General features: G+C 70.8%; 35 protein-coding genes, 1 tRNA gene and 1 pseudogene. 22 read left to right on the plus strand and 15 right to left on the minus strand.

The annotated features are described in order from the left end of the window. The 12 genes from AB0C75_RS33780 to AB0C75_RS33835 form a co-directional block, all read left to right on the plus strand. Positions 1-327 (plus strand): hypothetical protein (locus AB0C75_RS33780; protein WP_362896007.1); only part of this gene is annotated, 327 nt, incomplete at its 5' end. A 141-nt stretch (positions 328-468) separates the two neighbouring features. Beyond that, positions 469-1,761 carry a cytochrome P450 gene (locus AB0C75_RS33785; RefSeq protein ID WP_362896009.1) on the plus strand — a complete coding sequence of 431 codons (1,293 nt, stop codon included), beginning with the start codon at positions 469-471 and terminating at the stop codon, positions 1,759-1,761. Positions 1,762-1,793: 32 nt separating this feature from the next. Further along, complete coding sequence (locus tag AB0C75_RS33790; RefSeq protein WP_362896057.1) at positions 1,794-2,981, plus strand: cytochrome P450; 1,188 nt, start codon at positions 1,794-1,796, stop codon at positions 2,979-2,981. A gap of 237 nt (positions 2,982-3,218) precedes the next feature. Next, positions 3,219-4,307 carry a pectinesterase family protein gene (locus AB0C75_RS33795; RefSeq protein ID WP_362896011.1) on the plus strand — a complete coding sequence of 363 codons (1,089 nt, stop codon included), beginning with the start codon at positions 3,219-3,221 and terminating at the stop codon, positions 4,305-4,307. Positions 4,308-4,483: 176 nt separating this feature from the next. Then, positions 4,484-5,491 (plus strand): LacI family DNA-binding transcriptional regulator, encoded by a 1,008-nt coding sequence (locus AB0C75_RS33800; RefSeq protein ID WP_362896013.1) that lies wholly within the window; start codon positions 4,484-4,486, stop codon positions 5,489-5,491. A 204-nt stretch (positions 5,492-5,695) separates the two neighbouring features. Next, positions 5,696-7,198 carry a hypothetical protein gene (locus AB0C75_RS33805; protein WP_362896015.1) on the plus strand — a complete coding sequence of 501 codons (1,503 nt, stop codon included), beginning with the start codon at positions 5,696-5,698 and terminating at the stop codon, positions 7,196-7,198. Next, the gene (locus AB0C75_RS33810) at positions 7,195-8,247 is read left to right on the plus strand and encodes an AAA family ATPase (RefSeq protein WP_362896017.1); all 1,053 of its coding nucleotides are present in this window, start codon (positions 7,195-7,197) and stop codon (positions 8,245-8,247) included. Before AB0C75_RS33805 ends, AB0C75_RS33810 begins: the two co-directional genes overlap by 4 nt. Then, positions 8,247-12,578 (plus strand): FxSxx-COOH system tetratricopeptide repeat protein, encoded by a 4,332-nt coding sequence (gene fxsT / locus AB0C75_RS33815; RefSeq protein WP_362896019.1) that lies wholly within the window; start codon positions 8,247-8,249, stop codon positions 12,576-12,578. Before AB0C75_RS33810 ends, fxsT begins: the two co-directional genes overlap by 1 nt. Next, a complete protein-coding gene (locus AB0C75_RS33820) occupies positions 12,575-13,834 on the plus strand; it encodes a hypothetical protein (RefSeq protein WP_362896021.1) in 1,260 nt (419 codons plus the stop codon). The genes fxsT and AB0C75_RS33820 overlap by 4 nt, the downstream gene beginning before the upstream one ends. Then, positions 13,831-14,946, plus strand: a complete 1,116-nt coding sequence (locus AB0C75_RS33825; RefSeq protein ID WP_362896023.1) for a caspase family protein — start codon at positions 13,831-13,833, stop codon at positions 14,944-14,946. Before AB0C75_RS33820 ends, AB0C75_RS33825 begins: the two co-directional genes overlap by 4 nt. Before the next feature lie 101 nt (positions 14,947-15,047). Beyond that, the gene (locus tag AB0C75_RS33830) at positions 15,048-15,236 is read left to right on the plus strand and encodes an aldo/keto reductase (RefSeq protein ID WP_362896025.1); all 189 of its coding nucleotides are present in this window, start codon (positions 15,048-15,050) and stop codon (positions 15,234-15,236) included. A 57-nt stretch (positions 15,237-15,293) separates the two neighbouring features. Beyond that, positions 15,294-17,066, plus strand: a complete 1,773-nt coding sequence (locus AB0C75_RS33835; RefSeq protein WP_362896027.1) for an HEXXH motif domain-containing protein — start codon at positions 15,294-15,296, stop codon at positions 17,064-17,066. Between the two features lie 43 nt (positions 17,067-17,109). Here the strand turns inward: AB0C75_RS33835 and AB0C75_RS33840 are convergent, their stop codons facing one another. From AB0C75_RS33840 to AB0C75_RS33865, 6 genes are read right to left on the minus strand one after another with little or no spacing between them, the layout of a single operon-like run. Then, positions 17,110-17,817, minus strand: coding sequence for a hypothetical protein (locus tag AB0C75_RS33840; protein WP_362896028.1), 708 nt, complete (start codon positions 17,815-17,817; stop codon positions 17,110-17,112). Positions 17,818-17,850: 33 nt separating this feature from the next. Continuing rightward, complete coding sequence (locus tag AB0C75_RS33845; RefSeq protein WP_362896029.1) at positions 17,851-20,070, minus strand: glycoside hydrolase N-terminal domain-containing protein; 2,220 nt, start codon at positions 20,068-20,070, stop codon at positions 17,851-17,853. Beyond that, the gene (locus AB0C75_RS33850) at positions 20,067-22,043 is read right to left on the minus strand and encodes a beta-galactosidase (RefSeq protein WP_362896030.1); all 1,977 of its coding nucleotides are present in this window, start codon (positions 22,041-22,043) and stop codon (positions 20,067-20,069) included. The genes AB0C75_RS33845 and AB0C75_RS33850 overlap by 4 nt, the downstream gene beginning before the upstream one ends. A 53-nt stretch (positions 22,044-22,096) precedes the next feature. Next, positions 22,097-23,032, minus strand: a complete 936-nt coding sequence (locus tag AB0C75_RS33855; RefSeq protein WP_362896058.1) for a carbohydrate ABC transporter permease — start codon at positions 23,030-23,032, stop codon at positions 22,097-22,099. A 5-nt stretch (positions 23,033-23,037) separates the two neighbouring features. Next, positions 23,038-24,054 (minus strand): ABC transporter permease subunit, encoded by a 1,017-nt coding sequence (locus AB0C75_RS33860; RefSeq protein ID WP_362896032.1) that lies wholly within the window; start codon positions 24,052-24,054, stop codon positions 23,038-23,040. Position 24,055: 1 nt separating this feature from the next. Continuing rightward, positions 24,056-25,729, minus strand: coding sequence for an extracellular solute-binding protein (locus AB0C75_RS33865; RefSeq protein ID WP_362896033.1), 1,674 nt, complete (start codon positions 25,727-25,729; stop codon positions 24,056-24,058). A gap of 402 nt (positions 25,730-26,131) precedes the next feature. On the opposite strand from AB0C75_RS33865, the gene AB0C75_RS33870 reads away from it, so the two are divergent. Both AB0C75_RS33870 and yicI read left to right on the plus strand, forming a co-directional pair. Further along, the gene (locus tag AB0C75_RS33870; RefSeq protein ID WP_362896035.1) at positions 26,132-29,026 is read left to right on the plus strand and encodes a glycoside hydrolase family 3 C-terminal domain-containing protein; all 2,895 of its coding nucleotides are present in this window, start codon (positions 26,132-26,134) and stop codon (positions 29,024-29,026) included. Next, on the plus strand, positions 29,023-31,290 hold the full coding sequence (yicI, locus tag AB0C75_RS33875) for an alpha-xylosidase (RefSeq protein ID WP_362896036.1): 2,268 nt from the start codon (positions 29,023-29,025) through the stop codon (positions 31,288-31,290). The genes AB0C75_RS33870 and yicI overlap by 4 nt, the downstream gene beginning before the upstream one ends. Positions 31,291-31,345: 55 nt before the next feature. Here the strand turns inward: yicI and AB0C75_RS33880 are convergent. Next, positions 31,346-31,419, minus strand: a tRNA-Met gene (locus AB0C75_RS33880). A 146-nt stretch (positions 31,420-31,565) separates the two neighbouring features. Here AB0C75_RS33880 and AB0C75_RS33885 point away from each other — a divergent pair. From AB0C75_RS33885 to AB0C75_RS33910, 6 genes are all read left to right on the plus strand, one after another. Next, positions 31,566-32,495 carry an LLM class F420-dependent oxidoreductase gene (locus AB0C75_RS33885; RefSeq protein ID WP_362896037.1) on the plus strand — a complete coding sequence of 310 codons (930 nt, stop codon included), beginning with the start codon at positions 31,566-31,568 and terminating at the stop codon, positions 32,493-32,495. 312 nt (positions 32,496-32,807) lie between these two features. Continuing rightward, a complete protein-coding gene (locus AB0C75_RS33890; protein ID WP_362896038.1) occupies positions 32,808-34,340 on the plus strand; it encodes an aldehyde dehydrogenase family protein in 1,533 nt (510 codons plus the stop codon). A gap of 97 nt (positions 34,341-34,437) precedes the next feature. Next, positions 34,438-36,009: a GMC oxidoreductase gene (locus tag AB0C75_RS33895; RefSeq protein WP_362896040.1), complete on the plus strand. Its 1,572-nt coding sequence runs from the start codon at positions 34,438-34,440 to the stop codon at positions 36,007-36,009. Next, positions 36,006-37,070 carry a glycine betaine/L-proline ABC transporter ATP-binding protein gene (locus tag AB0C75_RS33900; protein ID WP_362896041.1) on the plus strand — a complete coding sequence of 355 codons (1,065 nt, stop codon included), beginning with the start codon at positions 36,006-36,008 and terminating at the stop codon, positions 37,068-37,070. The genes AB0C75_RS33895 and AB0C75_RS33900 overlap by 4 nt, the downstream gene beginning before the upstream one ends. Continuing rightward, entirely contained in the window at positions 37,070-39,052 is a 1,983-nt protein-coding gene (locus AB0C75_RS33905; RefSeq protein WP_362896043.1) for an ABC transporter permease subunit, read from the plus strand. The genes AB0C75_RS33900 and AB0C75_RS33905 overlap by 1 nt, the downstream gene beginning before the upstream one ends. Position 39,053: 1 nt before the next feature. After that, positions 39,054-40,037 (plus strand): ABC transporter substrate-binding protein, encoded by a 984-nt coding sequence (locus AB0C75_RS33910; protein WP_362896044.1) that lies wholly within the window; start codon positions 39,054-39,056, stop codon positions 40,035-40,037. A 22-nt stretch (positions 40,038-40,059) separates the two neighbouring features. On the opposite strand, the gene AB0C75_RS33915 is transcribed toward AB0C75_RS33910, so the two are convergent. From AB0C75_RS33915 to AB0C75_RS33925, 3 genes are all read right to left on the minus strand, one after another. Next, a complete protein-coding gene (locus tag AB0C75_RS33915; RefSeq protein ID WP_362896046.1) occupies positions 40,060-41,250 on the minus strand; it encodes a low temperature requirement protein A in 1,191 nt (396 codons plus the stop codon). 121 nt (positions 41,251-41,371) lie between these two features. Then, the gene (locus tag AB0C75_RS33920) at positions 41,372-42,007 is read right to left on the minus strand and encodes a hypothetical protein (protein ID WP_362896047.1); all 636 of its coding nucleotides are present in this window, start codon (positions 42,005-42,007) and stop codon (positions 41,372-41,374) included. A gap of 111 nt (positions 42,008-42,118) precedes the next feature. Next, complete coding sequence (locus AB0C75_RS33925) at positions 42,119-42,523, minus strand: TetR family transcriptional regulator C-terminal domain-containing protein (protein ID WP_362896049.1); 405 nt, start codon at positions 42,521-42,523, stop codon at positions 42,119-42,121. Here AB0C75_RS33925 and AB0C75_RS33930 point away from each other — a divergent pair. Further along, entirely contained in the window at positions 42,497-42,994 is a 498-nt protein-coding gene (locus AB0C75_RS33930; protein ID WP_362896050.1) for an SDR family oxidoreductase, read from the plus strand. The genes AB0C75_RS33925 and AB0C75_RS33930 overlap by 27 nt on opposite strands. Before the next feature lie 34 nt (positions 42,995-43,028). On the opposite strand, the gene AB0C75_RS33935 is transcribed toward AB0C75_RS33930, so the two are convergent. The 5 genes from AB0C75_RS33935 to xylB form a co-directional block, all read right to left on the minus strand. Then, on the minus strand, positions 43,029-44,921 hold the full coding sequence (locus tag AB0C75_RS33935; RefSeq protein ID WP_362896051.1) for an ABC transporter ATP-binding protein: 1,893 nt from the start codon (positions 44,919-44,921) through the stop codon (positions 43,029-43,031). Positions 44,922-45,017: 96 nt separating this feature from the next. Then, complete coding sequence (locus AB0C75_RS33940) at positions 45,018-46,385, minus strand: cytochrome P450 (protein WP_362896052.1); 1,368 nt, start codon at positions 46,383-46,385, stop codon at positions 45,018-45,020. Positions 46,386-46,541: 156 nt separating this feature from the next. Then, on the minus strand, positions 46,542-47,393 hold the full coding sequence (locus tag AB0C75_RS33945) for a hypothetical protein (RefSeq protein ID WP_362896053.1): 852 nt from the start codon (positions 47,391-47,393) through the stop codon (positions 46,542-46,544). Next, a complete protein-coding gene (locus tag AB0C75_RS33950) occupies positions 47,393-48,682 on the minus strand; it encodes a VWA domain-containing protein (protein WP_362896054.1) in 1,290 nt (429 codons plus the stop codon). Before AB0C75_RS33950 ends, AB0C75_RS33945 begins: the two co-directional genes overlap by 1 nt. Positions 48,683-48,752: 70 nt before the next feature. Further along, positions 48,753-50,234: a xylulokinase gene (gene xylB / locus AB0C75_RS33955; RefSeq protein WP_362896055.1), complete on the minus strand. Its 1,482-nt coding sequence runs from the start codon at positions 50,232-50,234 to the stop codon at positions 48,753-48,755. A gap of 251 nt (positions 50,235-50,485) precedes the next feature. On the opposite strand from xylB, the pseudogene AB0C75_RS33960 reads away from it, so the two are divergent. Next, a pseudogene (locus AB0C75_RS33960) lies at positions 50,486-50,604 on the plus strand (xylose isomerase); the annotation flags it as partial.

Consider the following 50,604-nt stretch of genomic DNA (forward strand, 5'->3'; position numbering starts at 1 on the left):
CGCGGCGCCCCCCGCCGCCGCGGGCGCGGGCGGCGCCTGCGGCCCGGGCCGCAGGCCGCGCCCGGGCCGGGCTGCCGGCATCCTCCCGTGGCCGGAGGCGGCTTCGGTATCTTCCAGCAGCGGCTTCAGGCGTGCATGGAGTACCCGTCCCGCCTGTGCGGCCTCCTGCACCTCTGGTCCCGCCGCCACCAGTACGTGTACGGCGGCGACGAGTGCCGTGGTTGCGGGGCGGGGCGGGGCCGGATCGCGTCGAGCCGGACCGTCACGGATCCGTGCGCGGACTCGGCGATCCCGCGTGCGGCGGTAACCGCCTTCTCAGCCGTCTGATTCCGGCCCGTTCCAGCTCCCTGGCGCGCGGCCGGTCGGTGTCGTGATCACCCCCCAAAGCTTCACGCAACCTCCTTATAGTGGAGCCGCGTTGATCGTATGGCCGCAACGCAGCGAAGCCGTCTCCCAGGAGTCCGTACGATGACGACCCCCTCCTCCTTATCCGCCGCGTCCGCCTCCGGCGGCGGCTGCCCCTTGCACGCCTCCGACACCCCCGTGCCGCTCAGTGGGCCCGCGTTCCACACCGAGCCGCAGGCTTTGTACCGGAGCATGCGCCACTCCCACGGGCCCGTGGTGCCCGTCGAGCTCGCCGGCGGGTTCCCGGCGTGGCTGGTCGTCGGATACCGGGAGCTCCACCAGGTCACCAGCGACGGCGAGCTCTTCCCCAGGGACGTCGGGCTGTGGAACCAGTGGGAGCACATACCCGAGGACTGGCCGCTGCTCCCGATGGTCGGACGGCCCATGCCGTCCATCTACTTCACCGCTGGTGCCGAGCACCGGCGCCATTCCGAGCTGGTGGTACCGGCTCTGGAGGCCGCGGACCCGTTCGAGATCCGGGGGCACTGCGAACAACTGGCCGACCGGCTCGTCGACACCATCTGTGCCCAGGGCGCGGCCGACCTCGTCGCCGACTTCGCCGAGCCGCTGCCCGTGCTCGTCCTCGCCCGCCTCGTCGGCTTTCCCGACGCGGAGGGTACGGACATCGCCCGGGTTCTGAAGGACCTGGCGGACGGGGGACCCGGCGCTCAGGAGGCGTACGGCCGCTACGGCGAGCACATGCGGCGGCTGGTGGAGACCAAGCGGGCCGCGCCGGGCGAGGACGTCATCTCCCGGATGCTCGCCGACCCTGAGCCCTTCACGGACGAGGAGTACGCCCTCGACCTGATGGCCATCACCGCCGCAGGGCACCTCACCACCGCCGACTGGATCAGCAACTCGCTGCGGCTGATGCTCACCGAGGACGAGTTCGCCAGCTCACTCTCCGGCGGGCGGCGCAGTGTCGGCGACGCGATGAACGAGGTCCTCTGGGAGGAGGCCCCGACGCAGATCCTGGCCGGCCGCTGGGCGGTCCGCGACACCCAGCTCGGCGGCCGGACCATCCGCGCCGGGGACATGCTCCTGCTCGGCCTGGGCGCGGCCAACACCGACCCGCTGATCCGCCAGGAGGCGGTGTCCGGTGGTGCGGCTCAACAGGCGGGCAACGGAGCGCATCTGGCGTTCAGTCATGGGGAGTACCGCTGCCCCTTCCCGGCCCAGGAGATCGCGGAGACCATCGCCCGTACCGCGATCGAGGTCATCCTCGACCGGCTGCCCGACCTCGAACTCGCCGTACCCGCCCAGGATCTCGTCAGACGGCCGTCCGCCTTCCTGCGCGGCATGAACGCCCTGCCCGTCCGGTTCTCTCCCGCACACACGACTGGAGACCTGTTGTGAACTGCCCGTACGCGACCGTGGTGATCGACCCGATGGTCCAGGACCTCGACGGTGAGACAGAAGAGCTGCGGGCACACGTACCGCTCGCGCGCATCGAGCTGCTCGGCGTCCCGGCATGGACGGTCACCCGGCACGCCGAGGCGCGTCAACTCCTCGTCGACGCACGCCTGGTGAAGGACCTGGACGCCTGGAGTCTCTGGCAGAGCGGTGAGGTCACACACGACTGGCCGCTGATCGGCATGATCGACGCGGGGCGCTCCATGTTCACCGTGGACGGCGAGGAGCACCGCCGGCTGCGGACGAAGACCTCCCAGGCCCTCACCCCCCGTCGGCTGGAGGCGATCCGCCCGGCCATCGAGAAGTTCACCGAGGAACTGCTGGACGCACTCGCCGAACAGGGCGAGGACGGGGTCGTCGACCTCAAGGCGGTGTTCGCGCAGCCGCTCCCGATGAAGGTCGTCGGGCTGCTGATGGGGGTGGACGAGGCGCTGCACCCCATGCTGACCCGGCAGTACAAGGCGTTCTTCTCGATGCTCACCCCCCAGGAGGACCGGCTGGCTCTGCTGGCCGAGCTCGACGTCTTCTACGCCGAACTGGTGCGCGAGAAGACCGCCCACCCCACGGACGACCTCACCAGCGCGCTGATCCTCGCCGATGAGGGCGGGAAGCCGCTCACCGAGGAGGAGGTCGTCGGCAACCTCAAGGCGATGGTGGCCGCAGGGCACGAGACCACGATCGGGCTCGTCCTCAACGCCGTACGCGCCCTTCTCGCCCACCCCGACCAGCTGCGCAAGGTGCTGGACGGTGAGATCCCCTGGGAGACGGTGGTCGAGGAGACACTGCGCTGGGACACGCCCACCACCCATCTGCTGATGCGGTTCGCCACCGAGGACATCCAGGTCGGCGACCAGGTCGTAGCCAAGGGGGAGGGCGTGGTGATCTCCTACCGGGCCATCGGTCACGACGCCGCCCAGCACGGGGACGACGCCGCCTCCTTCGACATCACCCGGCCGACCCCCATCCGGCACATGACCTTCGGCCACGGGCCTCACATCTGCCCCGGCGCTGCGCTCTCCCGAGTCGAGGCGGGCATCGCGCTGCCCGCGCTGTTCGGGCGTTTCCCGGAGCTGAAGCTCGCCATCGCCGACGACGAGATCCGCAAGCTGCCGGTCATGACGCAGAACGACATGGAGGCCTTCCCCGTCCTGCTCCACGGCTGAGGAGCCAGGGAGCAGGTGGCAGGTGGCAGAAGGCACAGGCCACCACTACTACGACGGTGAGGACAGCGGCACCCCGAAGCTCGGCGTCAACCAGCTGAACCGGAGCAGCGGCTGGCCTGTCGCCTGCTGACCCTGCCCGGGGGCGGGCGAACGTGATGCCGGGAACCGGCAACCTTCAGGGAGGCCGCGGCGACTGCTGCACGGAACCCCACCTCTTCCCGACGAATGGATCAGGCCATGGCAGCCAGTCGACGACGACGCACCGCTCTCCACCCGGGCCCCCGCCGGGCGACCACGGCAGGATCCGCCGCGCTCCTGGCGGCCGCCTCGGTCTGGACCCTCGGGCAGGCGTCCGGTGCCGAAGCGGCATCCACCCTCACCGTCGCCCAGGACGGCAGCGGGCAGTACACCAGCGTGCAGGCGGCGGTCGACGCGATCCCCGCGGGCAACACCGAGCGGGTCGTCGTGTCCATCGAGGCGGGCACCTACCGCGAACTCGTCAAGATCCCCTCCACCAAGCAGAACGTCACCCTCCAGGGCGGCGGCTCCAGCCGTGACGACACCGTCATCGTCTACGACAACGCCTCCGGCACCCAGAAACCCGACGGCTCCGGCCCCTACGGGACCAGCGGCAGCGCCACCGTCGCGGCCGAGGCCGACGGATTCCAGGCCCGCGACCTCACGATCTCCAACGACTTCGACGAGGCCGCCCACCAGGACATGAACGATCGCCAGGCCGTGGCCCTGCGCACCGCGGCGGACCAGGTCCTCCTCGACTCCGTGACCGTCACCGGCGACCAGGACACGCTGCTCCTGGACACCGCCTCCAAGGAGACACTCGGCCGCGTCTACATGAAGGACTCCGATGTCGTCGGCAATGTCGACTTCATCTTCGGACGCGCCACCGCGGTGATCGACACCTCGGTCATCACGCTGAAGAAGCGGTGGGACGGCAGTTCAGCCGGATACGTCGCGGCACCCAGCACCGCCGCCGACCGCAAGGGATTCCTGATCACCGGATCGACCGTGGAAGGCGACGTCTCGGCGTCGTCCTTCCACCTCGGCCGCCCGTGGCACGCGGGCGGGGACGCCACCCTCGACCCGATGGCCACCTTCCGCGACACGGCACTCAGCTCCGCCGTCAGGTCCGAGCCGTGGACGGACATGAGCGGGTTCTCCTGGAAGGACGACCGCTTCGCCGAATACCGGAACACCGGGCCCGGATCCGGTTCGGCGAGCAGCGACCGGCCGCAGCTCAGCGACTCCGAGGCCGCGGAGCAGGAGACCGCCGACTGGCTGGCAGGATGGACACCTTCGGCGTCCTGAGTCCGGGGGCCGCCCCCGGTCGAAGCGCTTCGACTCCGCTCTGGACAGTCCCTGTGAGCGAGTCTAGGCTTCCCTGTGTCTGTGCATGTCGGAGTGCGAAGGAGAGCACAGCACGGCGCTGTCGAAGCGCTTCACTCGCTCTCCCCTCCGGTCGTCATCTGTAGGGGAGAAGCCGAATGGTCACGCTTGCCGAGGTCGCCCAGCACGCCGGAGTCTCCGCGAGCACGGTGTCCTACGTCCTCAGCGGCAAGCGCTCGATCTCGGCCTCCACCCGGGAGCGGGTGGAACACAGTATCCAGCAACTTGGCTACCACCCCAACGCCGGTGCGCGCGCCCTCGCCAGCAACAGGTCCAACATCATGGCGCTGATGGTGCCCCTGCGTACGGACATGTACGTGCCGGTGATGATGGAGATCGCCATAGCCGTCGCCACGAGCGCCCGCACGCACGGCTACGACGTCCTGCTGCTCACCGGCGAGGAGGGCCCGGCGGCCGTCCGGCGGATCGCGGGCAGTTCGCTGGCGGACGCGATGATCCTCATGGACGTCGAGCTGCACGACGAACGGCTGCCGCTGCTCCGCGACTCGGGCCGGACCGCCGTCCTCATTGGCCTGCCCGCCGACACCTCCGGACTGACCTGCGTGGACCTCGACTTCGAGGCCACCGGCGCGCTCTGTGTGGACCACCTCGCCGGCCTCGGCCACCGCGAGGTGGCGGTGATCGGCGAGGCACCCGCCGTCTACGAGCGGCACACCGGCTTCGCCGAGCGCACCGTGGACGGGATACGGGCCAAGGCACAGGAGACCGGGATGCGCATCCTGCACCGCCCCTGCGAGGGAGGGTACGCCGCGATGGCCGGCACCCTGGGCCGGATCTTCGACGAACGGCCGGGGACGACCGGCTTCATCGTCCAGAACGAGGCCGCCGTCGAGCCGCTGCTCAACCTCCTCCAACAGCAGGGGCGCGCCGTGCCGGAGGACGTGTCCGTGGTGGCCATCTGCCCCGAACAGGTGGCCACACAGGCGTCGGTGCGGCTCACGTCGGTGGCCATCCCGGCGCAGGAGATGGGGCGCAGGTCGGTGGAACAGGTGGTCGCGAAGCTCGCGGGCCGGGGGACGGACGAAGTCGAGCTGCTGGAACCGGTCCTGACGGCCCGTGCGAGCACGGGGCCCGTGGCGGGCTGAGTGTCGGGGTCGCGTTCACACCTCCGGGTGGTCCGTTCCGGTACACGTCCGGGTGGTCCGTTCCGGTACACGGCCGGGAAGGTTCGGACGTGTGTGTCACGGGTGGTCAACAGCCCCTGGGTTGAACCTGGTTGCTGATGATCCGACGTGATAACTTCACGATCGGTCATAAGGGTGGTACCGACTTGACGGGGGTGGTCGGTGATGGTGCACGGGCCGCTCGGGGTGGAGGAGCCGGACGGGGCGAGAGCACGGCTCATCGGGGTGCTGGTCGACTTCCTGTGCGTACAGGATTTCGTGACGGACCGGGACCAGTGTGCCCAGTTCATCGCCTTCGCCGCGGAACAGCTCGGCGCGGAGATCACCTATGCGCGCAAGAATCCGCGCACCGACATGCTGTCCTTCGTCAGGGACCTGATGAAGTACGAAACGGGCCTCGCGGCCCTGGCCTTCACCGTGGGCGTCATCGGCGGCCCCGAGTGCGCCGCTCAGCTCGCCGGGCTCCCGGGAGCGGCCCGGACCGAGGAGACGGCAGCGGGAGGCTCTCCCGACTTCGCGGACAGATCGGTGCGCGAGATCCATCGGCTGCTCGCCGATGTGCGACGCGTCGACGACGGCCGTCTGCATGCCCTGCTGAACCACGAGTTGGGCATCGACATCCCGTACGGCCAGACGCCTGCCCAGCGTTTCGACCACCTGTGCGGGATGAACACCCAGGCGGACGGGCTGCCCCCCGCGCTCGTACTGGTGGAGATCGCGGCGTTCCTCGAACAGCCGCCGTTGCGTGAGGGGCTCAGGGACTGGTCGGACGCATGGGCCCGTGAGGTCGGCGCGGACGTCGTGCAGGCGCTGGGGGAGCGCAGGCGTGCGATCGCGGCTCTGCCGACGGCCGATCCGGATGTGGCACGTTGCCTCGTTGTGATGGTGGAGCCCGCCGACGACAGTTCGGCCGATATCTACGTACGTCACTGGGTCAATGCCGCGCCAGGCTACTGGGAGCCGGTGGCCGGTGAGGTGCGTCCCACGACCGTCGACGGACTGGCGGCCGAGGTCGAGCGAGCGATCGGGCGAGGCCAGGAACGCTGGGCGGGCCTGCCCGTGACGGAGAGCGAACCGACGCCGCAGGTCGAGTTCGTGCTGCCGTTCTCCCTGATGAATCACGACATGGCCCGATTGGAGATGGGCACATGGAGCGGTGACCCACTGCCGATCAGCCTTCGCTATCACGTCCATCTGAGGTCGCTCGAACGCATGAGAGCCGCACAGAAGGACGGATATCTTCCTCTGTGGCGGGAACGCTGGACACAACTCAGGAACGCCGGTGTGGCCGAGTCCTACCGCTGGCACGGCGAGGAGGGGGAGCGGCTCGACCGCTGGCGTGCCAAGCTGATAGCGGACCCGGGCCTCACAGCGGTCATTCTTGACGTTCCCGCGTTGCCCGGTCTGGGTCTGGAAGCACTCGTCACGGCGATCGCTCAGGGGGTGGGCCTTGCAGCCTGGGACCGTAGGGCGGACAGCCCCGAGCTGTCGGGCGAGGTGTTGACGCTGCTGCTGGCGCACCCGCCCTCACAGATCCCGTCGAAGGTGAGCGCGCTGCGCAAGAAGGCCGAGGGCATGAATCGTGACAACTGGTCACTCGGAAAACACTTGGCGCTCTTATGGGATGATCCCAACCGCCTGATCGACTGCGAGGAGTTGACAGCATGACCGAGCAGGTCTCGGTAGCGCAGTCCGTCACGCCCCCCTCCTGGAGGGTGTTCCACGCAACGGGGCAGCCACCTGCCGGTGCCCCTCCGGAGCTGCCCCAGCCGCCGCCCTGGCGGGTGTTCTCCGGAAGCCCGGTACAGGACGATCCCCCCGACGACGCGCAGTCGGCGCTGCGCAGGCTCGGCACCGTCCAGGAGGGGCCGCAGTTACGCGAGGAGGAGATCAACGCGGTCAACGCCGCCCTCCTGCTGCGCCGCCCCCTTCTGATCACGGGCCCGCCCGGGGTCGGCAAGTCCACTCTGGCGTATCTGATCGCCCAGGAGCTGGGGCTCGGCAGGGTGCTCCCGTGGAGCATCGTGAGCCGCACCACGCTGCGCGGCGGTCTGTACGAGTACGACGCCATCGGGCGGGCCCAGGCCATCGCAGCCTGGCGCGCCGAGGGCGCGGCGGAGCCGGAGAGCGACCACGGAAGCGCCCCCGACCTGGGGGACTATGTGACGCTCGGCCCGCTGGGGACGGCTCTCCTGGCGTACGAGCGCCCCCGGGTACTGCTCGTCGACGAGCTGGACAAGAGCGACATCGACCTCCCCAACGATCTGCTCCATGTCCTGGAGAACGGCAGCTACGAGATCCCGGAACTGGTACGCGCAGGAGTGGCCGACGTGTCCGTCTTCACCGACGACCCCCGGGCACGGGCCGTCATCGAGGCGGGCCGGGTCGAGTGCGCCGAGTTCCCGGTCGTCGTGATCACGAGCAATGGTGAACGCGAGTTCCCGGCCGCCTTCCGGCGCCGCTGCCTGCCGCTGGAGATGCGCCCGCCCAGCCGTGAACAGCTGGTCTCCATCGTGGTCAGCCATCTGGGCCGGCGTCCCGAAGGTGTCGAGAACCTCGTGGACGACTTCGTGAGACGGCTGGAGGGCGGGGGCACCCAGTCCGTCGACCAGCTCCTGAACGCCGTGCAGCTCACCACCGCTCATGGATTCAGAGCGGACAGCGACGGGCTCAAGCTCCTCGAGACACTCCTGCGCGACCTCTCGAAAGGCCGCTGATGAACGGCTCGCCACGGGAACGCGCTCCGGACCCGGCGCCCGCGCCGAGCAGCGGAGACCTCCAGGAGACGGACGGCGAAGCGAGCTGGCAGGACCTCGCCGACGCCGTCTGGCTGTCGGCGGCATGGCACCGGGCCGGCCGAGGTGCGGAGGGCGCGACGGACCCGGCTCCGGACCCCCTGCCGGACGCCGGGACGGAGCTCGTCGACGGGGGCGTGACCCCTCCCGTCGATCAGGGAGTACCGGAGATCGTGCCCGCCGGAAGCAGCGGCGACGACCTTCGAGGCGCGGAGCTCAGCAGCGTCGAGGAGAGCAGGCAGGGAAGGCCCGAAGCGGTCCTGTCGCACGAGACGCGTCCCGCGCGTCCTGTGGCGCCGCTGCGTCTGGCCAAGGCCCTGCGTGGCCTCGGCCGACGGGTGCCGTCGCGCCACGAGAGCAAGCTCGACGAGGCGCGCACCGCGGAGAACGGTGTCATCGACGGTCTGTGGATCCCCTACCTCGACCCGGTGCAGGAGCGCGCCTTCGACCTGATGCTCCTCGTGGACAGAGCGCCCACCATGCCCGTGTGGGACAGCTCCCTGCGTCAACTGTCCGACGAGGCGGTGCGCAGCGGGGCCTTCCGGGACGTCCGTACGGTCGATGTCTCGCTGCCCGGTGGGCAGGCACCCGCGCTGCGCTGGCCGGGCGACCGTCGCGCCGACCCCGCCGAACTGCTGGACGGGCGCGGTTCGCGGCTGTTCCTCGTCGTGACCGACGGACTCGCGCCGGGCTGGGCGGAGGCCGGCGCCGACGAACTGCTGGGGAGGCTCGCCTCGTCGGGGCCCACGGCGCTGGTCCATCTGCTGCCCCCGTATCTGCGCCACCGGTCATCGGTCTACCCCTTCAGGGCCCGGCTCGACGCCGCCGGGTTCGGGGCGCTCAACCGCCGGGTCCTGTGCCGGCCGCCCGAGGGCGTACCCGAGCATGCTCATGGCCTGCCCGGCACGGGTGACGGATCCGTGGCCGTACCCGTCCTCAGCCTGCGTCCCGGTTCGTTCCGGGCGTGGGCCGATCTGGTCACCGGCGAACGCGGCGTACGCCGGGCGCTGCCGGTCGTGCTGGCCGGGGCGATGGCCAAGGGGGTGTCCGCCCCCGGGCTGCGGACACCACAGCTCGACGGGCCCCGTTCGGCGGCGGACGCCGTACGCAGATTCTTCTCGCTGGCCAGCCCCTTCGCACGGCAGCTCGCCGTCCTGCTCGCCGTGGCGCCGTTGCGTTTCGACGTCATCGAAGAGCTGCGGGACCGGGCCCTGCCCGAGACGCGGCCCGAGCATCTGTCCGAGGTCATGATGGGCGGTCTGATCGACTGGAACCGGGACGGCGAGGGCGGGCCCGACTTCGCCGACGGCATACGCGAAGCCCTGCTGGCCACCGGAAGCCGTTCCCAACTCGCCCGTGCGATCAGCCTGCTTGCTCAGTCACGGTCCGGCCGGGCCCAGGGCATCCGCCTGCGGGCGGCACTCGGCGACCCCGTGGGAGCGGCGCTCCCGGACCGGGAAGGGGGACCGGCGTGGCTCCGGATCGAGTTGGCGGTGCTGCGAGCCCTGGGCGGAATTCCCTACCGTCGGCGGGCCGCCCAGCTGAGTCACGTGATTTCGCGCGGCGCGGGAATGGCGACAAACGGGACAAAAGATGATAAAGAGGCACCTGATGTGAATGAGAACGGCCCCGCTTCCCCGTCGCAATCGACGGTTCCACCTGGAGGATCTGTGTCGCCGACGACACCACCCGTAGACACCGAGCCGGATGCCCGGAGGGTCGACGAGCGCACGCCCGCCACGGCGTCGGAGCTTCGGTTCGTCCGTACGGGCCAGCCCAAGATCATGGGCAACGTGCCGCCGAAGAACCCGAACTTCACGGGGCGTGAGAGTCTTCTTGCCGCTGTGGAACGGCAGTTGCGGGAGGACGAGACCACTGCCGTCCTTCCGCACGCGCTCCACGGCATGGGCGGTGTGGGGAAGTCGCAGATCGCGGTGGAGTACGTGTACCGCCACAGCGGCGAGTTCAACGTGATCTGGTGGATCCCATCGGAACAGGAGAACCTGATCCTCGGCGCCCTCGCCGACCTCGCCCGTAGCCTCGGACTCGAGGTGGGGCCGCAGGCCAACGCCGCGGTGCCCGCGGTGCGCGAGGCGCTCCGCACGGGTAAGCCGTTCGACAACTGGCTCCTGGTGTTCGACAACGCCGAGGACATCGAGGCCGTACGCTCCTACTTCCCCAACGGGGGCCCGGGGAAGATCATCGTCACCTCGCGCAACCGCGAGTGGGAACGTGTCGCCACCCCTCTCAGCGTCGACGTCTTCGACCGCGAGGAGAGCGTCGCACTCCTGCAGCGCCGCGCCCGTGGTCTCGCGACCGGAGACGCGGACCGGCTGGCCGCCGCGCTCGGCGACCTTCCCCTCGCGGTCGAGCAGGCGGGAGCCTGGCACGCCGCGACCGGGATGCCGGTGGACGAGTACCTCGGTCTGCTGGAGGAGCGCCGGCCCGAGATCCTGGATCTCACTCCGTCGCCCGACTACCCGGTGCCGGTCGCGGCGGTCTGGGACATCTCCCTCGGGCGCCTTTCGCAGGACAACCCCGCGGCACGGCAACTCCTGGAGATCTGCGCCTGCATGGCGCCGGAGCCCATCCCGCTCAACCTCTTCAGGGGCGGCCGTAACGTCGAGGTCACCCCTGAGCTGGACCCGGTCCTGCGCGACCCGCTGCTCCTGGCCCGCGCGACCCGGGACCTCAGCAAGCTGTCGCTGGTGAGGCTCGACCACAAGACCTCCACCTTGCAGATGCACCGGCTCATGCAGAACGTGATCGTGGCCAGGATGGATCCCGAGGAGCGGGCCAGGATGACGGGGGCCGCCCACCTGTTGCTCACCACGGCCAAGCCCGGCGCACCCGCCGCCCCCGACCAGTGGCCCGCCTACCAGGCGATCCTCCCGCATGTGATCGCGTCCGGAGCGGTGGAGAGCTCCGACGGGTGGGTCCGTGACCTGGTCTACGACATCGTGTTCTTCCTCTACTACTGGGGTGCGCACGAGTCGGGCGCCTCCCAGGCCCAGCTGGCCTGGTCCGCCTGGCGCGCCCAGTCCGGCGACGAGAACCTGCACGTCATCAGGATGACCAAGCTTCTCGGTTTCTATCTGCGTCTCCTCGGGCGCCCCGACGAGGCGATCACGCACAACGAGCGGGCGCTGGCGATCTCGCGTGGTGCGCAGATCCCCGAAGAGGAACTCGTCGACTCCATGTGGCAGATGGCGGGGGCGCTCAGGTACCGAGGGGACTTCCGGCAGGCGCGTGAACTGGCCGAAGAGGCGTTCACCCGGGCCAGCGACCTGTTCGGACCGGAGGACCCGACGACCTTGAGCGCGGCGCACGACTACGGTGTGACACTCCGGCTGAACGGGAAGTTCGTCCTGGCGCGGGAGATCGACGAGGAGACCGCACGGCAGCGCGAGCTGCTCTACGGGCCGGTGAACGGGCTCACGCTCAACACGCTGAACGGCCTGGCCATCGACATCCGTGAGGCGGGCGACTACGTGGGCGCCCGCGCACTCCAGGAGTCCAACTACCTGCGCTACGTCGCCAACTTCGGCGAGACGAACGCGGCGACCATCCGCGCGGCGCTGAACCTCGCAGTGTGCAGGCGCAGGGTCGGTGTGGTCGAGGGCGGATCGGAGCTGGCCGAGCAGACCCTCGAACGGTTCACCCGGCGCTACGGTCTGAACAACGCGGACGCGCTCTGCGCCGCGGTCCATGCCGCGGTCGAACGCCGGCTGAACGGGGACCTCGTCGGATCGAGGGAGCTGGGCGAACAGACCCTGTCCGCCTATCGCAAGGTGCTCGACGACCATCACCCCTACACCCAGTTCGCCCGGGTCAATCTCGCGGCGACACTGCGGGCGCAAGGTGACACTGACCGGGCGGAGGCGCTGGACGCCCTGGCGCTGGAACAGCTGGAGAACGTCCTGGGGACACGGCACATCAGCACCCTCACGGCGGCGATGTGCCGGGCCAACGACCATTACGCCCGGCTGGATTTCGCTCAGGCCCTGGCGGCGGACGCGGACCTGCTCCCCAAGCTCACGGAGGCCGCCGGGCCCGAGCATCCGCTGACGCTCGCCTGCACGGCGAATCTGGCGCTCGACCGGCGTGGACTCGGCGAGTCGGAGGAGGCCGACCGGCTCAACCAGGTGGCGGCGCAGGGACTTTCGCGCCTGCTGGGCGCCAACCACCCGTGGCACACCGCGGCCAGGCTCCACCAGCGCATCGAATGCGACATCACGCCGCTGCCGATGTGACGTCGCGGACGACCGGGTATCCGTCGGCCCTGCCCGCCGCGAACGCGGCGGCGGGCAGGGCCGCAGCGCACAGCAACGGGGGCGGGCACATGACCACGGTGGTCTTCATCCACGGCACAGGTGTGCGTGAACCGCACCTGGGCACGCTGCTCGTGCGGATCGCATCAGGTCTGGCCTCAACGGCTCCGGGCGCCCGTGTCCTCGCGTACGACTGGGGCGGACCGCACGGCGCCCGGCTCGCCGCGGGGGGCGTCAGCATCCCGGCGGCGCCCGGTGCCGGGACAGGCCGGAGCACCGGGGAGACCGACAGCCCCGACGACACGGAGGAGTGGGCCCGGTTGTACGCGGACCCGTCGGCCGAGCTCGCCACCGCTTCGGCAGGGGCGGGTACGCACATCACACCGCCAGGCGCGGCCTTCCCGGACGAACGCCCGAGGTCGCTCCTGCGTACGCTCGCGGCCCGGGGCGAGCCTCGGGCCGACGGGATCGGCCCCGGAGTCCGGGAAGCGGCCACCGAGCTCGCGCGCAGCCCCCTGCTCGGCCCCGCCGCCGATGCCCTGGACCAGGAGGCCCTGGCGTGGGTACTGGCCAGGGCGCTGACCGCCATGGTCGTCGCCGCCGGGCTCGCGGACGACACCCCCGTGCAGAGCGGCGGCGACGCCAGGGACGCGGCCGTCGCGGCCCTGGCCGAGCGACTGGGCGCCGCGCCGTCCGGAACCGACCGGGGCCCGCTGCTCCGGCTGGCGGGGAGGCCGCTCCTGCGGATCGGCTCCCGCTACGCCGTGCGACGGCGCCGCGCGCTCACCGACGCCGCGCACCCGGCCGCGGGTGACATCCTCAAATATCTCGCCCGGGGTGAGGGCATGCGCCGGGGTCTGCGTGACCTCGTGGCCGCACTGGAGCCACCCGTCGTCCTGCTCGGACACAGCCTCGGCGGCATCCTCTGCCTCGATACCCTGATATCCGGCCCGCTCCCCGGTGTCGAGCTCCTGATCACCGTCGGCTCGCAGGGGCCCTTCCTGTACGAGACAGGAGCGCTGCCCTCGCTCGCCCACCCCGATCCGCTGCCCGCTCATGTGCCGCCGTGGCTGAATCTCTACGATCGCCGCGACCTGCTCGGGTACGCCGCCGAACCGCTCTTCCCGGGCCGGTCCCAGGACATCGCCACCGACAGCAGGCAGCCCTTTCCCGTGGCGCACAGTGCCTACTGGACCGATCCGGCTGTCTACCGTGCGATCGGGGAGCGGCTGTCATGACCCGTGGACCCGTCCCGCCGGACCGCGTCTTCGCCCTGGTCGTCGGGATCGAGCAGTACGCCGCCGGGCCCGACTGGGACCTTCCGGGGCCTGCCCGGGACGCCCTTCGCTTCCGTGACTGGCTGCTGGCCAGGGGCGTGCCCGACACCCACATCCAGCTCCATCTCGCACCGCTGCCCGGGACAGCGCCCGACATACCGTTCCGCTCGGCCGACCACGACTCCCTGAGGCGTGCCTTCATCAGGGACGTACCGGAACGGGAGGACGAGGCGTTGTGGGTGTGGTGGGGCGGTCACGGCGTGCTGGACACCGACGAGAAGACGGCGCTCTACACCGCGGACGCCACTCTCACCGACCGGCGCGCCATCGACGTCGAGTCCGCGCTCACCCGGCTGAGGAGCGATGCGACGCCGGGCCTCGGTGTGCAGATGTGGATGGTCGACGCCTGCCGCACCTTCGACGAACAGCACCGCTTCCCGCAGTCCCCGTCCACCGAGCGCTTCCCCGCCGGGGCACGGGTCGCCGCACACGAGCAGAGCCTGATGCTCGCAGCCGGCCGCGGGCAGCGGGCGGGCAACGATCCGGATCGACGGCTCGGCCTGTTCTCGGACATCGTGCTGCGTGAGCTGCACGAGCGGGAGGACGATCCGCTGCCGGATCCGCTGCCCCTCTTCGAAGCGGTGAAGGCCAGGATGAGCGCCCTGCGGGAAGCGGGCCAGACGCTTCAGACCCCCTGTCTCCGGCTGGAGGCACCCGGGCACTCCGAACGCGTTCCGCCGGTCCCCCCGGCGGGCCGGGCGCTCACCGGCCGACCTGCGGGGGCTCCGACCGCGAGGGTGATCAGGGCGCTCATGGGGTACCCGCTGATGAACGACCGTGACGAACGGCAGGCTCTGGTCAACGAGTTGCCACCCTCCGTCGTCGCCCGGATGCCGAGGCACCCCATGCCGCGTACGGACGTGATCGGGATCTTCCGAGCCGTCAGATCGCAGCCGGAAGGGCTGTGGCAGCTGTACGAAGCGGTGACGCTGATCGACGACGAACCGGTGCGGGAAGCCGAACTCAAGGCAGCAATACAGGACTTCCTTGCTGAACCCGGGCCCGGGATGTGATCGGCTGGCGTGATCACACGGGTTTCGGGAAGGGGTCTCAATCGTCATGATGGAGTAAACGGTGGCATCCTGTGCCACCGCTCGCGAAGGGGGAGCGCGCCTTGTACCAGCCGGTGCCCGCCGACGGCACACCCGATCACTTCGAGTCCGACCTCATCGACCTGGCGTCCGTAGGCGTCGCCGACCTGAGGCGCCTGACCGCTCCTGGCGGACCGGTGCGACTGCTTGCCGAGCTCCGGCGCGCGCGCACCAACGCGATGGGAGGCCAGGAGCCCGGGAGAGCCGAGTAGCCGAACCGCGAGGGCCGGCCGACCGCCGCGACGAATCCGTCCACGACAGGGAGTGATGTGTACGCGCCGATCCGTATGCCGGGCCCGCTGTTCGACGAGATCGCCTCGGGCGACGGTTCGCCCGAGGCCATCGCTTTTCTGGTCAGGGGGGAGCGCAGCCGCAGGCTCCTTCTGCTGCGTGAGATCCTCGACCGGTTCGACGCCGACCCCGCCATCCTCGGCCCTCTCGACGCCCAGGCGATCTGGCCCGTCCTGGAGGCCGCCGCCACTCGGGCTCCCGAGCCGGTCGACGCTCTGCTGCTGACCCCGCAGGTCGGCAGCTGGCTCGCGCACACGCTCCGGCGGCTGCACGGATCGGCCTCCGGGCCGCCCCTGTGGGCCGACGCGGGGCAGGTCGCCGCGGTCGCCCTCGCGGCAGCCGTCCACGCGGGTACGGACGCCGAGCTGACCCTGCCGGCCAGGGGGACGGCCGTCAGCCTGCCCGCGCTGGGCATGGTCCGGCTGCCCGGCCCCGACGACGGGGCATTCCGTGCCGTGCGGGCTGCGGTGTCCGGAGGGACGCTCAGCGTCCGCACCGGGGACGGGCCGGACACCGTCGTCGTACGCCCGCTCACCGAGCCGGAATCGGCGCACTGGCTGCCGGTGCACCGGTTGCCGACCGGTCCGGGGACGCGCACCGTCCAGCTCGATGACCTCGATCCCTACCGCGACCTGGACGAGCCCATCGCGCCCGGCCGCCTAGGCCCCGACGAACTGCGCGCCTGGCAGGGGCTGTTCCGCGACGCCGTGGCCGTCCTGCGTAGCGGGGGCACCGGCCCCGGGGGGCTGCGGCCCGACGAGATCAGCCGCATCGTGCCCTGGCGCGCCAAGGACGGCGGCGCGGAGCTTCCCGTACCTTCCGAGGGGCTCAGCGCCTCCACCGGTGATGCCTTCGGCTCCATGGTGATCGCCCGGCCGCCGGACGGCCTCGCCCTCGCCGAGACCCTCGTCCATGAGTTCCAGCACAGCAAACTCGGCGCCCTGCTCCACCTCTTCCCGCTCCTCGACGACGACCGGACGGAGTGCCACTACGCGCCGTGGCGCGCCGATCCCCGGCACCTGCCCGGCCTTCTCCATGGTGCGTACGCCTTCGTCGGCGTCACCGGATTCTGGCGAGGGCGCGTCGGGGACCCGGCCGCCGACGCGGGCGGGCGGGCGTCGTTCCTCTTCGCGCTGCGCCGGCTCCAGACCCGTATGGTCCTGCGCACCCTGGCGACCCGTGCCCGGTTCACCGAGCCCGGTCTGCGGCTCGTCACCCGGCTGTCGGAGACCGTCGACGGGTGGCTCGCGGAGCCGCTGGACCCCGCTGCCGTTGCCAGGGCCCGGGCGGCGGCGGTCAGCCACCGGGTGGAGTGGCGGCTGCGCAATCTGCGCTGCGGCGAGGACGACCGGAGCACCCTCATCAAGGCGCTGCGTTCGGGAGCCGGCCCGGTGCCGGGTGGCGAGCCACTGGTGGCGCCGGAGCCGGTCCGTGGGTACTGGCAGGACGACCGCGTCCGCCTCTACCGGCGTGGGGAGTGCCGGGCCGGCAGCTCACCGTCGGCCGACGAGCTGCTGGTCGCCGGGGACCCGGAAGCGGCACGTGCGGCGTACACCGAGCAGTTGCGCGGTTCCGGACCTCTCGACCCGCACGCACTGGCCGGGTGGCTGCTCGCCCATGCGGAACTGCACCCGCGTGAGCGAAGGCTGCTGGCCCGCCCCGAACGTTTCGCGGCGCTGCTGGAGAAGTCCTCGCCCGGGACCTGGACGCGGACAGCCCACTGGCTGGCCGGGAGCTCGGCCGCGCGCTGACCGGCCGGACACGGGCCGGGGGGCGCCCCCCGGCCCGTCCGGGTCAGCTCGACGTGACGTCGAACCCGTTGGTCACGAAGTCCAGTCCGCCGGACGACGAGGTGATCTCGTAGCCGAACTGGACGTCACCGATCGTCTCGTCGCCCCACCAGCCCTCCGTGTCGATCCACTTCAGGATCGGCAGGATGTCCACGGTGCCGGACGACGAGTCCGAGGTCCGCAGGAACGAGAAGACCTCGTTGGCGCCGTTGTCGCCCTTGTAGACGTCCCAGGTGTGGCCGCCGAGGCTGACGGTTCCCTGGGGGGTGCCGAGCGGGCCGACCGCCCCGTTGTAGTTGACCCAGAGCATGACCTCGTAGTCGTAGTCCGTGTCCCAGATGTCGTAGGACGTGTTGTACGCGCCGGCCGACGGGACCGTCACGTTGTAGTCGCTGGTCAGCGACGACAGCGAGGAGAGCGGCTTGTCGACGATCTTCTTGGCGTTCGGGTACGACTTGATGCCACCGGTGTCCGGGTGGTCCGCCGTCACGCCCCAACTGCTGGACGAGTCCGCCCAGATGGTCTGGGTGCCCGCTCCGGAGCCCCATATGTTGTTGTAGAGGATGTAGCCGTCGTCGGTGGTGTAGTTGCCCCACTGCTCCGACGAGGTCCAGACCGCGGCCTGGGCGGGAGCCGCCGCGAAGCCGATCAGGGCGGCCACCGCCGCGGTCGGGGCCAGGAACAGTCTGGTCAGGGTGGTGGATGGTGCCATGGGGTGTTCCTTCCATGTGGGGATGGAGGACTGCTACCGCGGCCCCAGGGTGAGGACGCGGTCCACGCCGGCCGTCAGCTCCAGCGGAGCCGTGGGGTTTCCGGCGGAGGTCTCGGTGAGGGTGAGCTCGTCGCACATCCGCAGATCGACCCGTGCGTCACGCGTGGGACGGAGCACGGCGCTCGCGCCGTCCTTCGACCACCGCAGGTCCAGATGTGCGCCGAACCGTGTGCGTACGCCCAGGAGTTCACCCGCCGGGTACGCGGCGGGGACGGCAGGCAGCAGGACCAGACGGCCGGGCGTCGACTGGACGAGCGACTCGATCACGGCCGCGGGCAGGGCGTGGGCCGCGTCCGCGTTGTAGACGTTCCTGGACGGATAGTGGGAGCTCATCAGCGAGTCGTGGAAGAAGTCGCCGCCCAGCACCGCGTCCAGCGCCGCCGACACCCGGTCCGGGTCCCGCAGCCGGGCGGCGATCAGGGCATGGTGCAGATGTCCGTGTGCGGAGTCGTTCTCCGAGCCCCGCAGCTCCAGCGCACGGTGTGCGGCCCCGGCCAGCTCCGGGGTGTCGTACGGATTGATCCCGTCCAGCGGCCACACCGGGTAGAGGTGACTCAGATGGCGGTGGTCGTACGTCTCCCGCAGACCCGGCCACGCCCACTCGGCGAGCGCCCCGTCCTCGTTCACCAGGTAGTCCGGGAGCCGGTCCGCGAGCGACCGCCAGAGTTCCGCCGACGGGTGCCCGGGGGCGTGCTCGGCGGCCGTCGTCAGGGCGTGGCGGGCCGCGGCGACGTCCATCGTGGCGTTCACCGTGCCCCAGCTCGCGTTGGCCGGCCGGTTCTCCGGGGAGTACGAGGGCACCACGGCGACGTTCCCGTCCGGGTCCTCCCGGCTCAGGAAGTCCTCGTAGAACACCGCCACTTCGACCAGAGCGGCGGTGAGGGAGGGATCCGGGACGCCCGTCGTCGCCTCGGCGTGCTCAAGGAGCGGCTGGAGCAGCCAGTCGGCGCCGGCCGTCCATAGATGCAGCGGGTAGGCGCGCTGGAAGTGCCGGGTGTGACCCGAGGCGCCGTCCGTGTGGGACGGCGCGACGATGCCCCGGGTCCCGAAGAGCGCCCGGGCGTTGTCCCGCCAGTCGGCCAACTGCCCCTGGACCAGGACGGCATGCGCCTCTGTGACCTCCGGAAGGGCGGCCGGGGCAGCCGAGGCGATCTGCAGATTGAGATTGGCGTTCGTGGTGAAGGCCCCGGACCACGCGGTGTCCCAGTCACCGGTCCACAGGCCGGTCAGCCGGGGAGGCAACAGTCCCGAGGAGGACAGCAGATGGTAGCGGCCCGCAGCGAAGAGGCGCTCCAGCAGCGCCGGGCTCTTCGGGCGGCGCAGCAGTTCGCTGCCGGGCAGCTCCCGCTCACCGGCCGCGTCCCGCAGGGCGAGTGACGCCCTTCCGTAGGCCGTCCGGTGTCGGGGCAGGTGCTGGGCGAGCAGCGCCGCGTAGTCCTCGTCCGGCAGGTCCGCCCACAGTGCGCCGACGGCCGGGACCCCGGCCCCCCGGTGGACCCGGGTCGTCAGCGTCAGCGCGCGCGCCCCCTCGATCCGGATGCCCTCGCCCGCCAGCGACACCGTGCCGCCGTCCACCCGGGCCACCATCACCCCGGTGTACGCCAGGCCGCCGCCCGGATAGCCCACCCGCAGCGCGAGGCGGGCGCCGTCCGGTGTCAGCACCGCCGAGCGGCCCACCGCGAGGCGTGCCGGAGCCCCCGGCAGCCGAGGGTCGAGCCAGACCTCAGCGTGGAGACCGGGGTCGGTGACGTGCTGCACGATCACGTCGTCGGCCCGCGACACGAACACCCGGCTGTGCCAGCCCTCGTACGACGCACGGACCTCACCCGTGGTGAAGTCGACGTCACGCCGGTAGCCGGCGACCGCCTCGTGCAGTCCACGGTCACGGCGGATCCTGGTCATGAACGCCGGATGGAAGGGCTGCACCCACACCAGCGGCCTGCCCGCCCCGAAGTCCTCGGCCGCCGTGGTGTCCCCGCGCAGGAGCGCGTCCTGGAGGCGGCCGAGCCCGTCGGCGAGCTCCGGCGGGCGCAGCTCCTCGCTGCCGTTGGGCCGCACCAGGGTGTGGTGGTTGACGATCACCCGGTCGTCCGCCGGGTCGCCGTACACCATCGCCCCGTGGCTGCCGTTGCCGCTGAGGAACGCGTCCTCCCAGCGGGCCGCGGGCGCCGGCTCCCACGTCCCGTCGCTCATGCCGTCAGCTCTCTCAGCACCGCGACCCCGTAGCGACCGAGCTGAATGCATCCGTCGGCCTCGGTGCCCGTCAGCAGGTCCGTGTACCGGCCCGGCAGCTCCACCGTCACCGCGGACCGCCCGTGGTGGAGCAGGAACAGCAGAGCGCCCCGGCGCACCGCCTCCACCCCGTCGGGCAGCCCGTCCAGCACCGGCCGTACGCCCGCATCGGCCGCCACCCTGCCGAGCAGAGCGCGCAGCGCATCGGGCTCGGGCAGCGTCGAGACGTACCAGGCCGAGCCCTTGCGGAGCACAGCGGGCAGTCCGTCCAGCTCGCCGCCCCGGTAGGCGGACACCGTGTCCGCGCTGCCGTCCGGCTCCAGTTCCTCCGACCACAGGGTGCCGCGGAAGCCCTCGCACTCCACCACCTGGTCCGCGTCCAGCGGCCACCACTCGTGGACCGTACGGATGCCGAACAGTTCGCGCAGCCTGGCGTCCATGCCGCCGGGCCTGACCCGGTCGTCCTCGTCGGCGACGCCCGTGAAGAACCCGAAGACCAGCGTGCCGCCGTTTCGTACGTAGGCGAGCAGGCCGTCGATCGCGGCGTCGCGCAGCAGATAGAGCTGCGGGACGACGACCAGGCGGTAGCCGCTCAGGTCGCTGCCCGGACGGGCGAAGTCCACCGCCGTACCGTTCTCCCACAGCCCCCGGTGCCAGGCCTGCACGAGGGCCGTGTAGTCGACCAGGGAGGACGGACGGCCCTCCTGGGCGCTCGCCCACCAGGCGTCCCAGTCGTGCAGCACGGCGACATCGGCCGTCACGGCTGTGCCGGCCACCTCGCCGCCGATCAGGGCCAGTTCGGCACCGATCTGCTTCACCTCGCGGAAGGTGCGCCCCTGTTCGCCGGCGTGCGGCAGCATCGCCGAATGGAACTTCTCGGCGCCCTGCCTCGACTGCCGCCACTGGAAGTAACAGACGGCGTCGGCGCCCCTGGCCACCGACTGGAGCGACCAGAGCCGGTTCAGACCGGCCGGCTTCGGGCGATTGACGGGGCGCCAGTTGACCCCGCCCGCCGCCTGCTCCATCAGCATCCACGGCCCACCGGCCTGCGAGCGCGTCATGTCGGCCAGCATCGCGTTGTACTGCGCGCCCCGCGGGTCCGTGGAGTCCGGGTAGATGTCCACCGAGACCACATCCTCCTGCTCCGCCCACGCCCAGCCGTCCTGACCGGCCCACAGCGGCATGAAGTTGGTGGTCACCGGGATGTGCGGGGTGTGCCGGGCGACGATGTCCCGCTCGGCGACGTAGCACTCCATCAGCGCGTCGGAGGTGAACCGCTTGAAGTCCAGCACCTGCGCCGGATTACGCATGTACTGGGCCGTGCGCGGCGGCAGGATCTCGGACCAGGTGTCGTAGCGCTGACTCCAGAAGGCCGTGCCCCAGGCCTCGTTGAGCGCGTCGAGGGTGGTGTGACGGGCGGTCAGCCAGCGGCGGAAGTGCGCGGCCGTCTCGTCGCACCAGCAGTGCGTGCAGTACTCGTTGTTGATGTGCCACACGGTGAGCGCCGGATGGTCCGCGTAGCGCGCCGCGAGGTCCTCGGTGAGCGCGGCGGCGTGACGGCGGTAGACCGGCGAGCTCGGGCAGAAGTGCTGGCGTGAGCCGTACGAGACCACCGTCCCGTCCTCGGCGCGCGGCAGGGTCTCCGGGTGGAGCGCTCCCATCCACGGCGGCGGGGACGAGGTGGGCGTGGCGAGGACCACTCCGATCCCGTGCGCGGCCATCAGGTCCAGGAGGCGGTCCAGCCACCCGAACTCCCGGGCACCCGGACGTGGTTCGATCTTCGCCCAGGAGAACACCCCGACGGTGACGGAGTTGACCCCGGCCTCCTTCATCAGCCGGACGTCGTCGGCCCACACCTCTTCGGGCCACTGCTCGGGGTTGTAGTCGCCTCCGAAGAGGACGCGGCCACGGGTGGCGTCGTACAGGGAGGGCATGGACCTCTCGTTCCTGGTGTCGTACGGGATGCCACAGGCGCTGGGAGGAGGGGTCAGCCCTTGACCGCGCCGGTGAGCATGCCTTCCTTGAAGTGCTTCTGGACGAACGGCGACAGGAACGCGACCGGGATCAGCGCCAGCACCATGACCGCCATCTGGATGGCGAGCGGTGACAGATGGCCGGTGTTGATGACCTGGGCGAGGCCCGTGGGCCGCTCCTGCTTGAGGACCAGCTGGTTCATCACGTTCTGCAGCGGCATCATCTCCGGGTCGCTGATGTAGATGGACGCGTTGAACCAGGCGCTCCAGTAACCGACCGCGTAGAACAGGGTGATCACGGCGATGACCGCACGCGACAGCGGCATGACGATCTGCCACAGGATGCGGAAGTCACCGGCCCCGTCGATCCGGGCACTCTCGATGAGCTCCTGGGCCGTACTCATGAAGAAGGCGCGCAGCACCAGGATGTTGAAGACGTTCAGCGCGCTCGGCAGGATCAGCGCCAGATAGGAGTCGGTGAGGCCGAGCCCCTGGACCACCAGATAGGTGGGGATGAGGCCCGCGCCGAAGAACATCGTGGCGAGCATGAACACCAGCAGCGGCCGGTGCAGCACGGACCCGGTACGCGAGAGGCCGTACGCGCACAGGACCGAGACCGCCATGCTGAAGAGTGTTCCGACCAACGTCACACAGAGGCTGATCACGGTGGCCCGGGTGACCTGGCCGCCGCCGAGGAGCTCCTGATAGGCGACGAAGGTGATGCCGCGCGGGATCACCACGAGTCCGCCGGCCTCGGTGATGGTCCTCACCGAGGACAGACTGGTCACGATCACGACCCAGAGCGGGAAGAGGACGGCCAGGCAGATCAGGACCATGACCACGCCCTTGGAGGCGAGGCCCGTCCTCGACGGCTCCTCCTCCCACGCCGGACGCAGGCGCCCTCGGGTACCGGGCTTCACACCGGCCAAGCCGGTCAGACCGGAGAGCAGGCTGCTCACTTCTTGTACACCCCCTGCTCACCCATGAGATGGGCGACCTTGTTGGCCCCGAGGACCAGCAGCAGACCGAAGATTCCCTTGACGATCCCGACGGCCGCCGCGTAGCTGAATCCGCCGTTGGTGATACCGACGTTCCAGACGTAGGTGTCGAGCACCTCGGAGGCCCCTGGGCCGACCGCCGTGCGCTGGAGCAGGATCTGCTCGAAGCCGACGGTCAGCGCGTTGCCCACCTGGAGCACGAGCAGCAGAGCCACGACCGGGCGCAGGGCCGGCAGGGTGATGTGCCAGATCCGGCGCCAGCGGTTCGCGCCGTCCATCGCGCTCGCCTCGTAGAGGTCCGGGCTGACCGCCGCCAGGGCGGCGAGGAAGACGATCACGCCCCAGCCCGCGTCCTTCCAGATCATCTCGAACGTGATCAGGAACTTGAACAGACCGGGGTCGGTCATCAGGTCGAAGCCCTCGTGACCGTGCTCCCGCAGCGTCTGCGCGATGAGTCCCGCGCCGCCGAACATCTGCTGGAACACGGTGACGACCAGGACCCAGGAGAAGAAGTGCGGGAGATACAGGATCGCCTGAGCCACCGCACGGACCCTGGGCCGCACGAAGCTGTTGATGAACAGCGCGAGCAGGATCGGCACGGGGAAGAACAGCGTCAGCTGGAGAAGGAAGATCACCAGTGTGTTCCGCAGGGCCGACCAGAACAGCCGGTCGTGCACCATCTGCTGGAACCACTCGAACCCGACCCAGGGGCTCTGCGTGATCGCCTGGAAGGCGTTGTCCGCGATGTAAGGGTCGTAGTCCTGGAAGGCGACGACGTTGCCCGCGAGCGGGATGTACGCGAAGACCAGCAGGAGCAGCATCGCGGGCAGGGTCATCAGCAGCAGCGTGCGGTCCCGGCGCAGCCGGTGCCTCAGCGGCATCTTCGTGGCGACGGGCCGTTCACCCGCCGCCCGCGTCGTGGCCTGCGGCGTCCGTGACTCCCGCGCGCGCCGGCCGTCTGTGCTCAGTGCCATGTCAGGAAGCCGACTCACCGGTCTCGTCGAGCAGCTTCTTGTACCAGTCGCGCAGCTTGTCGCCGCCCTTGGTCTTCCAGTCGGAGACCTGCTGCTGCATGTCGCTGACCTTCTTACGGCCGCGCACGATGTCCTTCTCAAGGTCCTCGAACTGCGCGTTGAGCTCGGTGAAGCGGGTCGGCTCCTGGATCTGCATGCCGTGGAAGAGCGGCTTCCTCAGGTGCGCGCCCTGGCGCTGCTGCCACTCGATGACCCCCTTCACCACGTCCGGGTGGTCGGGGTAGGCCCGGAAGGGGGCGGAGGTGGCGATGTACTCGTAGGTGGCGAAGACCTGGTTGTTGCCCTTCTCCGTCTTGGTGAGGACACCGTCCTTGAGCGTGTGGTGGGTGCCCTCCAGGCCGTACGCCTTCAGGCGCTGCTCCTTGGTGCCGTAGGGAGCGGCGGTGTAGTTGGCCAGAGCCAGGATGTCCTCGATGGTCTTCTTGTCGGCGTTCTTGTTGACGAAGCACCAGATGTTGGAGGGAGCGGCCTCGTAGATGACGGGGTCGCCGCCGTCGTGGGCGAAGAAGTCCATCGCCCCCATCCTGAAGTCCGGCTTGTCCAGCCGCTGGATCGCCGTGGCCGCGTACCAGTCGGAGATATCCGCGTTGTACATGAGGGCGTTGCCGGACGAGAAGGTGGTGCGCATGTCACCCGTCTCGGCCTTGGCGTCCGGGTGCACGAAGCCGGCCGAGTACAGCGAGCGCGACCACTCCAGAGCTTCCAGGTACTCGTCGGTCTCGTAGCGGTTGACCAGCTTGTCGTCGACGAGCTTCCAGTAGTACGGCTTCTCCGGCAGCACCCCGAAGAAGACGAACGCCGACCACGTCATGTCGCTGCACGCCCACACCTTGCTCTTCGGGGCGTTGATCTCCTTGCAGAGGTCGTAGAACTCCTGCGTGGTCGTCGGGACCTCGTACCCCTTCTCCTCGAAGATGTCGGCGCGGTAGAAGGGGGTGATGTTGGGGGTCGCCTCGGCCGGCATGGGCAGGCCCCGGAGCTTCTCCGCGAAGACCCCGCGCTGCCAGGCGCCGGTGGGGATGGCCGCCAGGTTCGGGTAGGACTTCACCTTGTCGCCCGAGAGATACGGGCCGAGGTCGGCGAACTTGTTGGCGATGGCGCTCGGTATCTTGCCGCCCAGCTCCCAGCCGGGGACGACGACGGCGTCCGGGATGCTGCTGGAGGCGAGCACCGCGCCGAGCTTCTGGCCGTAGACGTTGCCGTCCTGGTTCTGCCACTTGACCTTGACGCCGACGGCCTCGTCCATCGCCGTCCAGTACGGATTGCCCTCACCCGGCGAGGTGCCCCACAGCGGAGCCATGATGCTCAGCTCGCTGCCCTTGCCCAGCTTCTTCGGCACCGACACCGCAAGCTCGGCGGCCGGGACGGCGGTGGTGAAGCCGACCGCGGAGCCGTTCTTGCCGGGGATGTCCGGGGTGACCGCCTTCGACGGCACGTAGGCGGGAAGGAGGTCCTTCAGCTTCTTGCCCGTCGTCGTGCCCTCGTTCTTCGAACCGCCGGAACCGCCGCCGCAGGCGGCGAGGAGCGGCAGCCCGCCGCCCACGGCTGCCGCGACAACCACGGAGGAGGCGAGGAATCGTCTCCGGCTGGGAGCGGAGGGAGAGTTCGGCGTCATGGGGTCAACCCTTCGTGGTGCGACAGGACGGCCCGCGGCGGCGACTGCCGCTCGGCCCTGTGTCTGAGGTAGGGGGCGTTACCGGCCGAGCCGGTGGCACTGCACCGGCTGAGCTGAAGCGGTCAACGGGCTGCCTCGTCGAAGCGCTTCGATGTTGCAGCGAGGTTAAGTGACGGACTCCGGCCGCACAAGAGTCCGATTCCAGATTCCTCCGACCTGTTTCATAACCCCTTCCCGGCGCAAGGTCGGCGCGATGCGGGCGTTTGACGGTCCGGGACCCTTGACACCTGCGGGGTTGGCCCCAGAGCATCGAAGCGCTTCGAAAGATTTTTTCCTTGCGTCGAAGGACATATCGACGCCCGCAGACCGGAAAACCTCCCACCTCTCCAAGGGGACCCGCACGTGACGGACCATCCACTGCCCTTCCGCGACCCGCACCTGCCCTTCGCCGACCGTGTCGCCGACCTGCTCGGGCGGCTGACGCTCGACGAGCGGATCGCGATGCTGCACCAGTTCGCCCCGGCGGTGGAGCGGCTGGGTCTCGGGCCGTTCCGCACCGGGCAGGAGGCGCTGCACGGCGTCGCCTGGATGGGACCCGCCACCGTCTTCCCACAGGCCGTCGGCCTCGGCGCCACCTGGAACGACGACCTGGTCCGCCGGATCGGCGAAGCCGTCGGCAACGAAGTACGGGCCAAGCGCACAAGGGACGACCGAATCGGGCTCAACGTCTGGGCGCCGACCGTCAATCTGCTGCGCCACCCGCTCTGGGGCCGGGGCGAGGAGGGCTACTCCGAGGATCCGGCGCTGACCTCCGCCATCGCCGTCGCCTACACCCGGGGGCTCCGCGGGGATGACCCCCGCTACTGGCGCACCGCCCCCGTGCTGAAGCACTGGCTCGCGCATAACAACGAGACCGACCGCGACACGGCCTCCTCCTCGGTCCGCCCGCGCGTCCTGCACGAGTACGACCTGCGGGCCTTCCGTGATGCCGTACGGGCCGGAGCCGTGGCCGGCGTCATGCCCGCCTACAACCTGGTCAACGGCCGCCCCAACCACGTCTCCCCGCTCCTCGAACAGCATCTGCGACGCTGGACCGACCAGCCGCTCGTCGTCTGCTCGGACGCCGGCGCGCCCTCCAATCTCGTCGACTCCGAGCACTACTTCGACACCCACGAGCAGGCCACGGCCGCCTCCCTGAAGGCAGGGGTCGACAGCTTCACCGACCACGGTCAGGACTCCTCGGTGATGACCGGCCGGATCCGTGGGGCACTGGCCGAGGGCCTCCTCACCGAGGAGGACATCGACACGGCGGCCGGCAGGCTGCTCGCGCTGCGCTTCGCGCTGGGCGAGTTCGACCCTGAGCTCGATCCGTACGCCGGGGTGGAAGCCCTGGACACCGAGGAGCACCGGGCGCTCGCCCTGGAGGCCGCGGAACAGGCCGTCGTCCTGCTCAAGAACGACGGCCTGCTGCCCCTGGAGCCGAAGCAGGGCCGCACCGTCGCGGTCGTCGGACTGCTCGGCGACGCCTGCAAGCTCGACTGGTACAGCGGGACGCTCATGCACCGCTCCTCGCCGCTCGACGGGATCCGCGAGCGGTACGGCGCCGAGCACGTCCTCTTCGAGGAAGGGGTGGACCGGGTCCGGCTGAAGTCCTGCGACGGCTGGCTCCGGGTCCCGGCGGCCGGCGGGCCGTCGGCCGGAGGGAAGCGGGGGGCCGAGGGCGCCCTCGACCCGGCACTCCTCGGGGGCCGTACCGACCTGCCGCCGCTGACCTGTGGCGACGATGCCGCCGAACTGGCCCTCGTCGACTGGGGAGACGGCGTCCTGACCCTCCGTGCGGACGACGGGCTCCATCTCTCCGTCGCCGACGACGGGTATGTCAGGGCGTCCGCCGAGGAACCGGGCGGCTGGGTCGTCCAGGAGACGTTCCGTCTGGAAGCGGTGCAGGCAAGCGACGGCGGGCACGACGGCGGGCACCTCCTTCTGCACATCGGGACCGGTGGGTACGTGTCTGTCGCCGCCGGAGGCGCGAAGGTTGCCGAAGCCGGCGAAAGGATTTCCCGGGACGCCGCCACGGTCTTCGAGCTGGAGACCGTCGAGCGCGGCGCGGATGCCGTGGCCCGGGTGGCGGCGGCCGCCGACACCGTGATCGTCGTCGCGGGCAACGACCCCCATATCAACGGGCGCGAGACCGAGGACCGTACGACCCTCGCCCTCCCCGCCCAGCAGGACCGGCTCTGGCGCGCCGCCCACGCCGCCAACCCCCGCACGGTCCTCGTCCTGACCTCCGCCTATCCGTACGCCGTCGGCGAGGCCGCGGACGGACTGCCGGCCCTGCTGTGGACCGCGCACGGAGGCCAGGCCGCCGGCGGCGCGCTCGCGCGTGTCCTCGCCGGGGACGTCTCCCCGGCCGGCCGGCTTCCGCAGACCTGGTACGCGAGCGACGACGATCTGCCCGGCCTGTTCGACTACGACATCATCGGCTCCCGCCAGACCTACCTCTACTTCGACGGAACCCCGCTCTACCCCTTCGGACACGGCCTCGGCTACGCCGACTTCACCTACTCCGCGCTGCGGACGGAGGTGGACGGCGAGCTGCTGCGGGTCTCGCTGACCCTCACCAACGACGGCGGGGCCCCCGCCGACGAGGTGGCCCAGCTCTACGTCTCCCCGGGCCTCGACGGCTCCACGGACCTGCCGCTGCGCAAGCTGGTCGGCCACCGCCGGACGCACCTCGCGCCCGGCGAGGCGCAGCGGCTCGAATTCGTGGTACCCGTCGAGGAGTTGGGGCACTGGAGCGTGGCGCACGGTCGCTGGACCGTCGAGCCCGGCGCGTACGAGATCCTCGCGGGCGCGTCGAGCGCCGACATCCGGCTCACCGCCACAGCGGTCGTCGACGGCGAAGCGCAGGGCCCGCGCCCGGTGGTGGCGCGCGGTCTGGAGGCCGCCGACTACGACTGGCAGCAGGGTACGGAGCTCGTCGACCGCGCGAAGACGGACGGCGATGCCGTCACACCCGTCTCGTCCGGCATCGCGGGCCAACTCATCTACCGTGCCTGTGACTTCGGCGGGGGAGTGGGACGCCTGGCACTGCTCCTCTCGGGGGAGGGGGCCGTCACCCTGAGCGCGGGCGGGCGCAGCACGGGCATCCAGGTCCCCGCCACCGGGGGCCCGTACGACTACCGGACCTTTGAGGCCACGCTCGGCCTCAGCGGGGTGCAGGAGCTGCGCATCGGCATCGAGGGCACGGTACGTCTCGCCCGTATCGAGGTCGTCACCGGCAAGGAGTCCGCATGAAGTTCACCGACGGTTTCTGGCTGATGCGTGAGGGTGTCCAGGCCTCGTACGCCACCGAGATCCGCGATCTGCGGGTCGACGTGGACCGGTTCACCGCGTACGCGGCGGTCAGGCGCGTCAGGGCGCGCGGGGACACGCTCAACACCCCGCTGATCACCGTCGAATGCTTCTCCCCGGCCGAGGGCGTCATCGGGGTACGCGCCACCCATCACGCGGGCAGGGCCAGGCGCGGCCCGGACTTCGCACTCCGGGCGGACACCACCACGGCGTCCGGGGCCCGCACCCGCAGGGACGGCGCGGCCACCGAACTGACCAGCGGGCCACTGACGTTGCGCATGGATGGCGAAGGGCCCTGGGGTATCACCTTCCTCGACGCCGACGGCCGGCGCCTCACCGGAGCGGACCCGAAGGGGACCGCCTTCGCGACCACACCCGACGGCGTGCATCACATGATCGCCCAACTGGCCCTGGACGTGGGCGAGAACATCTACGGACTCGGTGAGCGCTTCACGCCGTACGTGAAGAACGGCCAGACCGTCGACATCTGGCAGGCCGACGGCGGCACGAGCAGCGAACTCGCCTACAAGAACATCCCGTTCTACCTCTCCTCGCGCGGCTACGGCGTCTTCGTCAACCACCCCGGCAAGGTCTCCTTCGAGGTCGGCTCCGAGGCCGTCGGGCAGGTGCAGTTCAGCGTCGAGGACCAGTCCCTGGAGTACTACGTCGTCGCCGGCCCGAACCCGAAGGACGTCCTGTCCCGCTACACGGCCCTGACCGGCCGGCCCGCGCTGCCCCCGGCGTGGTCGTTCGGCCTCTGGCTTACCACCTCGTTCTGCACGTCCTACGACGAGGAGACCGTCACCTCCTTCGTCGACGGCATGGCCGAGCGCGGAATCCCGCTCAGCGTCTTCCACTTCGACTGTTTCTGGATGCGCGAGTACCAGTGGTCGGACTTCCTCTGGGACCCCGAGGTCTTCCCCGACCCGGAGGGCATGCTGGCCCGCCTCAAGGAGCGCGGACTGCGCATCAGTATGTGGATCAACCCCTACATCGCCCAGAAGTCGGCCCTGTTCGCGGAGGGCGCCGAACGCGGCTACCTGGTCAAGCGGCCCGACGGCGACATCTGGCAGTGGGACCTGTGGCAGCCGGGGATGGCGCTGGTCGACCTCACCGACCCGGCCGCCCGCGCCTGGTACGACGACAAGCTGCGTCTCCTGCTCGACCAGGGCGTCGACTGCTTCAAGACGGACTTCGGCGAGCGAATCCCCACGGACGTCGTCTGGCACGACGGCTCCGACCCGGAGCGCATGCACAACTACTACGCGCAGATCTACAACCGCACCGTCTTCGAACTCCTGGAGAAGGAGCGCGGCGTGGGGGAGGCGGTGGTCTTCGCCAGGTCCGCCACGGCGGGCGGGCAGCAGTTCCCGGTGCACTGGGGCGGCGACTGCTTCGCCTCGTTCACCGCGATGGCCGAATCCCTGCGCGGCGGTCTTTCGCTGAGCCTGTCGGGCTTCGGTTTCTGGAGCCACGACATCGGCGGCTTCGAGGGCACCCCCGACCCGGCGGTCTTCAAGCGCTGGCTCGCCTTCGGGCTGCTCTCCTCGCACAGCCGGCTGCACGGCAACGTCTCCTACCGGGTGCCGTGGGAGTTCGGCGAGGAAGCCGTCGACGTGGCACGGAAGTTCACGCTGCTCAAGCACCGGCTGATGCCGTATCTCTACGCCGTGGCCGTCGAGGCGCACCGTACGGGCGTCCCGATGATGCGGCCCATGCTGGCCGAGTTCCCGGGCGACCCCGCCTCCCGCACCCTGGACCGGCAGTACATGCTCGGCCCCGACCTGCTGGTCGCCCCGGTCTTCACCGAGGACGGCGAGGCCGAGTACTACGTCCCCGACGGCACCTGGACCTCGCTGCTCACCGGCGAGCGGGTGACCGGCCCCGGCTGGCGGCACGAGACACACGGCTTCGACAGCCTGCCCCTGCTGGTGCGGGACGGTGCGGTGCTGCCGTGGGGCGCCGACGACCAGCGCCCGGACGGCGACTGGCTCGACGGCCTCACCCTGCGGCTCTTCGGCCCTGGCCCTGACGAGCGCACGGTCACCGTGCCGGACCTGTCCGGCGCCACGGCGGCGACCTTCCACGTCGTACGGGACGACGCGGGCACGCGGGTCACGGCGGAGGGCACGTCCCGTCCCTACCGCGTGGTCATCGAGGAGTCCGGTGCGGCGGGGGAGGGGGCGGGGACCGTCTCCGTCGCCTGAGTCCCGAAAACGATCAGGGTCCGGAACCTGATGGTTCCGGACCCTGATGCGACAGTAGCGGGGACAGGATTTGAACCTGCGACCTCTGGGTTATGAGCCCAGCGAGCTACCGAGCTGCTCCACCCCGCGTCGTTGTGTTCCCCACCGTATGCCATTCCGGCGGCTCTCGTGACCACCCTTCTTGCGCGGGCAGCCCTAAAGTAGTTGCCTCGGACGACTACACAGCTCGGACGACGACGCAGCTCGCACCACGACGCAGCAGAGGGAGCACACGTATGCCGGTGGCACTCGGTCTTGGCCTGCCGCAGATGAAGCAGTACGACATCGGACGTGACGTCGCCGTCGTGGCCCGCTCGGCGGAAGCGGTCGGGTACGAGAGCCTCTGGGTGTTCGAACGTGTCCTCTTCCCCGAACCCGCGACCCAGGGTCTGTACGGGATCCCTGGGCTCGCCTGGCCCGATCAGTACCGCGGTGTCGCCGATCCGCTGGTCACGCTGACGCTGGCCGCGGCGGTCACCGAGCGGGCCCGGCTCGGCACGAGTGTTCTCGTCGCACCGCTGCACGTGCCCTTCCAGCTCGCCCGTTCGCTGGCCTCGCTCGACGTCGCCAGCGGTGGCCGCGTGATCGCCGGCCTGGGGACGGGGTGGTCCCTGGACGAGTACGCCGCCGCTTCCGTCGCGCCCTTCGCGAAGCGCGGCGCGGTCCTCGACGAGCTGCTGGACGTGTGCGCGGCCGTCTGGGGGCCCGACCCGGTCTCGTACAAGGGCGATCTGACCACGATCGCGCCCTCCGAGGTGGGGCCGAAGCCGGCCCGCCCCATCCCGGTATATCTGCCCGCGAACAGCCCCCGGGCCACACGCCGTCTGGTCGACCGGGCCGACGGCTGGATGCCCGTCGCCGCGGGCGCCCCGGAGCTGGCCCGGCAGTGGCAGCTGGCGCGGGACGCCGCCGCGGAACGCGGGCGCGAGCGACCGGTCGGTGTCTGCGTCAGGGCCAACGCGCGCTACAGCGGTACACCTGTGCGGGGCGGCGGCCGTAAGCCCTTCCACGGCGACGTCGCGCAGATCGTCGAGGATCTCGCCGCACACGCCGCCACGGGAGTCCCCGAGATCATCCTCGACCTCCAGGGCACGCTTCGTGACGCGTCGGAGCTCGTCGATGTGGCGACCGAGGTGTACGAGGCGGCACGGGCGGCCGGGGTCTGAACGAACGAGAGCGGCGCGGCCGGCCGGGCCCGGTACACGGGACACACGGACACACGGAAAACCGACCAAGCGACCACTCTCCGTAACTTTCGCCCTCGGTGGCCCGGGGAATGCCGTGCCTTCCGGATCAGCGGCTGAGGCGCCGCGGGGACGTCTCACGTGAGTCGCATCACTCAGAGTGAATATCTCGGCATACATCCGACCGGAGCGGAAAGGGTCCAGGACTGTGCTGGTGCCGTACCCCGGTCCACCGCGCGCAAGTGCTCGGCCGGACCGGTGCGGAGCAATCAGGCACGGAAGGCAGATCACCACATGTCGGATCCCCATTCGTCGGACCGCCCCACGGCCGCCCTGGAGACCCTCCACATCGACGGCACCTGGCGGGCCGCCGCGTCCGGCGCGACGCGCGAGATCCTCGACCCCGCGGACGCCACCGTCCTGACCCTGGTCTCCGAGGGCGGCGCCGAGGACACCGACGCGGCCGTGGCCGCCGCCCGGCGTGCCTTCGACGACGGCCCCTGGCCGCACAGGCCCGTCGCCGAGCGCGCCGAGCTGCTGCGCCGGGTCGCCGGGCTCCTCCAGCGGGACCGCGAGGAGATCGCGATCACCGAGAGCCGCGACACGGGCAAGACCCTGGAGGAGGGCCGTGTCGACGTCGACGACGTCACCAACGCCTTCCGCTACTTCGCCGACCTCGTCATGAACGAGAGCGGCGGCCGGGTCGTCGACGCCGGCGACCCCGACGTGCACAGCGTCGTCGTCCACGAGCCGGTCGGCGTCTGCGCCCTCATCGCCCCGTGGAACTACCCGCTGCTCCAGGCCAGTTGGAAGATCGCCCCGGCCCTCGCCGCGGGCAACACCTTCGTGCTCAAGCCCAGCGAGGTCACCCCTCTGTCCACCGTCCACCTGATCAGGCTGCTCGCCGAGGCCGGACTGCCCGACGGTGCCGCCAACCTCGTCACCGGCGCCGGCGACCCCGTCGGCGCACGGCTCTCCGAGCACCCGGACGTCGACCTGGTCTCCTTCACCGGCGGGCTCGCCAGCGGCACGAAGGTCGCCCAGGCCGCCGCCCCCACGGTCAAGAAGGTCGCCCTGGAGCTCGGCGGCAAGAACCCCAACGTCGTGTTCGCCGACGCGTGCGCCACGGACGAGAGCTTCGACACCACCGTCGACCAGGCGCTGAACGCCGCGTTCTTCCACAGCGGCCAGGTCTGCTCCGCCGGCGCCCGCCTCATCATCGAGGAGTCCGTCCGCGAGCGCTTCGTCACCGAACTCGCCCGCCGCGCCGATGCGATCAGGCTCGGCCGGGGCACCGTCGACGGCGTCGAATGCGGCCCGCTCGTCTCCGCGCAGCAGTTGGCCAAGGTCGAGGCGTACGTCGCGTCCGCCCGCGAGCAGGGCGCGGTCGTCCGCTCCGGCGGAGCGCGCCCCGAGCCCTCCGACGTCAGGCCCGCGAGCGGCTACTTCTACCGGCCCACCGTCCTGGACGGCTGCCACCGGGAGATGAGGGTGGTCCGCGAGGAGACCTTCGGCCCGATCCTCACCGTCGAGACCTTCCGCACCGAGGAAGAGGCCGTCAGGCTGGCCAACGACACCGACTACGGCCTCGCGGGCGCCGTCTGGACCACCGACGCGGGCCGAGCCCGACGCGTCGCGGGCCGGCTGCGGCACGGCACCGTCTGGATCAACGACTACCACCCCTACCTCCCGCAGGCCGAGTGGGGCGGCTTCGGTAGGTCCGGCACGGGCCGCGAACTCGGCCCCACCGGTCTCGCCGAGTACCGCGAGTCCAAGCACATCTACCAGAACCTCAACCCGCGCCCGCAGCGCTGGTTCGCAGGCTGAACAGAGCGATCCGCCCTCCCCGCCCGGCCGTTCGCGACACCACGCGGCCGCACGCAACACGTAACACGCAAGCACCTTGCAGAAGGAGCAGTGACCGATGCCCCCGTCCCCCAGCACCGCACGCCCCGAGCCTGTCGACTACGTGATCGTCGGAGGCGGCACGGCCGGCTCGGTCATCGCCTCCCGCCTCACCGAGGACCCCGACGTCACCGTCACCGTCATCGAGGGCGGCCCCACCGACATCGACCGGCAGGACGTCCTCACGCTGCGCCGCTGGCTCGGCCTGCTCGGCGGGGACCTCGACTACGACTACCCCACCACCGAACAGCCGCGCGGCAACTCCCACATCCGGCACAGCCGCGCCCGGGTGCTCGGCGGCTGCTCCTCGCACAACACGCTGATCAGCTTCAAGCCGCTGCCCGGGGACTGGGACGAGTGGGCCGAGGCCGGAGCCGATGGCTGGGACGCCGCCTCCATGGACCCCTACTTCGGCCGGCTGCGCAACAACATCGTGCCCGTCGACGAGAAGGACCGGAACGCCATCGCCCGCGACTTCGTGGACGCCGCCCAGGCCGCGGCCGGCGTCCCGCGCGTGGACAGCTTCAACAAGAAGCCGTTCCACGAGGGCGTCGGCTTCTTCGACCTGGCCTACCACCCGGAGAACAACAAGCGCTCCTCCGCGTCGGTGGCGTACCTCCACCCGCACATCGAGGCCGGCGACCGCCCCAACCTCTCGATCCTGCTGGAGACCTGGGCGTACCGTCTGGAGTTCGACGGCAACCGGGCCACCGGGGTGCACATCCGCACCAAGGACGGCCAGGAGAGCCTTCTGCGGGCCACCCGTGAAGTCATCGTCTGCGCGGGTGCGGTGGACACCCCCCGGCTGCTGATGCACTCCGGGATCGGCCCCGCCGGCGACCTCACCGAGCTCGGCATCCCCGTCGTCCACGACGCGCCGGGCGTCGGCGAGAACCTGCTCGACCACCCCGAGTCGGTCATCGTCTGGGAGACCGACGGGCCCATACCCGAGAACTCCGCGATGGACTCCGACGCGGGCCTCTTCGTGCGCAGGGACCCCGAATCCCGGGGCCCCGACCTGATGTTCCACTTCTACCAGATCCCCTTCACCGACAACCCGGAGCGCCTCGGCTACCAGAAGCCCGAGCACGGCGTGTCGATGACCCCCAACATCCCCAAGCCGCGCAGCCGCGGCCGGCTCTACCTCACCAGTGCCGACCCCGAGGTCAAGCCCGCCCTGGACTTCCGCTACTTCACCGACGAGGACGACCACGACGGCCGCACCCTGGTCGACGGCATCAAGCTCGCCCGCGAGATAGCGAAGACCGAACCGCTGGCCCACTGGCTCAAGCGCGAGGTGTGCCCGGGGCCCGAGGTCACGTCCGACGAGGACATCAGCGAGTACGCCCGCAAGGTCGCCCACACCGTCTATCACCCGGCCGGCACCTGCCGGATGGGGGCCGAGGGCGACCCGGCGGCCGTCGTCGACCCCCAGCTGCGGATCCAGGGCCTGGAAGGCGTCCGGATCGCCGACGCGTCCGTCTTCCCCACCATGCCCGCGGTGAATCCCATGATCGGCGTCCTGATGGTGGGCGAGAAGTGCGCCGAGCTGCTCCGAGCGACCCCGACCACCGGAGGCGATGTCCGATGACCGAAGCCAGTACCCCTGTGTTCAGCGTCAAGAACCTCTGGAAGGTCTTCGGGCCCAAGGCGGACCGCGTTCCCGGCAGCGAGTACGCCGACCTGGAACCCGCCGAACTGCGTGAGCGCACCGGCTGTACCGCCGCCGTGCGCGATGTCTCCTTCGACGTCGAGAAGGGTGAGGTCTTCGTCGTCATGGGCCTGTCGGGCTCCGGCAAGTCCACCCTCGTACGCTGTCTGACCCGGCTCATCGAGCCCACCAGCGGCTCCCTCGCCATCGACGGCGAGGACGTCCTGGCGATGGACACCACCCGGCTGCGCGAACTGCGCCGCCACCGCGCCGCCATGGTCTTCCAGCACTTCGGTCTGCTGCCGCACCGCACCGTCCTCGACAACGTCGCCTACGGCCTGGAGATCCAGGGCCTCGGCAAGGCCGAACGGCGCGCCAAGGCCGCCGAACTCGTGGAGAAGGTCGGTCTCGCAGGACTTGAGGACCGCCGCCCCGCGCAGCTCTCCGGCGGTCAGCAGCAGCGCGTCGGCCTCGCCCGCGCACTCGCCGTCGACCCGTCCGTCCTCCTCTTCGACGAACCGTTCAGCGCGCTCGACCCGCTGATCCGGCGCGAGATGCAGGACGAGGTCGTCCGGCTGCACCGCGAGGAGGGCCGCACCATGGTCTTCATCACCCACGACCTCAGCGAGGCGCTCCGCTTGGGCACCCGCATCGCGCTGATGCGCGACGGCGGCATCGTCCAGCTCGGCACACCCGAGGAGATCGTCGGCTCGCCCGCCGACGACTACGTACGCGATTTCGTCCGGGACGTCCCGCGCGAGCAGGTCCTCACCGTCGCCACCGCCATGCGCCCGCCGGTCGCCGGCGAGAGCGGCAACGGCCCGGCGGTCCGGCCCGGCGCCACCGTCTCGGAAGCCATCGAGGCCGTCGCCCGCTCCGGCGAGCCCGTCGCCCGGGTGATGGAGGGCGGCAAGCTGCTCGGCGTCGTCGACCACGCGTCCATGCTCGGTGTGGTCGCCGGGGCGGGCGAGGGCTCGGACGCCCGTGAGGTGACCGTCTGATGGCCACCGCCCAAGCCACCACGCGTACCGCGTCCGGCCCCCCGGGGAGCGGCCCCCTAGCCGCCCTGCGCGGCCGGCCGGCCCTCGGCAAGATCCTCATCCTGCTGGTGATCGCCGCGGTCGCCGTCCCCCTCGCGCACGCACGCTGGGGCGGCGGAGTCTGGCCCGGCGCCCTGACCGTCGACCTCGGCGGACCGCTCGGCGAGGTCAACGACTGGATCATCGGCAACCGGGACAGCCACCCCCTGTTCCTCTACTTCTTCGGCCACATCAGCAACGCCGTCGTCCTGTCGGTGCGCGGGGTCTACCTGGCGCTGCTCGCCCTCGGCTGGGCCGGGGTCACCGCCGTCGCCGCGCTCGTGGCCTGGCGCACGGCCGGATGGCGCCTCGCGCTGACCGCCGGAGTCTCCTTCCTCGTCTGCGGGCTGCTCGGCATGTGGGTGCCGACCATGCAGACCCTCGCGCTGATGACCGTCGCGGTCCTCGCATCCGTGGTGCTGGGGCTGCTCCTCGGACTCGCCGCCGGGCTCTCGGACCGTACGTTCCGTGTCCTGCGCCCGGTCCTGGACACCATGCAGGTGCTGCCGGCCTTCGCCTATCTGCTGCCCGTCGTGCTGGTCTTCGGCATCGGCGTGCCCGGCGCGGTCCTCGCGACCGTCGTCTACGCGGCTCCGCCGATGGCCCGGCTCACCGCACTCGGACTGCGCGGCGCCGACGCCGGCGTCATGGAGGCCGTCGCCTCGCTCGGCGCGACCGGCCGGCAGCGACTGCTGAGCGCACGGCTGCCGCTGGCCCGCAAGGAACTGCTCCTCGGCCTCAACCAGACCATCATGATGGCGCTGTCCATGGCCGTCATCGCCTCCGTCATCGGTGCCGGCGGTCTCGGTGACCGCGTCTACCAGGCGCTGTCCTCAGTGGACGTCGGCGCCGCGCTCGCCGCGGGCATCCCCATCGTGCTGCTGGCCGTCGTCCTGGACCGTACGACCGAGGCCGCGGGCCGGAAGATCGGTACGGAACCCACAGGTCCCGAGGCGTTGCGCGGCGTACGCGGCTGGGGGCTCGCCGCCCTGATCGCCGCCGTCGTCGCCGTCGTGGGCCGCTTCAGCGGCGGCCGCATCTGGCCCGAGGGCGGCGTCGTCGCCATCGCGGGGCCGGTCAACACGGCCAAGGACTGGATGGTCGACCACCTCTACACCGGCATCCCCCTCATCGGCGGAACCGCCGACTGGGCCGCCGACTTCACCAACTGGATCCTCAACCCCCTCCGCAGCGGACTGCAGGGCCTGCCCTGGTGGGCCGTGCTGCTGATCGTCGCCGCCCTCGCCTGGACCATCGGCACCTGGCGCACCGCGCTCACCGCCGTCCTCGCCATGGCCGCCATCGGGGTACTCGGCGTCTGGGACCTGTCGATGGACACACTCAGCCAGGTCATCGCGGCCGTCGCCGTCACCCTGGTCCTGGGCTTCGCCATCGCCGTCGGCGCCGCGCGCAGCCTGCGCCTCGAACGGATGCTGCGCCCCGTCCTCGACGTCTTCCAGACGATGCCGCAGTTCGTCTACCTCATCCCGGTCGTCGCCCTCTTCGGCGTCGGCCGTGCCCCCGCCGCCGCGGCAGCAGTCGTCTACGCGCTGCCCGCCGTCGTCCGCATCACGACGCAGGGACTGCGGGGCGTCGACCCCGCCGCGATGGAGTGCGCCCGCTCGCTCGGCGCCACCAGCGGCCAGCAACTGCGCCAGGTCCAGATCCCGCTGGCCAGGCCCGCGCTGCTGCTGGCCGTGAACCAGGGAGTGGTCCTGGTCCTCGCGGTCGTCATCATCGGCGGTCTCGTCGGCTCCGGCGCACTCGGCTACGAGGTCGTGTTCGGCCTCGCCCAGGGCGACCTGGCCACCGGCCTCGTCGCGGGCGCCGCCATCGTCTGCCTGGGACTGATGCTGGACCGTGTCACCCAGCCCACCGCCCGCCGCCAGCGGAAGGAGAGCTGACATGGCTCGCACCCGTATCCGAGCCCGACTCCGTGCGTCCGCGATCGTCGCATCGGCCGGCGCGCTGCTGGCCGTCACCGGCTGCGGCGCGGCGGACATGACGAAGCAGGCCTCCCCGTTCGCGGCCCCGGCGGACATCAAGACCGTCACGCTCTCCGTCCAGTCCTGGGTCGGCGCGCAGGCCAACGTGGCCGTCGCGCAGAAGATCCTGGAGGACGAGCTGGGCTACCGCGTCGACCTCGTCCAGACCGACGAGGTGCCCGCCTGGGACGCCCTCAGCCAGGGCCGGGTGGACGCCATCCTGGAGGACTGGGGCCACCCCGACCAGGAACAGCTGTACGTCAAGGACAAGAAGACGATCGTCCCCGGTGGTGACCTCGGCGTCACGGGGCACATCGGCTGGTACGTCCCCAAGTACTGGGCGGACGAGCACCCGGACGTCACGAACTGGAAGAACCTCGACAAGTACGCCGACGAACTGCGCACGGCGGAGAGCGGTGACAAGGGCCAGCTGATGGACGGATCGCCGTCCTACGTCACCAACGACAAGGCCCTGGTGAAGAATCTCGGCCTGGACTACAAGGTCGTCTTCGCGGGGTCCGAGGCCGCCCAGATCACCCAGATGCAGCAGTTCGCCAAGGAGAAGAAGCCCTTCCTCAGCTACTGGTACCAGCCGCAGTGGCTGTTCAACGACGTGCCGATGGTCGAGGTGAAGCTCCCGGAGTACTCCGACGCCTGCGGCGCCAAGGACCCCGCGGACATCGACTGCGCCTACCCGACGACCCCCCTCCAGAAGTACCTCAACGCGGACTTCTCGAAGCGGGGCGGGGACGCGGCGGACTTCCTGAAGAAGTTCACCTGGTCGGAGACCGACCAGAACGAGGTGTCCAAGATGATCGCCTCCGAACGGCTGACGCCCGAGGAGGCGGCGGACCGCTGGATCAAGAAGCACCCGGACACCTGGAAGAAGTGGCTGGAGGACTGACCGGCCTCTTCCCGGAACAGTCTTAGCCCTCGGCGGGCCCCTCACCGCCGCGCGGACGCGCCGCCACCGCGAGGGTGGCGGCGACGAGCGCGGCGGCCAGGAGGCCCGTGGCCAGGACCGCGACCGGCGTGAACGTCATGGCCAGCACGGCGACGACCGCCGCCGGGTGGACGAGGTCGTTGCGGCTGCGGAGTTCGGCCGCCCGGTGGTGCAACAGCCATACCAGGGTGATGAAGACGGCCACCGGAAGGGTGAACGCCGCGGCCGCGGCGTTGTCGGAGAGGTGGCCGTGCCCCGTGGCATGGGCGACGCCGACCGCGAGTCCCGCGCCGACCGCGGCGGCCGAGGCGAAGACGGCGTAGTGGCCGTAGCCCCAGAGGATCGCCGACCTCAGGCCGGTGAGCCGTCGGGGGGCGTTCTGGGAGAAGTAGAGCCACCACAGGGCGAACACGGTCAGTACGCCGCCGACGACCAGGGGCGCGATGTCGCCGAGCGCCGTCTTCTCGTCGAGTGCCGTACGGACGGCCGCGGTGGCCGCGGTCATGGTCTCGCCGAGGACGATGAGGGTGAACAGGCCGTACCGTTCGGCGATGTGGTGCGGGTGCCACGTCGTCATGGCCGAGCTCTCCGCCCACGCGGGGACGGCGATCTCGGCCAGGACCAGGACGGCGAACGCCGGCAGGCCCCAGTCGTCCGGCAGGGCCAGCCGGGCCACCCAGCCGACCTGCACGATCAGGATGCCGACCGCGTAACGCAGGCAGGAGCGCCGCCGTTCGGGGTCGGCGCCGGCGGCGCGCAGCCATTGCGTGACCATGGCCAGGCGCATGATGACGTAGCCCCAGGTGATGACCGTGAAGTCCTCGTGCCGCAGGGCCTCGGACGCACCGGCGGCCACGACGAGGGCACCGGCGATCTGGACCAGGGTCAGCAGCCGGTACGGCACGTCGTCGGTGTCGTACGCGGAGGCGAACCAGGTGAAGTTCATCCAGGCCCACCAGATCGCGAAGAACACCATCGCGTAGCCGAGGACCCCGTGCCCGATGCGCCCCTCGGCGAGCTCGTGCTCGAACGCCGCAGACGCCTGCGCGACGGCGGCGACGAAACACAGGTCGAAGAACAGCTCCAGCATGGTCGCCGTGCGGTGTTCCTCGCCGGCGAAGCGGGCGGCCATCGGCCGGTGCCAGGCGCCGAAGGCGGACTGTGACTCACTCATGCGTACCCGGTTTCAGCGGTGCGGCCTGTTCAGGTCCGGCCAACTCGACGGACTCCGGTCACGTTACGAGCGGGTCGCCCGAGCAGGCAACGCCGACAGGCCGCCTCCGCCGTGCGGGCGTCTACTCGTGGGCACTGATCACGCCGCCGGCGGTGAGGACGATGCCCACACCGTTGGCGTCGACCCCGGCGTCGTGGTCCTTCGCGGTCAGCGTGCCCTCGACCGCTCCCTCACTGCCGAGGATCTCCGCGCGGAATCCGTTGGTGCCGGTCTTCGTGACCTTGGCCTTCCAGCCGCCCGCGAGGTCGAAGGTGCCGGGTCCTGTCTGTCCGCCGCCCATCCAGGAGTGCAGCTGGCCGCCCAGGGTCACCACGACGAACATGTCGTTGGCGTCGAGCCCCGCGTCGTGCTCGTCCGTCTCCAGCGAGGCGAAGACCTCACCGTCGTCGACGAGGTCGGCGCGGTAGTGCTGGCTGCCGAGCTCGTAGATCTTGGCGGTGCTGCCGTCCGGCAGCGGCTCGGTGCTGACCGGGGACCCCGTCCCCGCCTTGGACTTCCCGGACAGGGTGCCGACCTTGGACGTGTCCTCGCCCTTCCCGGACGTGGAGGCCGGGGCGGAGGCCGAGTCCTTCTTGTCCGATCCTGAGGCCGCGTCCGTGCCCCCGCTCTGGCAGGCGGTCAGCGCGAGCGCCGCGGCGGCGGCGACGGCCACCAGGCCGGCGGAACGGGCGGTGCGGGCGATGTGGCGAGTGTTCATGACCGAAGTCCCCCTTGTGCTGTCCTGTTTCGTTGCACCCCGTGAGACGGGGCCGGGGCGGACGTCGTTCACCGGGTTCTGTCCCTACTCGGTAACAGGGAACCGCGCCGGTCACGCCCGCAACGCGTCGATCGCGGTGTCGATCGCTGCCAGGGCCGCGGTCCTGTCGAGCCCTGCCCTCGATACGAGAGACAGACCTTGGACGACGTAGAGCAGGAGCTGTGCCTGGGCCTCGGATTCGGCGGTGCCGGTGACTTCCCCGGCGGCCTGTGCGCGGCGGAGTGCGTCGGCGACGATGTCGGTGAACCGGCGGTACGAGCGGGTGACGACCTCGGTGGCTTCGCTGTCGTGCGGTACGAGTTCCGCGGTCGTGTTGCCGACCAGGCAGCCGTGCGGAACACCCGCACCGGAGACCAGCTCGTCCAGACGTGCCGGGTGGCTCAGGATTTCGCGGAGTCCCGGCAGGAGCGGGTCGGTGTCGACATCCTGATGAGCAACGCCGCGGATGTCACCCATGTCCCGATCGGGGATTGGACCGAGGAGGCGTTCGACAGGCTTCTCGCAACCAATCTCAAAGCGCCGTTCTTCTTGATCAGAGATCTGTTGCCGCTCTTCTCGCGGCAATCGTCGATCGTTCTCGTCGGTTCGGTCTCCGCCTTCATCGGGCACGAGGGCGCGACGGTCTACGGCGCGGCCAAGGCGGGCCTGCTGTCCTACACGCGAGGGCTGACCTACGAGCTGAAGGACCGGGGCATCCGTGTCAACGGGCTGAGCCCGGGGCCGACCGTCACCAACGCGTTGAAGCCGCTCGGTTCCGAGCAGCGGGCCGCCGTCTACGAGGAGCTGCGGCGGACCGTCCCCCTCCACCGACTGGGGACGGCCACCGAGCTGGCGAAGGCGGCGGTCTATCTGGCCTCGGACGAGTCCGCGTACACGGCCGGTACCGTGCTGCGTGTGGATGGCGGCATCGGAGAGCTCGCGTACTAGGCCCTCGGGAACCGAGGGCCCTCGGGAACCCGAGTCAGAGGGCGGCGGGGGCCGCCTCCTCCGTTCCCGGGTGTTCGAACTGCGTGCGGTGCAGCTCCTCGTAGCGTCCTCCGGTGGCCAGGAGCTCCTCGTGCGTGCCCCTTTCGACGATCCGGCCGTCCTCGACGACCAGGATCAGGTCCGCGTTGCGCACCGTCGAGAGACGGTGGGCGATCACCACGGCCGTACGGCCCTCCAGGGCCTCGGCCAGCGCCTCCTGCACCGCGGCCTCCGATGTGGAGTCCAGGTGCGCGGTCGCCTCGTCCAGGATCACCACCCGCTGACGGGCCAGCAGCAGCCGTGCGATGGTGAGCCGTTGGCGTTCACCGCCGGAGAGCCGGTAGCCGCGCTCGCCGACGACCGTGTCGAGGCCGTCGGGCAGGGAGGCGATCAGGCCGTCCAGGCGGGAGCGGCGCAGGGCGTCCCAGATCTCCTCCTCGGTCGCCTCCGGCCGGGCCAGCAGCAGATTGGCGCGCACCGACTCGTGGAAGAGGTGCCCGTCCTGGGTGACCATGCCCAGCGTCTCGCGGATCGAGTCGGCCGTCAGGTCGCGTACATCGACGCCGTTCAGCCGTACGGCGCCCGCGTCGGCGTCGTACAGCCGGGGGAGGAGCTGCGCGATCGTCGACTTCCCGGCTCCGGACGACCCCACGAGGGCGACCATCCGGCCCGGCTCCGCCGTGAAGGAGACCTCGTGCAAAACCTGGGTGCCGTCCCCCGGGTCGAGTGTGGCGACCTCTTCGAGCGAGGCGAGGGAGACCTTGTCGGCGGAGGGGTAGCCGAAGGAGACCCCGTCGAACTCGACGGACACCGGCCCGTCCGGAACCCTGCGGGCGTCGGGACGCTCGGCGATCAGCGGCTGGAGGTCGAGGATCTCGAAGACCCGCTCGAAGCTGACCAGGGCGCTCATCACCTCGACCCGGGCTCCCGCCAGTGCCGTCAGCGGTGCGTAGAGCCGGGTCAGGAGCAGGGCCAGCGCGACGACGGCCCCGGGCTCCAGGCTGCCGCGCAGCGCGTAGTAGCCACCGAGCCCGTACACCAGGGCGAGGGCCAGGGCCGAGACCAGGGTGAGGGCGGTGACGAACGTCGACTGCAGCATCGCCGTGCGGATGCCGATGTCACGCACCCGGTCCGCGCGGGAGGCGAAGGCGGCGGACTCGTCCGACGGCCGGCCGAAGAGCTTGATGAGCGTCGCGCCAGGCGCCGAGAAGCGCTCGGTCATCTGGGTGCCCATCGTGGCGTTGTGGCCTGCGGCCTCCCGCTGGAGGGCGGCCATCCGGGTGCCCATCCGGCGGGCGGGTACGACGAACACCGGCAGCAGCACCAGGGCGAGCAGCGTGATCTGCCAGGAGATCGTGAGCATCACGGCCATGGTCAGCAGCAGGGTGACGACATTGGAGACCACGCCGGAGAGGGTGTTGCTGAACGCGCGCTGGGCGCCGATCACATCGTTGTTGAGCCGGCTGACCAGCGCGCCGGTCCTGGTGCGGGTGAAGAAGGCGACGGGCATCCGCTGGACGTGGTCGAAGACGGCGGTACGCAGATCGAGGATCAGCCCCTCGCCGAGGGTCGCCGACAGCCACCGGGTGAGGAGTCCGAGTCCGGCCTCGGCCACGGCGATCAGCGCGATCAGCAGGGCGATCCGGGCGACCGTGCCGGGGTCGTCGGCCCGCACGATGGCGTCGACGACCCGCCCTGCCAGCACCGGTGTGGCCACCGCGAGGAGGGCGGTGACCACACTGAGGAGCAGGAAGCGGCGGATCCGGCGCCGGTGCGGCCGGGCGAACGCGGCGATGCGGCGGAGCGTGGCCCTGGAGAACGGCCTGCGGTCCTGCTGCGCGTTCACCGTGCTGTGCAGTGAGTGCCAGGCGGTGATTTCCATGTCCATGCGGTGCCTCCGGGGAAGTCGGTGTGCGTGGCACGCTAGGACCTCAAGTAAACTTGAGGTCAAGCGTTCCCGGCCGGCTTCACCCGTCGGCGCTGTTCAGCGCGCCCGTACGGTCGCCAGGACCTCCCGGTCCGGCTGGAGCGTGAGCGTCGGGACGGGGCCGACCGGGCCCGGGTCCACGTCCAGTTCGAAGCGTCGCGCCAGGACGGCGAGTATCAGCACGGCCTCCACCATCGCGAAGCGCGTACCGAGGCAGACCCGGGGGCCGCCGCCGAACGGGAACCAGGCGTACTCCGGGATCTCGTCCCCGTCCTGTGCGTCCCAGCGCTCCGGGCGGAACGCCTCGGGTTCGGGGAACCAGCGCTCGTCCCGGTGCGTGGCCCACTGGCTGCTCCACACCCGGGTGCCCTCCCGCAACGGTATGCCGCCGATCCGGGCGCCTTCCTTGGCGACCCCGGTGACCAGCCAGATCGTCGGGTACAGCCGCAGGGTCTCCTTCACCACCGCCTGGGCGTACGTCAGTTGTGCGTAGTCGTCGATGCCGGGCTCCCGGTCGCCGAGCACCCGGTCCAGCTCATCGGTGAGCGCCGCCAGCGCGTGCGGGGTGCGCGAGAGCAGATACCAGGCCCACACCAGCGTGGAACTGGTCGTCTCATGACCGCCGATGTACAGCGTGACGGTCTCGTCGCGTATCTCCTTGTCGGAGAGGTGCGCCCCGGTCTCGTCCACCGCGGTGAGCAGCCGGCTCAGCAGGTCCGGGCGCTCGCCGTCGCCGTCCCGGTGGCGGGCCACCACCCGCCCGACCTCCGCGTCGATCACCGCGGCCGCCTTCTTGATCCTGGCGCGCCCCGGGGTCGGCACCCAGTCGGGCAGGACGGCGCCGAGTCCGCTGAACTCCTTGCCGATCTCCTGCTGGGCGATATCCATGGCGCGGCCCATCGACTCGGCGTCGGCCGGAGTGTCCACCCCGAAGATGGTGCGGACCGCGATCCTCTGCGTCAGCGCCGCCATCTCCCGCTTGACGTCGACGCGTTCGCCGCCCGACCAGGAGTCGGCGAGCTCCACCGTGCACGCCGTCATCGTGGAGGCGTACGACTTCACCTGCTTGGGCCGCACCGATGGCTGCACCAGCGACCGCTTGCGCCGCCAGTCGCTGCCGCGCGCGACGACCACGCCGTTGCCCATGACCGTACGGAAGGCGATGCCCAGCAGCGGCTGGTCGAAAGTGCGTTCCGTCTCGGTGAGCAGCTCCCCGATGTACTCGGGGTCGGCGACGAAGACGCAGTCGTTGCGGCCGAAGCGCCAGCGGGCCATGTCCCCGTGTCCGCGCAGGCGCTCGAAGAAGGCGAGGGGATCCTTGCCGAACTGCGGCAGGCTCCCCAGTAAGGGCAGGCCCCTCGGGCCCTGGACGAGCCGGTGGCCCCGGGGCTCGGCACCGACGGCCGCACCGGTTTCCGTGGACATGAAGACTCCCGTCATCTGCCGTGTGCAGTACGTGAGTTGATGAGCCTAGCGCCGCTCGGCCATGGGTTCGAAGCGGGCGGTTCGGTACCGGGTCCTGGTACGCGCGAGGGCCGCAGGCGTTGGCCTGCGGCCCTCGGGTCCGGGGTGTCAGGAGGGTCAGAGACCCGCGTGACCCGACGGGACGTGGGAAGGGCGGCCCCGGCCTCGTGTCAGGGAGTGACCGAACACGGCTGCCAGCGCGGCGAGTACACCGCCGCCGACGGTCCACAGCCAGCGGCTGGTCCACCAGCCTGAGGACCAGCCGTCCTCCGGCTCGCTGCCCGCAGGGGCCGCGGCGCCCTGCGCCGAGGCGACGGAGACTCCCGGCACCAGGGGTTCGGCGAGAGAGCCGTCCACGTCATGGGCGCCGCCCTGGTCGGCCGAGGTCACCTCGGTCTCGACGGTGACCGGCAGCCCGAGGTCCTCATCGGCCAGGTCCACCACCGTCAGGCGTACGTAGTAGGTGCCGGGAAGCGGGTCGGACGCCCACGGCTCGGACCAGGCACGGACCGTACGCAGCACACAGGACAGCTCGACGGTGCCCGCCTCGGGCGCCGCGATCCTGGTCTGGTGGCCGTACATGCAGGACTGCCGGCGGCGGAGCCCGTCGTACACGTCGACCTGCCAGGTCGACGCGCCGTGCCGGGCGTCACTCTTCGGCAGGTTCACCTTCGCGCGGACGGTGGGACGCTGCCCGGAGTCCGCCGGGAAGGCCCAGTACAGATAGTCACCCGTGGACGCCTCGGCGGTGGCGGTCTGGTCCTGCCGCATGGCCGTGGCGGTACGGAAGGTGGTGCCGGCCTCCGTCGGGCCGGACGACTCGCCGTCGGCCGGGCTCGCGCTCGCCGACGTATCGTCGGCCGGGTCGTCGTCGGCGACCGCGGCGCCCGCCGACGTGAGCAGGGTGACGGCGGCCAGCAGCGCGCCCACGCAGCCGCGCCTCAGGGTGTTTCTCCGGGTGGTACGCATCAGTTGGTCCTCCATACGGCAACGCGCCAGCGCGAGATCCAGCCGAACAGCAGACCTGCGATCAGTCCGGTCAGCACCATGACACCGAGCAGCCACCAGCCGCGGCCCAGGCCGAACGCGGCGACATCGGAGGCCTCGTCGGGGGCGTCCACCAGATCGATGGTCAGCTCGACGGGCATCCCGGGAGTGCTCTTCGCGGATGCGGGCGTGGAGAAGGAGTTGCTGAGCTGGAGACACACGGTCTCGGCGGCGGGCTCACCGTCCGCGTTGTCGGTGTCGTCGGCATCGTCCTGCTCGGGCTTCGGATAGCGCAGCCCGGCGGAGATGGCGTCCGTACGCCCCGTGCCGGACTCCGAGCCCCGGACGATCTCACGGCCGTGCGTGGTCAGGGCGCGCAGCAGGACGCCGTAGTCGTCGTTCACCGCGCGGTCGGCCGACACGCTCACCGAGGCGCGCAGTTCCTGGCCGGCCGGGACGTCCACCCGGTACCAGCGGTGCTGGCCGACCTTCTGACGGTCCGTGTAGAGCCCGGCCTTGAGCTCCGGGGCGACGGAGCAACTGCCCGCGCCCTCGGTGGCCACCGGGGTGATGACGGGCTCGGCGGCGCGGTCCACGAGCTGTTTGACACGGCCGGAGAGTTCGTCGGTGCTCTGGACCGCCGTGTAGGTGCCGCCCGTCGCCTCGGCGATGCAGGTCAGCTGCTGCCGGATCTTGGCGTCGGGAACCAGGCCCAGCGTGTCGATGACCAGGTGGATCCCCTTGGCGGCGATGTCGCGGGCGACCTCGCAGGGGTCGAGCGGGCCGCAGGTGTCCTCGCCGTCGGTGATGAGGACGATCCGCCGGGTGGAGTCCCCGCCGTCGAGGTCGTCGGCCGCGCCGAGCAGGGCGGGGCCGATCGGGGTCCACCCCGTCGGGGTCAGGGTGGCGACGGCGGTCTTGGCCTCCGTGCGGTCGAGCGGGCCGACCGGGTAGAGCTGCTTGGTGTCCTTGCAGCCGACCTTGCGGTCGTCGCCGGGATAGTCGGCGCCGAGCGTACGGATGCCGAGCTCGACCTCTTCGGGAACCGCGTCCAGGACGTTGTTGAACGCCTGCTTGGCCGCGGATATGCGGGACTTGCCGTCGATGTCGCGGGCGCTCATGGAACCGCTGACGTCAAGGACCAGTTCGACCTTGGGTGGCGCGGTGGTGGAGGGTTCGTCGGCGGCGGCCGGAACGGCGGTGCCGAACCCGGCGGCCAGGGTGGCGAGCAGGACGCACACCCCGGCCGTCAGCCGTTTTCTTATGATCATCGCCGGATCCTATTGAAGATCCGCAGTCATCCCCAAAACGCGTACGCCGAAGGCGTCTTCGGGGCCGGTCTCATCCGCCGAGCAGCGGCTCCGACGCCTTGTCCAGCACCGATCCGACGCGCTCCCAGGCCTCCGTGTCCCGCTCCACCTGCGGGAGTTCGGCGTCGTCCGACTTCGCGTTCCAGCGGGTGGCGATGGCGACCGGGTCGCCGCCGCCCGCCGCGGAAGCGGCCAGCGCGGCCGCACCGAGAGCGACCAGCTCGCCGCTGCCGGGGACGATCATGGGCCGGCCGGAGAGCCGGCGCACGGTCTCCACCCAGGTGCGGCCCTGGGCGCCGCCGCCGATCAGCCGCAGCGGCCGGCCGGCGACCTCGGGGTCGGCCGGGTCGAGTCCGCACGCCCGCAGCAGCTCGTCGAGAGCCCGCAGCACGGTGAACGCCGCGCCCTCGTACGCCGCGCCGAGCAGCTGCTGCGGCGTGGTGTCGTGCCTCAGGCCGGTGAGGAGCCCGGACGAGGTGGGCAGGTCCGGGGTGCGTTCGCCGTCCAGGTAGGGAAGGAGGACGGCCTCGCCGCCGGGCGTCGCGTCGTCACGGTGCAGGCCGAGCAGGGTGGCCACCTTGTCGACGGCCAGGGTGCAGTTGAGGGTGCAGGCCAGCGGGAGATACGAACCGTCGGCCGCGGCGAAGCCGGAGAGCGCCGTGGACGCGGGACGGGTCAGGGAGGCGGCGAAGACCGTGCCCGAGGTGCCGAGGCTCAGGACCGGGTGGTCGAGCAGCCCCGCACCCCCGAGGCCGAGGCCCACCGCGGCGCTCATGTTGTCGCCGGTTCCGGCAGCGACGGCGATCCCGGCCGGCAGACCGAGCGCCTCGGCGGCGGCCTCGGTCAGGGAGCCGATGCGGGTACCGCCGGTTGCGGCGACCTCGGGCAGCATGGAGATGTCCAGGCCGAGGCGGTCCAGGAGCTCCGGGTCGTAGGCGCCCGTCGCGGTGGAGTACCAGCAGGTGCCGGAGGCGTCTCCGGGGTCCGTCGCCGCGACCCCCGCGAGCCGCTCCGTGAGGAAGTCGTGGGGCAGCCGCACGGCCGCCGTCGCCTCGGCGTTCTCCGGGTCGTTCTCGCGCAGCCACCGCCACTTCGTGGCGGTCATGGACGCGACGGGCACCGTGCCGGTACGCGCGGTCCACGCCTCGGGGCCACCCAGCTCGGCGACGAGCGCGGCGGCCTGGGGCGCGGAGCGCGTGTCGTTCCACAGGAGCGCGGGGCGCAGGGGGCGGCCGGTGCGGTCGAGGGTCACGAGTCCGTGCTGCTGTCCTGCCACGGCGATGCCGGTGACGGCGGACGCGGAGAGACCGGACTCCTTGAGTCCGGCCGTCACGGCGTCGCACAGCGCCCGCCACCAGACCTCGGGATCGGTCTCGCGCGCGCCGCCCTCACCCGTGACGACGTGCGGGGCGCGGCCGACGGCAAGCAGCTCACCGGTCTCGGTGTCGGTGACTGCAGCCTTCGTGGACTGGGTGGAGCTGTCCACGCCGATGACGACGGTACGCGGCGGCATGGGCTACCTCTTCTCGTGCGGTTTCCTGCGGTGCGGGGATCCGGTGTTTCCGGTGGTGGCGGCACTCTTTTGGGAGTGCGACAAACAAATTACGTGATCGAGGGCGTCCGGAACAGGGGCTGCCCCCGTTCCGGCTCCCGGGGGGTTACGTCCGCCCGGCGTCGTGTGCATAATTAATCATGTCAGTGAACAAATTGGCTCGGGGTACCGACGACGACCCCGGACCGCAGGCAGGCGAAGGCGGAGACACCATGAGCGATCGCTTCACCCCCACTCCCGCGGACAGGTTCACCTTCGGTCTGTGGACCGTGGGATGGCGTGGGAATGACCCGTTCGGTGACGCGACGCGTCCGGCGCTCGATCCGGTGGA

It is taken from the genome of Streptomyces sp. NPDC048565 (assembly GCF_040650935.1).
Lineage (GTDB): Bacteria > Actinomycetota > Actinomycetes > Streptomycetales > Streptomycetaceae > Streptomyces.

Coding starts and splice junctions, on each gene's coding strand:
- AB0C75_RS33845 (WP_362896029.1), bottom strand. CDS start 20,070: ATGAGCGACGGGACGTGGGAGCCGGCGCCCGCGGCCCGCTGGGAGGAC.
- AB0C75_RS33930 (WP_362896050.1), top strand. CDS start 42,497: ATGAGCAACGCCGCGGATGTCACCCATGTCCCGATCGGGGATTGGACC.
- AB0C75_RS33890 (WP_362896038.1), top strand. CDS start 32,808: ATGTCGGATCCCCATTCGTCGGACCGCCCCACGGCCGCCCTGGAGACC.
- AB0C75_RS33910 (WP_362896044.1), top strand. CDS start 39,054: ATGGCTCGCACCCGTATCCGAGCCCGACTCCGTGCGTCCGCGATCGTC.
- AB0C75_RS33790 (WP_362896057.1), top strand. CDS start 1,794: ATGGTCCAGGACCTCGACGGTGAGACAGAAGAGCTGCGGGCACACGTA.
- AB0C75_RS33785 (WP_362896009.1), top strand. CDS start 469: ATGACGACCCCCTCCTCCTTATCCGCCGCGTCCGCCTCCGGCGGCGGC.
- AB0C75_RS33935 (WP_362896051.1), bottom strand. CDS start 44,921: ATGGACATGGAAATCACCGCCTGGCACTCACTGCACAGCACGGTGAAC.
- AB0C75_RS33800 (WP_362896013.1), top strand. CDS start 4,484: ATGGTCACGCTTGCCGAGGTCGCCCAGCACGCCGGAGTCTCCGCGAGC.
- AB0C75_RS33945 (WP_362896053.1), bottom strand. CDS start 47,393: ATGCGTACCACCCGGAGAAACACCCTGAGGCGCGGCTGCGTGGGCGCG.
- fxsT (WP_362896019.1), top strand. CDS start 8,247: ATGAACGGCTCGCCACGGGAACGCGCTCCGGACCCGGCGCCCGCGCCG.
- AB0C75_RS33840 (WP_362896028.1), bottom strand. CDS start 17,817: ATGGCACCATCCACCACCCTGACCAGACTGTTCCTGGCCCCGACCGCG.
- AB0C75_RS33920 (WP_362896047.1), bottom strand. CDS start 42,007: ATGAACACTCGCCACATCGCCCGCACCGCCCGTTCCGCCGGCCTGGTG.
- AB0C75_RS33895 (WP_362896040.1), top strand. CDS start 34,438: ATGCCCCCGTCCCCCAGCACCGCACGCCCCGAGCCTGTCGACTACGTG.
- AB0C75_RS33900 (WP_362896041.1), top strand. CDS start 36,006: ATGACCGAAGCCAGTACCCCTGTGTTCAGCGTCAAGAACCTCTGGAAG.
- yicI (WP_362896036.1), top strand. CDS start 29,023: ATGAAGTTCACCGACGGTTTCTGGCTGATGCGTGAGGGTGTCCAGGCC.
- xylB (WP_362896055.1), bottom strand. CDS start 50,234: ATGCCGCCGCGTACCGTCGTCATCGGCGTGGACAGCTCCACCCAGTCC.
- AB0C75_RS33810 (WP_362896017.1), top strand. CDS start 7,195: ATGACCGAGCAGGTCTCGGTAGCGCAGTCCGTCACGCCCCCCTCCTGG.
- AB0C75_RS33885 (WP_362896037.1), top strand. CDS start 31,566: ATGCCGGTGGCACTCGGTCTTGGCCTGCCGCAGATGAAGCAGTACGAC.
- AB0C75_RS33865 (WP_362896033.1), bottom strand. CDS start 25,729: ATGACGCCGAACTCTCCCTCCGCTCCCAGCCGGAGACGATTCCTCGCC.
- AB0C75_RS33950 (WP_362896054.1), bottom strand. CDS start 48,682: ATGATCATAAGAAAACGGCTGACGGCCGGGGTGTGCGTCCTGCTCGCC.
- AB0C75_RS33925 (WP_362896049.1), bottom strand. CDS start 42,523: ATGGGTGACATCCGCGGCGTTGCTCATCAGGATGTCGACACCGACCCG.
- AB0C75_RS33825 (WP_362896023.1), top strand. CDS start 13,831: ATGACCCGTGGACCCGTCCCGCCGGACCGCGTCTTCGCCCTGGTCGTC.
- AB0C75_RS33915 (WP_362896046.1), bottom strand. CDS start 41,250: ATGAGTGAGTCACAGTCCGCCTTCGGCGCCTGGCACCGGCCGATGGCC.
- AB0C75_RS33850 (WP_362896030.1), bottom strand. CDS start 22,043: ATGCCCTCCCTGTACGACGCCACCCGTGGCCGCGTCCTCTTCGGAGGC.
- AB0C75_RS33805 (WP_362896015.1), top strand. CDS start 5,696: ATGGTGCACGGGCCGCTCGGGGTGGAGGAGCCGGACGGGGCGAGAGCA.
- AB0C75_RS33795 (WP_362896011.1), top strand. CDS start 3,219: ATGGCAGCCAGTCGACGACGACGCACCGCTCTCCACCCGGGCCCCCGC.
- AB0C75_RS33905 (WP_362896043.1), top strand. CDS start 37,070: ATGGCCACCGCCCAAGCCACCACGCGTACCGCGTCCGGCCCCCCGGGG.
- AB0C75_RS33940 (WP_362896052.1), bottom strand. CDS start 46,385: ATGTCCACGGAAACCGGTGCGGCCGTCGGTGCCGAGCCCCGGGGCCAC.
- AB0C75_RS33860 (WP_362896032.1), bottom strand. CDS start 24,054: ATGGCACTGAGCACAGACGGCCGGCGCGCGCGGGAGTCACGGACGCCG.